This is a genomic window from Variovorax sp., from assembly GCF_965279555.1.
In the GTDB taxonomy this organism is placed as follows: Bacteria; Pseudomonadota; Gammaproteobacteria; order Burkholderiales; family Burkholderiaceae_C; genus Variovorax.
The window spans coordinates 4,202,530-4,258,427 of the sequence record NZ_OZ257247.1; the positions used below are offsets into that span (position 1 = coordinate 4,202,530).

Annotated in this window: 52 protein-coding genes (1 of these 52 running past the window's edge); 11 read left to right on the plus strand and 41 right to left on the minus strand. The window is 67.0% G+C overall.

Features of this window, described 5'->3' with window-relative positions:
• The first annotated feature begins 99 nt into the window (after positions 1 to 99).
• Together ACQY8B_RS19775 and ruvC are read left to right on the plus strand one after the other, a co-directional pair.
• Positions 100 to 1,089 carry a phosphatidate cytidylyltransferase gene (locus ACQY8B_RS19775; protein WP_422088264.1) on the plus strand — a complete coding sequence of 330 codons (990 nt, stop codon included), beginning with the start codon at positions 100 to 102 and terminating at the stop codon, positions 1,087 to 1,089.
• Positions 1,090 to 1,114: 25 nt separating this feature from the next.
• Positions 1,115 to 1,663 (plus strand): crossover junction endodeoxyribonuclease RuvC, encoded by a 549-nt coding sequence (gene ruvC / locus ACQY8B_RS19780; protein ID WP_422088265.1) that lies wholly within the window; start codon positions 1,115 to 1,117, stop codon positions 1,661 to 1,663.
• 1 nt (position 1,664) lies between these two features.
• Here ruvC and glyA read toward each other — a convergent pair whose 3' ends face one another.
• Entirely contained in the window at positions 1,665 to 2,987 is a 1,323-nt protein-coding gene (gene glyA, locus ACQY8B_RS19785; RefSeq protein WP_422088266.1) for a serine hydroxymethyltransferase, read from the minus strand.
• 169 nt (positions 2,988 to 3,156) lie between these two features.
• On the opposite strand from glyA, the gene ACQY8B_RS19790 reads away from it, so the two are divergent.
• On the plus strand, positions 3,157 to 4,068 hold the full coding sequence (locus tag ACQY8B_RS19790; RefSeq protein WP_422088267.1) for a LysR family transcriptional regulator: 912 nt from the start codon (positions 3,157 to 3,159) through the stop codon (positions 4,066 to 4,068).
• A gap of 14 nt (positions 4,069 to 4,082) precedes the next feature.
• On the opposite strand, the gene ACQY8B_RS19795 is transcribed toward ACQY8B_RS19790, so the two are convergent.
• The 21 genes from ACQY8B_RS19795 to dksA form a co-directional block, all read right to left on the minus strand.
• Positions 4,083 to 4,259 (minus strand): hypothetical protein, encoded by a 177-nt coding sequence (locus tag ACQY8B_RS19795; RefSeq protein ID WP_172839926.1) that lies wholly within the window; start codon positions 4,257 to 4,259, stop codon positions 4,083 to 4,085.
• A 24-nt stretch (positions 4,260 to 4,283) separates the two neighbouring features.
• Positions 4,284 to 5,207, minus strand: coding sequence for a UDP-3-O-acyl-N-acetylglucosamine deacetylase (gene lpxC, locus ACQY8B_RS19800; RefSeq protein ID WP_172839925.1), 924 nt, complete (start codon positions 5,205 to 5,207; stop codon positions 4,284 to 4,286).
• A 320-nt stretch (positions 5,208 to 5,527) separates the two neighbouring features.
• Positions 5,528 to 6,739 (minus strand): cell division protein FtsZ, encoded by a 1,212-nt coding sequence (ftsZ, locus tag ACQY8B_RS19805; protein WP_422088268.1) that lies wholly within the window; start codon positions 6,737 to 6,739, stop codon positions 5,528 to 5,530.
• 170 nt (positions 6,740 to 6,909) lie between these two features.
• Positions 6,910 to 8,139 carry a cell division protein FtsA gene (ftsA, locus tag ACQY8B_RS19810; RefSeq protein ID WP_081270183.1) on the minus strand — a complete coding sequence of 410 codons (1,230 nt, stop codon included), beginning with the start codon at positions 8,137 to 8,139 and terminating at the stop codon, positions 6,910 to 6,912.
• Positions 8,140 to 8,167: 28 nt separating this feature from the next.
• On the minus strand, positions 8,168 to 8,917 hold the full coding sequence (locus tag ACQY8B_RS19815) for a cell division protein FtsQ/DivIB (RefSeq protein ID WP_422089080.1): 750 nt from the start codon (positions 8,915 to 8,917) through the stop codon (positions 8,168 to 8,170).
• A 136-nt stretch (positions 8,918 to 9,053) separates the two neighbouring features.
• Positions 9,054 to 10,025, minus strand: coding sequence for a D-alanine--D-alanine ligase (locus ACQY8B_RS19820; protein ID WP_422088269.1), 972 nt, complete (start codon positions 10,023 to 10,025; stop codon positions 9,054 to 9,056).
• Positions 10,022 to 11,497: a UDP-N-acetylmuramate--L-alanine ligase gene (murC, locus tag ACQY8B_RS19825; RefSeq protein WP_422088270.1), complete on the minus strand. Its 1,476-nt coding sequence runs from the start codon at positions 11,495 to 11,497 to the stop codon at positions 10,022 to 10,024. The genes ACQY8B_RS19820 and murC overlap by 4 nt, the downstream gene beginning before the upstream one ends.
• Positions 11,494 to 12,555, minus strand: coding sequence for an undecaprenyldiphospho-muramoylpentapeptide beta-N-acetylglucosaminyltransferase (murG, locus tag ACQY8B_RS19830; RefSeq protein ID WP_422088271.1), 1,062 nt, complete (start codon positions 12,553 to 12,555; stop codon positions 11,494 to 11,496). Before murG ends, murC begins: the two co-directional genes overlap by 4 nt.
• Positions 12,552 to 13,850: a putative lipid II flippase FtsW gene (ftsW, locus tag ACQY8B_RS19835; RefSeq protein ID WP_422088272.1), complete on the minus strand. Its 1,299-nt coding sequence runs from the start codon at positions 13,848 to 13,850 to the stop codon at positions 12,552 to 12,554. Before ftsW ends, murG begins: the two co-directional genes overlap by 4 nt.
• Positions 13,847 to 15,928, minus strand: a complete 2,082-nt coding sequence (murD, locus tag ACQY8B_RS19840; RefSeq protein ID WP_422088273.1) for a UDP-N-acetylmuramoyl-L-alanine--D-glutamate ligase — start codon at positions 15,926 to 15,928, stop codon at positions 13,847 to 13,849. The genes ftsW and murD overlap by 4 nt, the downstream gene beginning before the upstream one ends.
• A 7-nt stretch (positions 15,929 to 15,935) precedes the next feature.
• Positions 15,936 to 17,114, minus strand: a complete 1,179-nt coding sequence (gene mraY, locus ACQY8B_RS19845) for a phospho-N-acetylmuramoyl-pentapeptide-transferase (protein ID WP_422088274.1) — start codon at positions 17,112 to 17,114, stop codon at positions 15,936 to 15,938.
• Between the two features lie 15 nt (positions 17,115 to 17,129).
• Entirely contained in the window at positions 17,130 to 18,572 is a 1,443-nt protein-coding gene (locus ACQY8B_RS19850) for a UDP-N-acetylmuramoyl-tripeptide--D-alanyl-D-alanine ligase (RefSeq protein WP_422088275.1), read from the minus strand.
• Positions 18,569 to 20,125, minus strand: a complete 1,557-nt coding sequence (locus tag ACQY8B_RS19855) for a UDP-N-acetylmuramoyl-L-alanyl-D-glutamate--2,6-diaminopimelate ligase (RefSeq protein WP_422088276.1) — start codon at positions 20,123 to 20,125, stop codon at positions 18,569 to 18,571. Before ACQY8B_RS19855 ends, ACQY8B_RS19850 begins: the two co-directional genes overlap by 4 nt.
• Before the next feature lie 2 nt (positions 20,126 to 20,127).
• Complete coding sequence (locus tag ACQY8B_RS19860; protein ID WP_422088277.1) at positions 20,128 to 21,882, minus strand: peptidoglycan D,D-transpeptidase FtsI family protein; 1,755 nt, start codon at positions 21,880 to 21,882, stop codon at positions 20,128 to 20,130.
• Entirely contained in the window at positions 21,879 to 22,238 is a 360-nt protein-coding gene (gene ftsL, locus ACQY8B_RS19865) for a cell division protein FtsL (protein WP_106935707.1), read from the minus strand. Before ftsL ends, ACQY8B_RS19860 begins: the two co-directional genes overlap by 4 nt.
• Before the next feature lie 94 nt (positions 22,239 to 22,332).
• A complete protein-coding gene (gene rsmH, locus ACQY8B_RS19870; RefSeq protein ID WP_422088278.1) occupies positions 22,333 to 23,256 on the minus strand; it encodes a 16S rRNA (cytosine(1402)-N(4))-methyltransferase RsmH in 924 nt (307 codons plus the stop codon).
• 8 nt (positions 23,257 to 23,264) lie between these two features.
• Positions 23,265 to 23,693 carry a division/cell wall cluster transcriptional repressor MraZ gene (mraZ, locus tag ACQY8B_RS19875; protein ID WP_081270207.1) on the minus strand — a complete coding sequence of 143 codons (429 nt, stop codon included), beginning with the start codon at positions 23,691 to 23,693 and terminating at the stop codon, positions 23,265 to 23,267.
• A gap of 273 nt (positions 23,694 to 23,966) precedes the next feature.
• On the minus strand, positions 23,967 to 25,295 hold the full coding sequence (gene hslU / locus ACQY8B_RS19880) for an ATP-dependent protease ATPase subunit HslU (protein WP_422088279.1): 1,329 nt from the start codon (positions 25,293 to 25,295) through the stop codon (positions 23,967 to 23,969).
• A gap of 2 nt (positions 25,296 to 25,297) precedes the next feature.
• On the minus strand, positions 25,298 to 25,843 hold the full coding sequence (gene hslV, locus ACQY8B_RS19885; protein ID WP_093126143.1) for an ATP-dependent protease subunit HslV: 546 nt from the start codon (positions 25,841 to 25,843) through the stop codon (positions 25,298 to 25,300).
• Between the two features lie 58 nt (positions 25,844 to 25,901).
• A complete protein-coding gene (locus tag ACQY8B_RS19890) occupies positions 25,902 to 27,566 on the minus strand; it encodes an STAS domain-containing protein (RefSeq protein ID WP_422088280.1) in 1,665 nt (554 codons plus the stop codon).
• A gap of 45 nt (positions 27,567 to 27,611) precedes the next feature.
• Positions 27,612 to 28,409 (minus strand): RNA polymerase-binding protein DksA, encoded by a 798-nt coding sequence (gene dksA / locus ACQY8B_RS19895; protein WP_409196334.1) that lies wholly within the window; start codon positions 28,407 to 28,409, stop codon positions 27,612 to 27,614.
• 553 nt (positions 28,410 to 28,962) lie between these two features.
• Here dksA and ACQY8B_RS19900 point away from each other — a divergent pair.
• Entirely contained in the window at positions 28,963 to 30,456 is a 1,494-nt protein-coding gene (locus tag ACQY8B_RS19900; RefSeq protein ID WP_422088281.1) for a YdgA family protein, read from the plus strand.
• A 134-nt stretch (positions 30,457 to 30,590) separates the two neighbouring features.
• Here ACQY8B_RS19900 and ACQY8B_RS19905 read toward each other — a convergent pair whose 3' ends face one another.
• From ACQY8B_RS19905 to dapF, 6 genes are all read right to left on the minus strand, one after another.
• Positions 30,591 to 31,646, minus strand: a complete 1,056-nt coding sequence (locus ACQY8B_RS19905; RefSeq protein ID WP_422088282.1) for a CobW family GTP-binding protein — start codon at positions 31,644 to 31,646, stop codon at positions 30,591 to 30,593.
• 96 nt (positions 31,647 to 31,742) lie between these two features.
• Positions 31,743 to 32,957: a class I SAM-dependent rRNA methyltransferase gene (locus tag ACQY8B_RS19910; RefSeq protein WP_422088283.1), complete on the minus strand. Its 1,215-nt coding sequence runs from the start codon at positions 32,955 to 32,957 to the stop codon at positions 31,743 to 31,745.
• 10 nt (positions 32,958 to 32,967) lie between these two features.
• On the minus strand, positions 32,968 to 33,984 hold the full coding sequence (locus tag ACQY8B_RS19915) for a tyrosine recombinase XerC (protein WP_422088284.1): 1,017 nt from the start codon (positions 33,982 to 33,984) through the stop codon (positions 32,968 to 32,970).
• Complete coding sequence (locus tag ACQY8B_RS19920; protein WP_422088285.1) at positions 33,959 to 34,594, minus strand: YdcF family protein; 636 nt, start codon at positions 34,592 to 34,594, stop codon at positions 33,959 to 33,961. Before ACQY8B_RS19920 ends, ACQY8B_RS19915 begins: the two co-directional genes overlap by 26 nt.
• Positions 34,591 to 35,295, minus strand: a complete 705-nt coding sequence (locus ACQY8B_RS19925; RefSeq protein WP_081271352.1) for a DUF484 family protein — start codon at positions 35,293 to 35,295, stop codon at positions 34,591 to 34,593. Before ACQY8B_RS19925 ends, ACQY8B_RS19920 begins: the two co-directional genes overlap by 4 nt.
• Positions 35,292 to 36,167: a diaminopimelate epimerase gene (gene dapF, locus ACQY8B_RS19930; RefSeq protein WP_422088286.1), complete on the minus strand. Its 876-nt coding sequence runs from the start codon at positions 36,165 to 36,167 to the stop codon at positions 35,292 to 35,294. The genes ACQY8B_RS19925 and dapF overlap by 4 nt, the downstream gene beginning before the upstream one ends.
• Before the next feature lie 199 nt (positions 36,168 to 36,366).
• Between dapF and ACQY8B_RS19935 the strand changes: the two genes are divergently transcribed.
• Positions 36,367 to 37,764 (plus strand): DUF4303 domain-containing protein, encoded by a 1,398-nt coding sequence (locus ACQY8B_RS19935; RefSeq protein ID WP_422088287.1) that lies wholly within the window; start codon positions 36,367 to 36,369, stop codon positions 37,762 to 37,764.
• A gap of 233 nt (positions 37,765 to 37,997) precedes the next feature.
• Positions 37,998 to 39,185, plus strand: coding sequence for an MFS transporter (locus ACQY8B_RS19940; RefSeq protein ID WP_422088288.1), 1,188 nt, complete (start codon positions 37,998 to 38,000; stop codon positions 39,183 to 39,185).
• Here ACQY8B_RS19940 and ACQY8B_RS19945 read toward each other — a convergent pair.
• The 3 genes from ACQY8B_RS19945 to ACQY8B_RS19955 all read right to left on the minus strand — a co-directional run bounded on the left by ACQY8B_RS19945 (position 39,172) and on the right by ACQY8B_RS19955 (position 41,133).
• Positions 39,172 to 39,945, minus strand: coding sequence for an anti-sigma factor (locus tag ACQY8B_RS19945; protein WP_422088289.1), 774 nt, complete (start codon positions 39,943 to 39,945; stop codon positions 39,172 to 39,174). The two genes, ACQY8B_RS19940 and ACQY8B_RS19945, sit on opposite strands and share 14 nt — an antisense overlap.
• A complete protein-coding gene (locus tag ACQY8B_RS19950; RefSeq protein WP_422089081.1) occupies positions 39,942 to 40,466 on the minus strand; it encodes a sigma-70 family RNA polymerase sigma factor in 525 nt (174 codons plus the stop codon). Before ACQY8B_RS19950 ends, ACQY8B_RS19945 begins: the two co-directional genes overlap by 4 nt.
• 97 nt (positions 40,467 to 40,563) lie before the next feature.
• The gene (locus ACQY8B_RS19955; protein WP_422088290.1) at positions 40,564 to 41,133 is read right to left on the minus strand and encodes a DUF3455 domain-containing protein; all 570 of its coding nucleotides are present in this window, start codon (positions 41,131 to 41,133) and stop codon (positions 40,564 to 40,566) included.
• Positions 41,134 to 41,385: 252 nt separating this feature from the next.
• On the opposite strand from ACQY8B_RS19955, the gene ACQY8B_RS19960 reads away from it, so the two are divergent.
• Positions 41,386 to 43,896, plus strand: a complete 2,511-nt coding sequence (locus ACQY8B_RS19960; RefSeq protein WP_422088291.1) for a penicillin acylase family protein — start codon at positions 41,386 to 41,388, stop codon at positions 43,894 to 43,896.
• A gap of 34 nt (positions 43,897 to 43,930) precedes the next feature.
• Positions 43,931 to 44,491 carry a Spy/CpxP family protein refolding chaperone gene (locus tag ACQY8B_RS19965; protein WP_422088292.1) on the plus strand — a complete coding sequence of 187 codons (561 nt, stop codon included), beginning with the start codon at positions 43,931 to 43,933 and terminating at the stop codon, positions 44,489 to 44,491.
• A 74-nt stretch (positions 44,492 to 44,565) separates the two neighbouring features.
• On the opposite strand, the gene ACQY8B_RS19970 is transcribed toward ACQY8B_RS19965, so the two are convergent.
• Positions 44,566 to 45,978: an MFS transporter gene (locus ACQY8B_RS19970; RefSeq protein WP_422088293.1), complete on the minus strand. Its 1,413-nt coding sequence runs from the start codon at positions 45,976 to 45,978 to the stop codon at positions 44,566 to 44,568.
• 122 nt (positions 45,979 to 46,100) lie between these two features.
• Between ACQY8B_RS19970 and ACQY8B_RS19975 the strand changes: the two genes are divergently transcribed.
• Positions 46,101 to 47,081: a LysR substrate-binding domain-containing protein gene (locus tag ACQY8B_RS19975; RefSeq protein ID WP_422088294.1), complete on the plus strand. Its 981-nt coding sequence runs from the start codon at positions 46,101 to 46,103 to the stop codon at positions 47,079 to 47,081.
• A gap of 8 nt (positions 47,082 to 47,089) precedes the next feature.
• On the opposite strand, the gene ACQY8B_RS19980 is transcribed toward ACQY8B_RS19975, so the two are convergent.
• The 5 genes from ACQY8B_RS19980 to ACQY8B_RS20000 all read right to left on the minus strand — a co-directional run bounded on the left by ACQY8B_RS19980 (position 47,090) and on the right by ACQY8B_RS20000 (position 51,321).
• Positions 47,090 to 47,431: a hypothetical protein gene (locus tag ACQY8B_RS19980; RefSeq protein WP_422088295.1), complete on the minus strand. Its 342-nt coding sequence runs from the start codon at positions 47,429 to 47,431 to the stop codon at positions 47,090 to 47,092.
• A 229-nt stretch (positions 47,432 to 47,660) separates the two neighbouring features.
• Entirely contained in the window at positions 47,661 to 48,260 is a 600-nt protein-coding gene (locus tag ACQY8B_RS19985; RefSeq protein ID WP_422089199.1) for a hypothetical protein, read from the minus strand.
• A complete protein-coding gene (locus ACQY8B_RS19990; protein WP_422088296.1) occupies positions 48,208 to 49,371 on the minus strand; it encodes a helix-turn-helix domain-containing protein in 1,164 nt (387 codons plus the stop codon). The genes ACQY8B_RS19985 and ACQY8B_RS19990 overlap by 53 nt, the downstream gene beginning before the upstream one ends.
• Before the next feature lies 1 nt (position 49,372).
• Positions 49,373 to 50,767, minus strand: coding sequence for a hypothetical protein (locus ACQY8B_RS19995; RefSeq protein WP_422088297.1), 1,395 nt, complete (start codon positions 50,765 to 50,767; stop codon positions 49,373 to 49,375).
• Positions 50,764 to 51,321 carry a hypothetical protein gene (locus ACQY8B_RS20000; protein ID WP_422088298.1) on the minus strand — a complete coding sequence of 186 codons (558 nt, stop codon included), beginning with the start codon at positions 51,319 to 51,321 and terminating at the stop codon, positions 50,764 to 50,766. Before ACQY8B_RS20000 ends, ACQY8B_RS19995 begins: the two co-directional genes overlap by 4 nt.
• A 212-nt stretch (positions 51,322 to 51,533) precedes the next feature.
• Between ACQY8B_RS20000 and ACQY8B_RS20005 the strand changes: the two genes are divergently transcribed.
• Both ACQY8B_RS20005 and dkgB read left to right on the plus strand, forming a co-directional pair.
• Positions 51,534 to 52,736, plus strand: coding sequence for an MFS transporter (locus ACQY8B_RS20005; protein ID WP_422088299.1), 1,203 nt, complete (start codon positions 51,534 to 51,536; stop codon positions 52,734 to 52,736).
• A 46-nt stretch (positions 52,737 to 52,782) separates the two neighbouring features.
• The gene (gene dkgB, locus ACQY8B_RS20010; RefSeq protein WP_422088300.1) at positions 52,783 to 53,604 is read left to right on the plus strand and encodes a 2,5-didehydrogluconate reductase DkgB; all 822 of its coding nucleotides are present in this window, start codon (positions 52,783 to 52,785) and stop codon (positions 53,602 to 53,604) included.
• A gap of 10 nt (positions 53,605 to 53,614) precedes the next feature.
• On the opposite strand, the gene ACQY8B_RS20015 is transcribed toward dkgB, so the two are convergent.
• From ACQY8B_RS20015 to ACQY8B_RS20030, 4 genes are all read right to left on the minus strand, one after another.
• The gene (locus ACQY8B_RS20015) at positions 53,615 to 53,890 is read right to left on the minus strand and encodes a hypothetical protein (RefSeq protein ID WP_422088301.1); all 276 of its coding nucleotides are present in this window, start codon (positions 53,888 to 53,890) and stop codon (positions 53,615 to 53,617) included.
• 98 nt (positions 53,891 to 53,988) lie between these two features.
• Positions 53,989 to 54,357, minus strand: a complete 369-nt coding sequence (locus tag ACQY8B_RS20020) for a hypothetical protein (RefSeq protein ID WP_422088302.1) — start codon at positions 54,355 to 54,357, stop codon at positions 53,989 to 53,991.
• A gap of 50 nt (positions 54,358 to 54,407) precedes the next feature.
• Positions 54,408 to 54,902: a nucleoside deaminase gene (locus ACQY8B_RS20025; RefSeq protein ID WP_422088303.1), complete on the minus strand. Its 495-nt coding sequence runs from the start codon at positions 54,900 to 54,902 to the stop codon at positions 54,408 to 54,410.
• A gap of 8 nt (positions 54,903 to 54,910) precedes the next feature.
• Positions 54,911 to 55,898, minus strand: partial view of a cyanate transporter gene (locus tag ACQY8B_RS20030; protein WP_422088304.1) — the 3' portion only. Its footprint extends 293 nt past the window's final position; the window shows 988 of its 1,281 coding nt (coding positions 294-1,281); its start codon lies beyond the right edge, outside the window — the gene reads right to left on this strand; it ends in the stop codon at positions 54,911 to 54,913.

The window sequence follows — 55,898 nt, forward strand, 5'->3', positions numbered from 1 at the left end:
CGAAATAAAGGAGGAGGCCGCAGGCCGGGGGACATTCGCGGAGGGAGCTACCCGGTGGCCTTCACACACGCCCCGAACAAACCCGAAGCGCAGTAAAAAATGAACCAGTTCCTGCGCAACCTGACCCCGACCCAACAGGTCGCGGCCCTCTTCCTCATCGTCTTCGGCGTGCTCGCGATCGTGAGCGCCACGGCCTTCTTCCTCACCTTCAGGGAGCGCCGCAACCCCGTGCACGACGCCACTTGGCAAGCCGAGCTGGCCCACTTCCGCGGACTGCTCGGCACCACCTGGTTCATGGCGGTGATCTTCTGGATCGGCTGGGCGCTGGGCGAGACGGTGGCTACCGTGCTCTTCGCGCTGATCGCCTTCTTCTCTCTGCGCGAGTTCATCACGCTCTCGCCCACGCGGCGCGGCGACCACCGCAGCCTCATCCTCGCCTTCTTCGTGGTGCTGCCGATCCAGTTCTGGCTCGTGGCCACCGCGCGCTTCGATCTTTTCACCGTGTTCATTCCGGTCTACGTGTTCCTCGCCATTCCGGTGGCGAGCGCGCTGGCCAACGACCCGAGCCAATTCCTCGAACGCAACGCCAAGCTGCAGTGGGGCATCATGGTCTGCGTCTACGGCATGAGCCACGTGCCGGCGCTGTTGCTGCTGAGCTTTCCGGGCTACGAAGGCAAGAGCGCCTTCCTCGTGTTCTTCCTGGTGTTCGTGGTGCAGACCTCGGTGCTGGTGCAGCACCTCATCTCGCGCCGCACCCAGCGCGCGCCCTTTGCGCCCAACGTGAGTCGCAGCTTCAACTGGACCAGCTGGGGCATCGGCATCGTGGTGGCGAGCCTGGTGGGTGCGCTGTTCTCTTTCATCACGCCGTTCAAGTTCGGCCAGGCGCTCGCTGTGTCGGTCATCGCGTGCATCGCCGGGTCGATGGGGCACCTGGTGATGAAGGCGCTCAAGCGCGACCGCGGCATTCCCAACTGGGGCAAGAAGGGCGTGGGCGTGACCGGGGCCAACGGGTTGCTCGACCGCGTCGACGCGCTGTGCTTTGCGGCGCCGATCTTCTTCCACTCGATCCGCTGGTACTTCAACGCCTGAGGCAGCAAAGGCCTCCTTCCTGTTCATGCGAATTCTTGGCATCGACCCCGGCTTGCAGACCACCGGCTTCGGCGTGGTCGATGCGGACGGCCACGCGCTGCGCTACGTGGCCAGCGGCACCATCAGCACGCGACACCTGGGCACCGGCAATCTGCCGGCACGGCTCAAGGTGCTGTTCGACGGCATCGCGGAAATCGCGGCGCGCTACCAGCCCGATGCGTCGGCGGTGGAAATCATCTTCGTCAACGTCAACCCGCAGTCGACGCTGCTGCTGGGACAGGCGCGCGGCGCCTGCGTGACCTCGCTGGTCAACAGCAACCTCTCGGTGGCCGAGTACACCGCGCTGCAGATGAAGAAGGCGGTGGCCGGACACGGGCAGGCCGCCAAGGCACAGGTGCAGGAGATGGTGAAGCGCCTGCTCGACCTGCCGGGCCTGCCGGGCGCGGACGCGGCCGACGCGCTGGGCATCGCCATCACGCATGCGCAGGTGGGGCGCTCGATGGCGCGGCTCGCGCAGGCGGCCGAGCTTTCGAAGACGCATGCCGGCACCTACCGGCAAGGCCGCTCGCGCTGACTCAGCGCACGACGTAGCGCAGCTCGCCCAGGCGCTTGCGGCGCTCGCGCACTTCGACGGCCACCGAGGCGGCATCGCCTTGCAAGGCGCGCGCGATCCACGACGCCAGCTGCGGCATGTCTTCGGCCGTGAGGCCGAGGCGCACGATTTCCGGCACGCCGAGCCGCAGGCCGTTGATGTCGCCATCGACCGGCGCAATGGGCAGCCCTATGCCGCAGGCCAGCAGGCCGCCTTGCGCAAGCAGCTTCGCGGCGCGCTGCCCGCCGCCCCATCGCGCGGCCTCGACCGCCAGCTGGTGCGACTGCGTGAAGCCGCGCGCCTTCGCGAACACCGGCAGCCCCTCGGCATCGAGCGCGCGCGCCAGTGCCTGCGCGGTCTCGCGCATCGCTGCCGCATACGCCCTGCCGTGCACCTTCCAGTCGAGCAGCCCGCGGGCCAGCGCGGCGGTGCGGCCCGCGTCCGAATTGGCCGTGAGGCCCGGATAGGCGATGGCGTCGATGCGCTCCATCAGCGCCGCATCGTTCGACACGATCAGCCCGCCCGCCGGGCCGCCCAGGCTCTTGTAGGTGCTCGTGGTGATGGCATGCGCGCCCTCTTCGAGCGGCTGCGGCCACGCCTTGCCGGCCACCATGCCCGACAGGTGCGCGGCGTCGAACAGCAGCTTCGCGCCCACGCTGTCGGCAATCTCGCGGATGGCGGGCACGGGGTGCGGAAAGAGATTGAGGCTGCCGCCGATGGTGATGAGCTTCGGCCGCACCTCGCGCGCCAGCCGGGCCATGGCGGCCACGTCGACGGTGTAGCCGTCGGCATCGACGGGAGCCGGCACGGTCTTCAGGCCGTAGAGCCCGGCCGCGCCCGCCGCATGGTGCGTGACGTGCCCGCCGATGGCCGCGGGCGGCGCGATGATGGTGTCGCCGGGCTGGCAGGTGGCCATGAACACATAGAGATTCGATAGCGCACCCGAGCCCACGCGCACCTCGGCGAACTGCGCGCCGAACACCTCGGCCGCCAGTTCGGCGGCGACCACCTCGATGCGCTCGATGGCTTCCAGCCCCATCTCGTACTTGTCGCCGGGGTAGCCGAGCGAAGGGCGCGAGCCGAGCCCGCGCGACAGCAGCGCCTCGGCCGCCGGGTTCATGACATTGGTGGCGGGGTTGAGGTTCAGGCCGTCGACGTCGTGGATGCGGTGGTTGTCGGCAACCAGCCGCTCGATCTCCGCGGCAATGCCCGCCGCGTCGCGCGCTGAGGCATCGGCGGCGATGGAGAGCACGTGGTCTTCGCTGGCGGCGGGAACCCAAAGGCGGCGTTGCAGGGCGGCGGGCATGCGGCGTATCTCGCTGGAAGTGGTGTGTGGCCGCATCGTCGCCCGTCGCACGGCAGCGGGCAAACCGGATAATCTGTGCCCGAGCCCTAGAAAAACTTGGCCTTATGTCTCTCGGATTCTCACCATGCCGCTCGCACCGCCCCGCCCTCGCCTACCTCCGCACACCGCCGTGCGCGCCTTCGAAGCCGCCGCGCGCCACGGCAGCTTCGCGCGGGCGGCGGAAGAACTGTTCGTCACCCCGGCCGCCGTCGCGCAGCAGATCAAGGCGCTGGAGACCTGGGCCGGCGGCGCGCTGTTCGAGCGGCACAGCCAGGGCATACGCCTGAGCGCGCACGGACGGCGCGCCCTGCCTGCACTCAGCGCTGCTGTCGACCAGCTCGGCCTGGCGGTGCAGGCGCTGCGCCACGAAACCCAGACCGCCGCTCGCCGCAGCACGCTGCAGGTGGCGGCACTGCCTGCCGTGGCGCAGCTGTGGCTGTCGCCCCGGCTCTCGCGATTGAAAGCCGCACTGCCCGGCGTGCAGGTGTCGGTAACAGCGCTCGAGCAGCCGCCGAACTTTCGCCGCGAACCCTTCGACCTGGGGTTGTTCTATGCGCGGACCGGCGAGCAGATCGAGACTGCTGTGGGCGCGCAGGCGATACCGCTGGCGCGAGACCGCCTGCTTCCCGTTTGCAGTCCGCGTCTGCAGCAGCCGCTGCCCAGCGGCCGGCCCCGTTCACTCGACGACCTGGCGGAGTTGCTGGCCCGCTGCGGCGGCCTGCACGACACGGTGTGGCGTGACGACTGGCAGCGCTGGCTGCAAGCCACGCGCGCCGGCACCACGACTGCCGAAGCCGATGCACTGGCTGCGGGGCCGGACTTTTCGCTCTACAGCCTTGCGCTGCAGGCCGCGGTCGACGGCGAAGGCGTGCTGATGGGCCGCGAACAGCTCGTCGCGCCACTGCTCGCCCAAGGCAAGCTGCATGCGCCGTGGGGACGACCAAAAGCGCTGGGAGACTCCGTCATGCTGCTGGTGCCGGCCCATCGCAAGGGGCCGCTGCTGGCGCAGCAGGTGCAGGCACTGCAGGCGCTGGCCGCCTGAGTGAGGGGTGTCGACTAGGCTACGCGTTCGGCGATCAGAACGGCGAAGAAACCGAACGCCGCCAGCAGCGTCCACTTCAGCACGATCCAGCCGAAGCGCCGGTACTTGACCTGCCCGGTACCCGCATAGAACGCAAAGGACACGCCCGCCACCAGCAGAAGCAGCAGGATGGCCCAGCGAAAAAGAAGCATGTGTGAACGTGGCCTGCGCCGGGTCTACCAGGCGCGGGCGACTTCGCCGAAGCCGCGCGGCGCGCGCTTTTCGTCTTCGAAGGTCACGACTTCGTAGGCGTCGCTGTGCGAGAGCAGTTCGCGCAGCAGCTTGTTGTTCAGCGCATGGCCCGAGCGGAACGCGGTGTACGCGGCCAGCAGCGGCTTGCCGATGATGTACAGGTCGCCCATGGCGTCGAGGATCTTGTGCTTCACGAACTCGTCGTCGTAGCGCAGGCCGCCTGCATTGAGCACCTTGGTGTCGTCCATCACGATGGCGTTGTCCAGGCCACCGCCGAGCGCGAGGCCCTTGCTGCGCATGTACTCGACCTCTTTCGTGAAGCCGAAGGTGCGGGCGCGCGCGATGTCGCGGCTGTAGGAGTCGGTGCCCAGGTCGAACTCCACGCGCTGGCCGGTGGAGTTGACGACCCGGTGGTCGAAGTCGATCTCGAAGCTCAGCTTGAAGCCGTGATACGGCTCCAGGCGCGCCCACTTCTCGTTGGCGCCCTCGCCTTCGCGCACCTCGACCTTGCGGGTCACGCGGATGAAGCGGCGCGGCGCCTTCTGCAGCGCGATCCCCGCGCTCTGCAGCAGGAACACGAATGAAGAAGCCGACCCGTCGAGGATCGGCACTTCGTCGGCCGTGATGTCGATGTAGAGATTGTCGATGCCGAGGCCCGCGCAGGCCGACATGATGTGCTCGACGGTCTGCACCTTGGCGCCACCGGTGGAGACCGTGGAAGCCAGGCGCGTGTCCGTGACCGACTCGGCGGTCATGCGAATGTCGACCGGCTCGGGCAGGTCGACGCGGCGGAACACGATGCCCGTGTCGGCCGGCGCGGGGCGCAGGGTCAGTTCCACGCGTTGGCCGCTGTGGAGCCCCACGCCCACGGCGCGGCTGATCGACTTGAGGGTTCGTTGTTGCAGCACGCCCTCGATTTTAGGCGCGCGACGGGCATGACGCCCTATGCCCCTGGCTATGGCACCGATAGACATGTGTTCTATGCAACCCCGCCGGACCGGCACGAAAAAATGGACGCAAAGGGCACGAGGTGGACGCAGCGCCTAGAGCCAGCAGACGTCCCTTTCAGGTCGTCCCCGTACCCCTTGCGAACCCTCGTGCCCTCTGCGTCTCGCTGAGTCACTTCGCGAACACCGAGGAACCGGCTCCGCCGGGCCTCAGGTGTTGCCCCCGGCAGGGGGAAGGCGAAGCGACACGAAGTGCGCGCAGCCTGGGGGCGAGCCCAGTATCAGTCGGCCTGGCGGCGCAGGAAGGCCGGAATCTCGAAGTCGTCCATGCCACCCGACGACAGCGCGTCCACCTTGGCGGCGGCCATCGTGCGGTTGGTGCGCCACACGCTGGGCACGGCCATGCCGTCGTAGTTCGGCTGGCTGCCGCTGCTGTGCGCATGGCCGGTGCCGCCGAGCGTGGGCACGGTGAAGCCGATGTTGTCGGTGCCGGTGCGGATCACTTCCAGCGTAGGTGCCTGGCGGCGTGCGTCGGCGCGCGACAGGCCGGTGGCCACCACGGTCACGCGCATCTCGTCGCCGAGGCTGTCGTCGTAGGCGGCGCCGTAGATCACGTGCGCGTCCGGCGAAGCGTAGGCGCGGATGGTGTTCATCGCCAGCTTCGACTCGTTCAGCTTCAGCGAGCCCTTCGATGCCGTCACCAGCACCAGCACGCCCTTGGCGCCCGAGAGGTCGATGCCTTCGAGCAGCGGGCAGGCCACGGCCTGCTCGGCGGCGATGCGCGCGCGGTCGGGGCCTGCGGCCGCGGCCGTGCCCATCATGGCCTTGCCGGGTTCGCCCATCACGGTGCGCACGTCTTCGAAGTCGACGTTCACGCCGCCGTACTCGTTGATGATTTCCGAGATGCCGCCCACGGCGTTCTTCAGCACGTCGTTGGCTTGCGCGAAGGCTTCGTCCTGCGTGACGTCTTCGCCCAGCACGTCGAGCAGCTTCTCGTTGAGCACCACGATCAGCGAGTCGACGTTGGCTTCGAGCTCGGCCAGGCCGGCGTCGGCGTTGGTCATGCGGCGGCCGCCTTCCCAGTCGAAGGGCTTGGTCACCACGCCCACGGTGAGGATGCCCATTTCCTTGGCGACGCGTGCGATCACGGGTGCCGCGCCGGTGCCAGTGCCGCCGCCCATGCCGGCGGTGATGAACAGCATGTGCGCGCCGTCGATGGCCGCGCGGATGTCGTCCACCGCGAGCTCGGCGGCCTCACGGCCCTTGTCGGGCTTGCTGCCGGCGCCCAGGCCGCTGGTGCCGAGCTGGATGATCTTGTGCGCGCTGCTGCGCTGCAGTGCCTGGGCGTCGGTGTTCGCGCAGACGAACTGAACGCCCTGCACACCGCGCTCCATCATGTGGGCGACCGCATTGCCGCCGCCACCGCCGACACCGATCACCTTGATCTGCGTGCCCTGATTGAACTCTTCGACTTCGATCATTTCGATGGTCATTTCTAACTCCTTGAATCTTGCAGTTGCCGTTATGTGTCTATGAATATTTCTTGTGCCGCGACGAGAACAACGATGCGCTCGTCATGGCGGTGGACCTGTGCGTCGCCATCGCTCGTTGAAATGCAATGGAGGGCTGCCGCGCGCGAGCCAGAGTGGAGACTTGATCATCGTCAGAAATTCCCCACTATGAAGTCCTTGAAGCGGCCGAATGCGGTTTTCACCGACCCATTCTTCTGCGCGACCTTGAAGCCGCGCATGCGCGCGAAGCGTGCCTCTTCGAGAAGGCCCATGACTGTAGCCGCGCGAGGCTGCGCGACCATGTCGGACAACGCGCTGGAGTACTTCGGAATGCCGCGTCGCACGGGCTTGAGGAAGATGTCTTCGCCAAGCTCGACCATGCCGGGCATCACCGCGCTGCCGCCCGTGAGCACCACGCCCGACGACAGCACTTCTTCATAGCCCGACTCGCGCACCACCTGCTGCACCAGCGAAAAGATTTCCTCGATGCGCGGCTCGATCACGCCGGCCAGCGCCTGCTTGCTCAGCATGCGCGGACCGCGGTCGCCGAGGCCCGGCACTTCGACTTGCGTGTCGGGGTCGGCCAGCAGCTGCTTGGCGAAACCGTTCTCGACCTTGATGTCCTCCGCGTCCTTGGTCGGCGTGCGCAGCGCCATCGCGATGTCGCTCGTGATGAGGTCGCCCGCGATCGGGATCACGGCCGTGTGGCGGATCGCGCCGTTGGTGAAGATCGCCACGTCGGTGGTGCCCGCGCCGATGTCGACCAGCACCACGCCCAGCTCGCGCTCGTCCTCGGTCAGCACCGCCTGGCTCGATGCCAGCGGGTTCAGCATCAGCTGGTCGACCTCGAGGCCGCAGCGGCGCACGCACTTGATGATGTTCTCGGCCGCGCTCTGCGCGCCGGTCACGATGTGCACCTTGGCCTCGAGCCGCATGCCGCTCATGCCGATCGGCTCCTTCACGTCCTGGCCGTCGATCACGAACTCCTGCGGCTCCACCAGCAGCAGGCGCTGGTCGCTCGATATGTTGATGGCGCGCGCCGTCTCCACCACGCGGGCCACGTCGGCGGGCGTCACTTCCTTGTCCTTCACCGCCACCATGCCGCTCGAGTTGATGCCGCGGATGTGGCTGCCGGTGATGCCGGTGTAGACGCGACTGATCTTGCAGTCGGCCATCAGCTCGGCTTCTTTCAGCGCCTGCTGGATGCTCTGCACCGTGGCGTCGATGTTCACCACCACGCCGCGCTTGAGCCCGTTGCTCGGCGCGATGCCGAGACCGGCCAGCTTGAGCTCGCCGCCGGGCAGCACCTCGGCCACCACCACCATCACTTTGGCGGTGCCGATGTCGAGTCCTACGACCAGGTCTTTGTATTCTTTGGGCATTGATATGTCCTCGATTCCTCGGTATTCGCTACTTGATTTTTCTTGGGGCCTCTGGCGAGACCGTGGTGACGCCGCGCAGCCGCAATGCATACGCGTCGTTGTGGCGCAGATCGGCGCCCTCGACATCCGCCACCGTGCGGTGGTACTGTCCCGCGACCTGGGTCACGGTCTTCAGGAAGCGCTGCAGGCGGGCCGTCACTTCTTCGCTCTGGCCGCGGCCCAGCTCGATCTCGGCGCCGGTGTCCAGCACCACCTTCCAGCTGCCCCGGCTCGACAGCGTGAGTTCGTCGATGCTGAAGTCGTAGGGCTTGAACTGCGGCTGCAGCACCCGGTACATGCCCAGCACCTGGCCGGCCTGTTCGATCGGGCCGTCCAGGCGCGGCAGGTTGTCGTCCACCTCGGCCACATTGGCCTCGAACACATCGCCAAAGCCGTTGATCAGCTTCGAGGCCGCCTCGTCGCCCCAGATGGCCACCGGCACCTGTTCGGTCAGCGTCACGCGCAGCTTGTTCGGAAACTCGCGCCGCACCACCGCGCTGCGCACCCACGGCACCGACTCGAAGGCCGCGCGCGCGCGCAGCAGGTCGATGGTGAAGAAGTTGCCCTTGAGCTGCGGCGCCACGTTGGCGCGCAGCGTGACCGCGTTGTTGTGCGTGACCTCGCCGTCCACCTTGATGCCGACGATCGGGAAGAAAGGCTGGCGCAGCACCCACCATGCGCCCGCCGCAAGCAGCATGAGCGCCACCGCCGCGAACGCAAGGTTGGCGACGATGTTCATGAGCTTGACGTCGAAGGGCGCGGTAGTACTCACGCATGCTCCCCCAGGCTACGCCGCCGCGCGGCTGCGCCCACCCCCTCGCAAGCGAGGGGGCGAACGCCTTCGGGCGGCCGGGCGGCGTTCTTGTCGGCCATGGCTATACCGAGCCTCCCTTGGCGTCGAGCGTGGCCGAGGCCAGCACCCGCACGCAGAGCTCTTCGTAGGCGATGCCCGCGGCGCGGGCCGACATCGGCACCAGCGAGTGGCTGGTCATGCCGGGCGAGGTGTTCATCTCGAGCAGGAAGGGCTTGCGGTCGCTGGCGCGGATCATCACGTCGGCACGGCCCCAGCCGCGGCAGCCGAGCGTGCGGTAGGCGGCCAGCGTGATGCGCTGGATCTCGTGCTCTTCCGCCTCGGGCAGGCCGCTCGGGCACTGGTACTTCACGTCGTCGGTGAAGTACTTGTTCTGGTAGTCGTAGGCACCTTCGGGCGCGGCGATGCGCACCACCGGCAGCGCACGCGCATCGAGCCCGTGACCGAGCACGGCGCAGGTCACTTCCTCGCCTTCGATGAACTCTTCGCACAGCACGTCGGCGTCGTACTTGGCCGACAGCGTGATCGCGTCCTGCATCTGCGAGTAGCCCTCGACCTTGGTCACGCCGATGGACGAGCCCTCGCGCGGCGGCTTCACGATCAGCGGCAGGCCGAGCACGTCGGGCACGGCCATGACCTGCTCACGGCTTTGCTGGTCGAAGGCCAGGCGCACGTACTTGGGGGTGGGCAGGCCGTCGGCCTGCCAGATGCGCTTGGTCATGACCTTGTCCATGGCCACGCTGGAGGCCATCACGCCCGATCCCGTGTAGGGAATGCCGAGCAGCTCGAGCGCGCCCTGCACCGTGCCGTCTTCGCCGTGGCGGCCGTGCAGCGCGACGAAGCAGCGCGCGAAGCCTTCGCGCTTCAGGTCGGCCAGCTCGCGCTGCGACGGGTCGAAGGCATGCGCGTCCACGCCGCGCGAGCGCAGGGCCTCGAGCACACCGGTGCCCGACATCAACGAAATTTCGCGTTCGGCGGAACTGCCGCCGAACAGCACGGCGACCTTGCCGAAGAGCTTGGGGTCCTGAAGGCTCATGCGGCCCTCCCTTTGCGCGAATCGCGCTGCGATGTTGAGGACGTGGCGCCCGCGGCAACAGCAGCAGCGCCGAGTTCGACCACCCTGGCCGGCACCGCGCCGATCGACCCGGCGCCCATCGAGAGCACCACGTCGCCCGGGCGGGCGTTGTCGAGAATGGCCTGCGGCATGGCAACGATGTCGTCGACGAACACCGGCTCGACCTTGCCCGCCACGCGCAGCGCGCGTGCCAGCGTGCGGCCGTCTGCCGCCACGATGGGTGCCTCGCCGGCGGCATAGACCTCGCCGAGCAGCACGGAATCGGCCGTGCCGATGACCTTGACGAAATCCTCGAAACAGTCGCGCGTGCGGGTGTAGCGGTGCGGCTGGAAGGCCAGCACCAGCCGCCGCCCCGGGAACGCGCCGCGAGCGGCCGCGATGGTGGCTGCCATCTCGACCGGGTGATGGCCGTAGTCGTCGATGACGGTGAAGGTGCCGGCAGCGGCGTCGCCGCCCAGCACCGCCACGTCGCCATAGCTCTGGAAGCGGCGGCCCACGCCCTTGAAGCCCGCCAGGCCGCGCTGCACCGCCTCGTCGGGAATGCCGAGTTCCACCGCCACCGCGATCACGGACAGCGCGTTGCGCACGTTGTGCTCGCCGGGCAGGTTCAGCACGATGGGCAGGTCGGGCAGCGTCACGCCGTTGCGGCGCTGCGCGGTGAAATGCATCTGGCCGCCGACAGCGCGCACGTCGATGGCGCGCACCTGGGCGTCTTCGCCGAAGCCGTAGCTGGTCACCGGGCAGGTCACGCTGGCGACGATCTCGCGCACCGCCGGATCGTCGGTGCACAGAATGGCCACGCCGTAGAACGGCATGCGGTGCAGGAAGTCGACGAAAGCCTTCTTGAGCTTCGCGAAGTCGTGCCCGTAGGTCTCCATGTGGTCGGCGTCGATGTTCGTGACCACCGCCATCACGGGCAGCAGGTTCAGGAACGAGGCGTCGGATTCATCGGCCTCGACCACGATGTAGTCGCCGCTGCCGAGCTGCGCATTCGCGCCCGCGCTGTTCAGGCGGCCGCCGATCACGAAGGTCGGGTCCAGGCCGGCGGCGTCGAGCACGCTCGCCACCAGGCTGGTGGTGGTGGTCTTGCCGTGCGTGCCGGCAATGGCAATGCCCTGCTTCAGGCGCATCAGCTCGGCCAGCATCAGCGCGCGCGGCACCACGGGAATGCGCTTCTCGCGCGCGGCCAGCACTTCGGGGTTGTCCGGCTGCACCGCAGTGGAGGTGACGACCGCGTCCGCGCCGTCGATGTGCGCGGCGGCATGGCCCACGAAGGTGCCGATGCCCAGGCCCGCGAGCCGGCGCAGCGTGGCGCTGTCGGCCAGGTCGGATCCGGTGATCTTGTAGCCCAGGTTCAGCAGCACTTCGGCGATGCCGCTCATGCCGGAACCACCGATGCCCACGAAGTGAATATGACGGATCGCGTGCTTCATTTGGCAAGCTCCTCGCAGGCGCGGACAACGGCTTCAACAGCCTCGGTCTTCTGCATGGTCTTGGCCTTGGCGGCCTTGTCGATCAGCGCGGTGCGCTCTGTGTTCTGTAGCAAGTCAGCCAGCAATTCAGGAGTGAGGTCGGCCTGTTGCACCAGCCAGCCGCCGCCCGCGTCCACGAGGAAGCGCGCGTTGGTGGTCTGGTGGTCGTCGACCGCCGAAGGGAAAGGCACGAACAGCGCTGCTGCGCCGACGGCCGCGATTTCTGTGACGGTGCTGGCACCTGCGCGCGCGACGATGATGTCGGCGTCCGCATAGGCCTGCGCCGTGTCTTCGATGAAGGGCGTGAGTTCGCCTTCGACGCCGGCAGCCGTGTAGTTGGCGCGCAGTTCGTCGATCTGCTTGGCGCCGCTCTGGTGCAGCACCTGCGGGCGCACTGCCGGCTCGATGCGGGCCAGCGCCTTCGGCACCACGGCGTTGAGGCCGCGCGCCCCCAGGCTGCCGCCCACCACCAGCAGCTTCAGCGGGCCGGTGCGGCCAGCGAAACGCGTGGCCGGATCGGCCTTGGAGGTGAATGCCTCGCGCAGCGGGTTGCCCACCCATTGCGCCTTCTTCAGCACATTGGGGAAGGCGGTGAACACGCGGTCGGCCACGCCCGCCAGCACCTTGTTGGCGAGGCCGGCGACCGAGTTCTGCTCGTGCAGCACCAGCGGCTTGCCCATCAGCACGCCCATCATTCCGCCGGGAAAGGTGATGTAGCCGCCCAGGCCCACCAGCACGTCGGGCTTCACGCGGCGCACCACGCCCAGGCTCTGCCAGAAGGCACGCAGCAGCTTCAGCGGCAGCAGGAACAGCGTGAGCGGACCCTTGCCGCGCACGCCGCCGAACTGCACCGGCTCGAAGGCGAAGCCGCGCGGCGGCACGAGTTTTTCTTCCATGCTGCCGGGCGCGCCCAGCCAGTGCACCTGCCAGCCGCGCTCGCGCAGGGCCTCGGCCACCGCGAGTCCGGGGAAGATGTGGCCGCCGGTGCCGCCTGCCATGACCAGCGCAGTGCGCGTCATACGCGGCCTCCCCGCATCAGCACGCGGTTCTCGTAGTCGATGCGCAGCACGACGGCCAGCGCCACGAGGTTCATCAGGATGGCCGAGCCGCCGAAGCTCATCAGCGGCAGGGTCAGGCCCTTGGTCGGCAACGCGCCGAGGTTCACGCCCATGTTGATGAACGCCTGGAAGCCGATCCACACGCCCACGCCCTGAGCCACGAGGCCCGAGAACACACGGTCGAGCGCGATGGCCTGGCGGCCGATGTGCATGATGCGGCGCGTGAGCCAGAGGAACAGGCCGATGATCAGCAGCACGCCGACCAGGCCGAACTCCTCGCCGATCACGGCGAGCAGGAAGTCGGTGTGCGCCTCGGGCAGCCAGTGCAGCTTCTCGACGCTGCCGCCCAGGCCCACGCCGAAAATTTCGCCGCGCCCGATGGCGATCAGCGAGTGCGACAGCTGGTAGCCCTTGCCCAGCGCATGCTCTTCGCTCCACGGGTCGAGGTACGCAAAGATGCGCTCGCGGCGCCACGGGCTGGTCGCGACGATGGTGCCGAAGGCCACCACCACCAGCGCGGCAATCACGAAGAACATGCGCGCGTTCACGCCGCCCAGGAACAGAATGCCCATGGCGATCACGGCGATCACCATGAACGCGCCCATGTCGGGCTCGGCCATCACCAGCATGCCGACCACCACCACCGCGATGCCCATCGGCAGCACGGCGCGGAAGAAGCGCTCCTTGATCTCCATCTTGCGCACCATGTAGCTGGCGGCATAGAGCACCATCGCGAGCTTGGCCAGCTCCGAGGGCTGGAAGCGCATGAAGCCCATCGGCAGCCAGCGGCGCGCGCCGTTCACGTTGATGCCGATGTGCGGAATGAGCACGGCCACCAGCAGCAGCAGCGACGCGACGAAGAGCCAGGGCGCGGCGCGCTCCCAGGTCTTCATCGGGATCTGGAAGGTCAGCAGCGCGGCGACGAACGCGAACACCACCGAAGCCGCGTGCCGCGTGAGGAAGTAAGAGGCGCTGTAGCCGGCGCGCGCGAAGCGCGGATTGTCGGGCAGCGCGATGGAGGCCGAATACACCATGATCAGGCCCCAGGTCAGCAGCGCGACCGTGACCCAGACCAGCGCCTGGTCGAAGCCCAGCACGCGCATGGGCGTGGCCTTGGTCTGCGCGATGCCGGCGCCGCCCAGCCGCACGGGCAGGTGCACCGGCAGCGCGTCGATGCCGCTGCGGGCGCGCCTGAACCAGCCACCGAAGCGGCTGGTGCGTGCGTTGGGCGTGGCGCCCGATGCGGCAGAGTTCAAAGCTGCTCCTGCGTCGTCGAAGAATCGCCCAGTCCGCGCGGGCTGTCCGCCCAGGCCTGCACGGCCTCGCGGAAGACATCGGCGCGGTGCTCGTAGTCCCTGAACATGTCGAAGCTCGCACAGGCCGGTGACAGCAGCACCGCATCGCCAGGGTTGGCGCGGGCGGCGGCGGCCTGCACGGCTTCTTCCATCGAGCCGGCGTGCATCAGCGAAACGCCGGTGGAAGCCAGCGCGGCTTCGATGATCGGCGCGTCGCGGCCGATGAGCACCACGGCGCGCGCGTACTGGCGCACGGGCGCGGCGAGCGGCTCGAAGTCTTGTCCCTTGCCCTCGCCGCCTAGGATCACGACCACGCGGCGCTCCTCGCCCAGGCCGGCCAGCGCGGCCACTGTGGCACCGACGTTGGTGCCCTTGCTGTCGTCGAAGTACTCGACCTCGTCGACGATGGCGATGGGTTCCACGCGGTGCGGCTCGCCGTGGTATTCACGCAGGCCGTAGAGCATGGGGCCGAGCTGGCAGCCGGCGGCGCTCGCGAGCGCGAGGGCGGCCAGCGCGTTCATGGCGTTGTGGCGGCCACGGATGCGCAGCGCGTCGGCGGGCATCAGGCGCTGCAGGAAGATTTCTTCCTCGACCACGGCGCCGCGCTTGCGCTTCTGGGTTTCGTCGGCTTCCAGCGCGCGCACCAGCCAGGCCATGCCGTTGACGCGCTCGATGCCGTAGTCGCCCGGGCGCAGCGGCATCGCGGCGCCGAAGGTGACGTGCGTGCGGATCTGCGGACGCTGCAGCTTGACGCGGACGGGCGCGGGCAGCATCGCCATCACGCCGGCGTCGTCGCGGTTGAGGATCATCAGCCCGCGCGCACCGAAGATGCGCGCCTTGGCCGCCGCGTAGGCCGGCATGTCGCCGTGCCAGTCGAGGTGGTCCTGCGTGAGGTTGAGCACGGTCGCCGCGGTCGGCTCGAAGTCCTGCACGCCATCGAGCTGGAAGCTGGAGAGCTCGAGCACCCACACGTCGGGCAGCGTGCCGGCGTCGATGTGCGCGGACAGCGTGTCGAGCAACGTGGGGCCGATGTTGCCGGCCACGGCCACGGTCTTGCCCGCGCGCTCGACCAACTGGCCGGTGAGCGAGGTGACGGTGGTCTTGCCGTTGGTTCCGGTGATGGCGAGCACCGCGGGCATGTAGCCCTTGGGCGCATCGGGCTCGACCGGCGGGGCCAGTTCGAGCTGCGGCGATTCTTCTTCGACGGCGGCCGAGGCCGGATTGGTGGCGGAAAGCTCGGCGATCTTGGCAACGAACTCCGCGGCTTCCTTGGCGGCCGTGGGAACGTAAGGCTTGCCGGTGGCGGGCAGGCGGGAACCGGTAGCGGGCGCGGGGGTCGCGCCCGGAGGCCCGGAGGCTTCGGGCGCTGCGGCTGGTGCTTCCGGGGTTTCGACAGCTTCGGTGCTTGCCTCGGGAGCGTCAGAAGGCGCGTCGGCTTCCGGAGGCTGCGGCACGGTAACGCTCAGCGAAGGATCGCGCGGCATGGCCTCGGCCTGTGCGGGAGCGATCGGCTCCGGCACGGATTCGGCAGCGGCTTCGGGCTGCTGCACCGGCTCGGCCACGGCTTCGGCCGGTTCAACGGACACGGGCTCTTCCAGCGGCAGCTCTGCCTGAGGCTCCGCCTCGGCAACGTCCACGGGCGCTTCAGGCACGGCTTCGGATTCCGGCTCGGCTTCCACCACCGGCACCTCGACGGTCCGCAGGTCCAGCAACGCACGCGCGAACAGGTCGAGTTCGCCGCCGACCGGCAGGCCCATGGCACGCGCGGCATCAGCCACCGGAGCGATGGTCGCGGGCGAAAGGCCCGGCGAGCGATACACCGCGCGGATCGGCGTGCCTTCGACCAGCGCGGCCATGAACGGACCGCCGACAAACGCCACATCGGGCCATTCCGCCTTCAGCGTCGCCAGCGAGGCGGGCGCCTCGCGGGTGTCGGCCACGGTCACGACGGCGCCGTGCCGCGCGCACCAGCGCGCCATCGCCAGCCCGGACGCACCGAGGCCGAGGATGAGAACGTGGAGGTCTTTCAGGTGCCGCATGTTTCCGTTACCGCAGCTTCAGCGTCGAAAGGCCCACGAGGCACAGCAGCATCGTGATGATCCAGAAGCGCACCACGACCTGCGTCTCGCGCCATCCGCTCTTCTCGAAGTGATGGTGCAGCGGCGCCATCTTCAGCACGCGCCGGCCTTCGCCGTAGCGCTTCTTGGTGTACTTGAAGTACATCACCTGGGCCATCACCGAGATCGCCTCGACCACGAAGATGCCGCCCATGATGAAGAACACGATCTCCTGGCGCACGATCACCGCGATGGTGCCCAGCGCGCCGCCGAGCGCCAGCGCGCCCACGTCGCCCATGAAGACCTGCGCCGGGTGCGTGTTGAACCACAGGAACGCGAGCCCCGCGCCCGCCATGGCGGAGCAGAACACCAGCAGCTCGCCGGAGCCCGGGATGTTGGGGAACAGCAGGTACTTGGAATACACCGCGCTGCCCGTGACGTAGGCGAACACGCCCAGCGCCGAGCCGACCATCACCACCGGCATGATCGCCAGGCCGTCCAGGCCGTCGGTCAGGTTCACCGCGTTGCTCGCGCCCACGATCACCAGGTAGGTCAGAACCACGAAGCCGATGCCGCCCAGCGGGTAGCTAATTTCCTTGAAGAAGGGCACCAGCAGGTTGATCTTGGGCGGGAAGCTGAGGTCGAAGCCCGACTGTACCCATGCGAAGAACAGCTGCAGCACGCGCCAGTTGGAGCTTTCGGAAATGCTGAACAGCAGGTAGAAGCCGGCGAGCAGGCCGACCACCGACTGCCAGAAATACTTCTCGCGCGAGCGCATGCCTTCCGGGTCCTTGCGCACCACCTTGCGCCAGTCGTCGACCCAGCCGATGGCTCCGAAGCCCATCGTGACCCACAGCACGATCCACACGAAGCGGTTCGACACGTCGAACCACAGCAGCGTCGACAGCGCAATGGAGAACAGCACGAGCACGCCGCCCATGGTCGGCGTGCCGCTCTTGGTCAGGTGGGTTTCCATGCCGTAGCCGCGGACCGGCTGGCCGATCTTGAGCGCGGCCAGGCGGCGAATGACGTAAGGCCCCGCCACCAGGCCGACCACCAGCGCGGTCAGCGCGGCCATCAGCGCGCGGAAAGTGAGGTACTGGAAAACGCGCAAGAACCCGAATTCGGGCGAGAGCGTCTGCAGCCATTGGGCCAGGGTCATCAGCATGTGGTTTCGCGCGGCTCATGCGTCATGACCGGCCTCCTTTTGTTGTTGTGGTTGTCGTGCCTGGGCCTCGATGGCCTGGACCACGCGTTCCATCTTCATGGAGCGCGATCCCTTGACGAGCACGCTGCCGACATGCGGCAGCCGGGCGAGCACGGCGGCGCCGAGCGCGTCGAACTCGTTGAAATGGCGGCCGTCGGCATCGCCCCGGAACGCGGCGACGGTGTGGGCCGTCGCGCTGCCGAGGGTGTAGACGGCCTCGATGCCGCGCTGGCGTGCCCAGTCGCCGACTTCGGCGTGGAACTCGGTCGAGCGCTCGCCCACCTCGGCCATGTCGCCGAGCACCAGCAGGCGCGGACCCGGCAGGGCGGCGAGCACGTCGATGGCGGCAATCACGGAATCGGGGTTGGCGTTGTAGCTGTCGTCGACCAGCGTGACCGCGCGGCCATCGGCCACCACGATCTCGCTGGCGCGCGAACGGCCCTTGACCGGCTCGAAGGCGCTCAGGCCCGCGGCGATGATGTCGGTCGACACGCCAGCCGCGAGCGCGCAGGCCGTCGCGGCCAGGGCGTTGATGACGTTGTGCCGGCCGGCGATGTGCAGACGTGCATCGAAGGCGCCCAGCGGCGTACGGACGCGCACGGCCCAGGCGCCCTGCTTCCATTCGGCGCTGTCGAGCGAGATGTCGGCGTCTTCCGATTCGCCGAACGTCATGCAGCGGCGCGAGCCGCCCGCGTGCGCCATGTCGGTCCACAGCGAGGTGAAAGCGTCGCCATACGGGAAGACGGCCGTGCCGTCGTCGGGCAGCACCGCGAACACCGAGGCGTTCTCGATGGCCACGGCCTCGACGGTGGCCATGAATTCCTGGTGCTCGCGCTGCGCGTTGTTGACCAGCGCGATGGTCGGGCGCGAAATGGCGGCCAGCCGCGCGATCTCGCCCGGGTGGTTCATGCCCAGCTCGAGCACCGCGCGCTGGTGCTGCGCGCGCAGGCGAAGCAGCGTGAGCGGCACGCCGATCTCGTTGTTGAAGTTGCCGGCCGTGGCCAGCGCGCGTTCGGCCCGGAAGGCGAACAGGATGGCCGCGATCATCTGCGTGACCGTGGTCTTGCCGTTGCTGCCGGTCACGGCGATCAGCGGCAGGTCGAACTGGGCACGCCAGCCAGCGCCGAGCGCGCCCAGTGCCGCCAGCGAGTCGGGCACTTCCAGGCCGGCCAGGCCCGCGGCTTCGAGGCCGTGGTGGGCGATGGCGGCCACCGCGCCCTGCTTCTTCGCCTCGGCGAGGAATTCGTTGGCGTCGAAGCGCTCGCCCTTGAGCGCGACGAACAGGTCGCCGGGCGCGAGCGTGCGGGTGTCGGTGTGCACGCGGGCGATGACGGTCGAGGCGTCACCCACCAGGCGCGAGCCGGGAATCCATTGCTGCGCCTGTGCCAGCGTGATGCCGAGCGGCGTGGTATCGGTCATGCGCCACCTCGCTTTGCCAGCGCCTGCAGCGCATGGGCCTTGTCGGAGAACTCGACGCGCTGCCCGGCGATTTCCTGCCACGCCTCGTGGCCCTTGCCGGCGATCAGCACGACGTCTTGCGGGCCGGCCTGCGCGATCGCGTCGGCGATGGCGATGGCGCGGTCGGGTTGCACCTGTGCGACCTCAGGGCCGGAGAAGCCTAGCAGCACCTGGCTGATGATGGCGTCGGGCTTTTCGCTGCGCGGGTTGTCGCTGGTGACGATCACGCGGTCGGCCTGGCGCTCGGCGACGGCGGCCATCATCGGGCGCTTGATCGGGTCGCGGTCGCCGCCGCAGCCGAAGAGGCACCACAGTGCACCGCCACGCTGTTTTGCCAGCGGGCGCAGGCCGATCAGGGCCTTGTCCAGCGCGTCGGGCGTGTGGGCGTAGTCGACCACGGCCAGCGGCGCGCCTTCGCCGGTGCCGGCGCGGTCCATGCGGCCCGGCACGCTGGTGAGGTTGGCGCAGGCGGCCACGGCCTGCGCCAGCGTGAGGCCCAGCGCGCGCAGGGTGCCGAGCACACCGAGCAGGTTGGCCACGTTGTACTGGCCGATCAGGCCGGTCGACAGGTGCTCGACGGCGTCGGTGCCGCTTTCGGCCACCGAGAACTGCAGGCCCTGCGCGTCGTAGCCGATGTCGCGCGCCACGAGGCGTGCCGGCTTGCCGCCGGCGGAGACGGTCCAGACGTCGAGCGCGCCGATGCCGGCGTCGATCAGGTTCGCGCACAGGCTGGCGCCGTGCGTGTCGTCGATGTTGATCACCGCCGCGCGCAGGCCGGGCCAGCGGAACAGCTCGGCCTTGGCCTGCCAGTAGGCGTCCATGCTGCCGTGGTAGTCGAGGTGATCCTGCGTGAAGTTGGTGAACACGGCCACCGCGATCTGCGCGCCGTCGAGCCGGCGCTCGGCGATGCCGATGGACGAGGCCTCGACGGCGCAGGCGCCGAAACCGCGCTCGACCAGCGCGCGCAGCTCGCGCTGCATCATCACAGGGTCGGGCGTGGTCAGGCCGGTGTAGGTCAGTTCGGGCGGCACGCCGATGCCGAGCGTGCCCATCACGGCGCAGGGCGACGGCGCGTCGCGCTGCATCGTGCCGTCGGGCTTCATCGCGCGCACGCCACCCGCCGCGCGCAGCGTGGAGAGCGATTCGGCCAGCCACCAGGCGGTGGAGGTCTTGCCGTTGGTGCCGGTCACGGCCAGCACGTCGAGCAAGGCCGAGGGGTTGTCGTAGAAGGCCGAGGCGATCGGGCCGGTGGCGGCCTTGAGGCCGGGGTAGCTCACGATGCGCTCGTCACCGTCGAAGCCGAAGGCCTCGACGCCCTCGTGCTCGACCAGGCAGGCCACGGCGCCCTGCGCCAGCGCGGACGCCACGTGCTTGCGGCCATCAGTGGCGGCGCCAGGCCAGGCGACGAAGATGTCGCCCGCGCCCACAGCACGGCTGTCGGCATGCATCGCAGCCTGCGGCGCACGCTCCTTCAGCCAGGCGGCCACCAGTTGGGGGGAAGTGAAAGTCAGCATGTTCAGAAGCTCTCGTCGACGCCCTGCGTCATCACAAGCGGTTTGACCGCCAGGTCGGGCGGTACGTTCATCATGCGCAGGGTCTGCTGCACGACTTCGCTGAACACGGGAGCCGCCGCCAGGCCGCCGAAATACTGGCCGTCGGTGGGCTCGTCGATCATCACGGCGACGATGATGCGCGGCTTCTCGATCGGCGCCATGCCGGTGAACCACGCACGATATTTGTTGCTGGCGTAACCCTTGCCGACCTGCTTGTGGGCCGTGCCCGACTTGCCGCCGACCGAATAGCCCACCGTTTGCGCGCGCGTGCCGGTGCCGCCGGGGCCGGCGGCCATCTGCAGCATCTTGCGAACGGCCAGCGCGTTCGACGGCGAGAACACCCGCACGCCGGCCGGCGGCTCGGAGTTCTTGAGGATGGTGACCGGAATGAGCGAGCCGTCGTGCGCGAACGAGGTGTACGAATGCGCCATCTGGAACAGCGAAGCCGACAGGCCGTAGCCGTAGGCCATGGTGGCCTGCTCGACCGGCTTCCAGGTCTTCCAGGGGCGCAGGCGGCCGGTCACCGCGCCGGGGAACTGGATCTGCGGCTTCTGGCCGTAGCCGAGCGCGGTGTAGGTGTCCCACATCTCGTGCGGGGTCATCTTCTGGGCGATCTTGAGCGCGCCCACGTTGCTCGACTTCTGGATCACGCCCTCGACCGTCAGCGAGCCGTAGTTGTGGGTGTCGCTGATGGTGAAGCCGCCGATCTGGTAGCGGCCCGGGGCGGTGTCGATCACCGTCGAAGGTTTCACCCGGCCGGCTTCCAGCGCCATGCCGACCGTGATGGGCTTCATGGTCGAGCCTGGCTCGAAGGTGTCGGTGAGCGCCCGGTTGCGCAGCTGCTCGCCGGTGAGGTTCTGGCGCTTGTCGGGCACGTAGCTCGGGTAGTTGGCCAGCGCCAGCACCTCGCCGGTGGTGGAGTCGAGCACCACCACGCTGCCGGCCTTGGCCTTGCGCGCGATCACGGCGTCGCGCAGCTTCTGGTAGGCGAAGAACTGCACCTTGCTGTCGACGCTGAGCTGGATGTCCTGGCCGTCGAGCGGCGGCACCAGCTCGCCCACGCCCTCGACCACGCGGCCCAGGCGGTCCTTGATGACGCGGCGCGAGCCGGCCTTGCCCGCCAGTTCCTTGTTGAACGCGAGCTCGATGCCTTCCTGGCCGCTGTCTTCCACGTTGGTGAAGCCCACCACGTGCGCGGCGGCCTCGCCCTCGGGGTACTGGCGCTTGTATTCCTTGCGCTGGTAGAGGCCCTTGATGTTCATCGCTGCGATCTGCTTGGCGATGGGCTCGTCGACCTGGCGCTTCACCCAGACGAAGGTCTTGTCCTCGTCCTCGAGCTTCTTGTCGAAGTCCTTCTGCGGCATCTCGAGCAGCTTGGCCACCTGCTTGAGCTTGGCGCGCACCTCGGGGTCGTCGCGCTCGATGTCTTCGGGAATGGCCCAGATGCTGGGCGCCACCACGCTGGAGGCGAGGATGAGGCCGTTGCGGTCGAGGATGCGGCCGCGGTTGGCCGGCATCTCGAGCGTGCGCGCGAAGCGCACCTCGCCCTGGCGCTGGAAGAAGCTGTTGTTGAACACCTGCACGTACGCGGCGCGGGCGGCCAGCATGACGAAGCCGAAGGCGATGCCGGCCACGATGAACTTGCTGCGCCACACCGGCGTCTTGCTCGCGAGCAAGGGGCTGGTGGTGTAGCGCACGCTGCGGTTGCCTCGGGTCATCGTGCGGCCCTCGCTGCGGTGGCGGGCTTGGCGGCCGGCTTGGCGCCCGCGGGCGTGGCCGGCGGCAGCGGCGCCACGGCCGGGATCACCGAGCCGTCGGGCCGCACGTACTGCGTGATGGCCGGCGAGGTGGTGCGCATCTGCAGCTGCTCCTTGGCGAGCTTCTCGACGCGCAGCGGCGTGGCCTGTGCGCGCTTCTCGACCTGCAGGCGGTCTCGGTCCAGCTCAAGGCGGCGGGCTTCCTGCTGCACGCGGTCGAGCTCGGTGTAGAGCTGGCGCGACTGGTACTGCGTGTGAACGAGGTACAGCGCCGTGGCAATGACAGCCAGCAGCAGCAGCAGGTTGATCCGGGCCATGATTAAAGAAGCTCCCCCAGGCTGCGCCACTGCGTGGCTGCGCCTTCCCCCTCGCAAGCGAGGGGGCGAGCGCCTTCGGGCGGCCGGGCGGCGCTCATGCGGCCTCCGTGCGTTCGGCCACGCGCAGGATCGCGCTGCGCGAGCGCGGATTGCCGCTCACCTCGGCCTGGGACGGCTTGATGCGCTCGAGCGCGTTCAGCCTCATCACCTTGGGGGCGGCAAAAGGCGCGCGGCGGTCGTAGACCTCCTTCGAGTGCTTGGCGATGAACTGCTTGACGATGCGGTCTTCCAGCGAATGGAAGCTGATCACCGCAAGCCGGCCGCCGGGCTTCAGCACGGAAAGGCTCGCTTCTAGCGCCTGTTGCAGCTCTTCAAGCTCGGCGTTGATGAAAATCCGAAAAGCCTGAAATGTGCGCGTTGCAGGGTTCTGGCCCTGCTCGCGGGTTTTGACCGTGCCAGCCACGAGCTCGGCCAGTTCGGTGGTGGTTGAAATTGGGCCCCGTTCTTGTCGGCGAGCAACAATCGCCTTTGCAATCTGAACAGCAAACCGTTCTTCGCCATAGTCACGGATCACCTCTGCAATCTGCTGGAGTTCGGCCGTTGCCAGCCACTCGGCCACGCTCTCGCCGCGCGTGGTGTCCATGCGCATGTCGAGCGGGCCGTCGAAACGAAAACTGAAACCGCGCACCGGGTTGTCGATCTGGGGCGAGCTCACGCCCAGGTCCATCAGCAAGCCGTCGACGCTCGCGTCGGGCAGTTCGCCCAGCGAGCGGAATCCCTGGTGGCGGATAGAAAAACGCGCATCGGAGATGCGCGCTGCTTCGGCCACTGCTTCCGCATCCTTGTCGAATGCGATCAGCCTGCCTTCCGGCGCCAGCCTGGAGAGGATTGCACGCGCATGCCCTCCCCGCCCGAAGGTGGCGTCCACATAGGTGCCGGTTGCCGCCGTGCTGCCGGAAAGAAGGGCTTCCACCGCTTCGTTCAGCAAGACGGTCGTATGGGTCCATGGGGTAGTCACGTGAATCCTCAGAACGCGAAGTCCTGAAACACATCCGGCATCTCGCCCTGGGTGGCCTCGGCCTCCTTGGCCTCGTAGGTGGCCTTGTCCCAGAGTTCGAAGTGGTTGCCCATGCCCAGCAGCAGCGTCTCGCGCGTGATGCCGGTGGCCGCGCGCAGTTCGGGCGACACCAGGATGCGGCCGGTGCCGTCCATCTCGACGTCCATGGCGTTACCCAGGAAGACGCGCTTCCACCACTGCGCCGACATCGGAAGCGCGGCAATGCGCTCGCGGAATTTTTCCCATTCGGGACGGGGGAACACCATCAGGCATCCGTGCGGATGCTTGGTGATCGTGAGCTGGCCGCCTGCCGTGGCGCTCAGGACGTCACGATGCCGGGTCGGCACGGAGAGCCGCCCCTTGGCATCCAGACTGAGCGATGAAGCGCCTTGAAACACGACCACGAAACCCCTGTGTTGGGAGTGCTGCGGCACCCGAAGGGGGCACTACCCGCACTTTTTCCCACTTAACTGCACTTTTTTGCACTGTAGCAGGAAACACTTCGGACGCAACTGGCCGTTCGGGGTATTTTTTGTAATGGAATCAACGACTTAGCGCCGATTCCAAATGCGTGGAATCGGCGAATTTCGTTGAGAATTAAGTACTTAGCCCACGCAGTGAAAGTGATGCGTGAAGGATTCCCCCGTTACAGGGGGAACCAAAGAGCGGCTTCAGAGGATGAAGCGCGAAAGATCTTCGTCGTGACTTAGTGCCGCGAGGCGCTGGTCGACATAGGCGGCATCGATGCGGATCGATTGGCCTTCAAGGCGGGTCGCGTCGAAGCTTACCTCATCCAGCAGGCGCTCCATCACCGTCGACAGACGGCGCGCGCCGATGTTCTCGGTGCGCTCGTTTACCTCGAAGGCGATGGTCGCCAGCCGGTTCACGCCTTCGGGTGTGAATTCGAGCGTCACGCCTTCGGTGGCCAGCAACGCCTGGTACTGCTTCACGAGCGACGCGCGGGTCTGCGTGAGGATGCTCTCGAAGTCCGACACCGAGAGCGACTGCAGCTCGACGCGAATCGGAAAGCGCCCCTGCAGCTCCGGGATCAGGTCGCTCGGCTTGCTCAGGTGGAACGCGCCGCTCGCGATGAACAGCATGTGGTCGGTGCGCACCACGCCGTACTTGGTGGTGACGGCCGTGCCCTCCACCAGCGGCAGCAGGTCGCGCTGCACGCCCTGGCGCGACACGTCGGAGCCCTGCGCTTCGCTGCGCGTGGCGACCTTGTCGATCTCGTCGATGAAGACGATGCCGTTCTGCTCGGCGTTGGCAATGGCCTGCGTGCGGATCTCGTCCTCGTTGACCAGCTTGGCGGCCTCCTCGTCGATCAGCAGGCGCATCGCCTCGCCGATCTTGAGCTTGCGGGTCTTGCGCTTGCCCTGCCCCAGCTGGCCGAACATGCCGCGCAGCTGCTCGGTCATTTCCTCCATGCCGGCGGGGCCCATGATTTCCAGCGGCGTGCGGGTCTCGGCGAGGTCGAGCTCGATCTCCTTGTCGTCGAGCTGGTGCTCGCGCAGCTTCTTGCGGAAGGCCTGGCGCGTGGGATTGGGCGCATCGAGCGCCGGGGGCGCGCCGGAGGCGCCGCGCGCCGGAGGCAGCAGCACGTCGAGGATGCGCTCCTCGGCGGCGTCCTCGGCACGCACGCGCACCTTGGCGCTCTCGGATTCGCGCGTCTGCTTGACGGCAATCTCGGCGAGGTCGCGAATGATGGAGTCCACGTCCTTGCCCACGTAGCCCACCTCGGTGAACTTGGTGGCCTCGACCTTGATGAAGGGCGCATCGGCCAGCCGCGCGAGGCGGCGCGCGATCTCGGTCTTGCCCACGCCCGTGGGGCCGATCATGAGGATGTTCTTGGGCGTGATCTCGTGGCGCAGCTTGTCGTCGACCTGCTGGCGGCGCCAGCGGTTGCGCAGGGCGATGGCCACGGCGCGCTTGGCGGCCGGCTGTCCGACGATGTGGTTGTCTAGCTCGGAGACGATTTCCTGGGGGGTCATGGACATGGTCAGAGCGCTTCCACGGTGTGGTTCATGTTCGTGTAAATGCAGATTTCTCCGGCGATCCCCAGCGATTTGCGCACGATCTGCTCGGCAGAGAGTTCTGTGTTCTCGATCAGCGCCTTGGCCGCCGACTGGGCATACGCGCCGCCGGAACCGATGGCGATCACGCCGTCTTCGGGCTCCAGCACGTCGCCGTTGCCGGTGATGATGAGGGAGGTGGTGGCGTCGGCCACGGCCAGCATGGCCTCGAGCTTGCGCAGCACGCGGTCTGTGCGCCAGTCCTTGGTGAGCTCGACCGCCGCGCGGGTCAGGTGGCCCTGGTGCTTTTCGAGCTTGGCCTCGAAGCGCTCGAAGAGCGTGAAGGCGTCGGCGGTGGCGCCGGCAAAGCCGGCCAGCACCTTGCCGTGATAAAGCCGGCGAACTTTGCGCGCCGTGCCCTTGATGACGATATTGCCGAGAGTGACCTGCCCGTCCCCGCCGATGGCGACCTGGTCGCCTTGGGGGGTCTTGCGGCGCACGCTCACGATGGTGGTGCCGTGAAACTGTTCCATCGAAGCCATCTGGGGATGGCCAGGGGCAATGCAACCCGCGGCAAGGCCGCCTGGCGCCTTAGTTTTTTCTAACCGCGACCGTGGCGTGATCGGTAATGCCTACCAGCGTGAACAGCGCGGCGATGAGCCGGTGCGCGTCGACGAACTGCACGCGCTCGCCGTTGGCGTCGCGCGTGCGCACCCAGCTCAGCAGCGCGCCGGCGGCGGCCAGGTCCATGCGCAGCAGCGCGGCGCAGGAAATGACGGGCGCCGCGGTGTGGCGCAGGTCGTTGTCGAGCCGCTGCCAGCTCGACAGGGACTCGCCCCGCAGGTCACCCGCCAGCGCTGCGAAACCGCTGTCGGTGGACGGGAAGCTCTCGGAATCGCCACCGACCGACAGCAGCGACCACACCGAACTGGGGCGGCTCGCCGGCGGAGCGGCCAGCGAGGCGCATTCGCCGCGCGGGTCTTGCCACGAGGGGGGCGACACCTCATAGGTGATGCAGTAGTTGAGCGCCACCAGCTCGAAATCGTCGGGCAGGTGCATCATGCGCAGCGCCGCCAGGTGCAGCTGCCACCAGACGTCTTCGGTGCTGCGGTCGTTGTTGGGCGCGGCCTCGGACAGCACGGCCAGCAGCTGGGCGGAACCCATGAAGCGCAGTTGCACCGGCGAATCGGCCCAGTGCGTGAAAAGCACCCGCAGCGGCGCTGCGGCGTCGGCGCCGATGGCGTTCAGGGCGCGCCAGTCGAGCGTCCAGACCGAGCCGGCCTTCGACAGCGCGCGCGTGAGCTCCACGAGGCCTTCGCGCCCGAGGTGCACTGGCGACACCCAGTCGGCGTGCGCGGAGCCTTCGGAGGCGGCGCCGGATTCTTCGCTGGCGGCCACGGCCTTGACGCTGCGGGCCAGTTCCTCTAGCGAGACCCAGTCGGGGCCCATGCGCCGCATGCGCTGCGCATAGCGCATGCGGGCGGCGGCGAACTTGGCGGCATCGCCGGTCGCGCGGTACAGGTCGAACAGGGCACGCCAGCGGCTGTCGTCGCGCTCGGCGGCGGGGCTGCCCTCGGCTTCGGTGGCCGGGGCGCTCTCGGAGGCCAGGGCCTGCAACAGGATGGCTTCGGCGCCGGTGTCGTCGCCGTGCGCGAAGCGGATGACAGCCTCCTCCAGCGCGCCGTCGTGCGCCAGCCGCGACAGCGGCGCCGGCGCCGCGCCTGCAGCCACAGCCGCGTCCCCGGCCGGCACCGCCGCGGCGGGCACGCCAACGCTGTGAGGCTGGTCGGTCTGGGTGTCGGGCGCATCGTCGGCACGCGCGGGCGGCAGCGTCTCGGCGCCGGCATCGGGCGGCGGGTTGACCAGCGCCTCGCCGTTCGGGCCGCGCCCCTTCCACCACTGCTGCGACATCTGCTGCTCGATCTCGTCGATCTTCTTGAGCGTGAGCGCGCGGCCTTCGAGCTTTTCCGAAGAGCTGTTGAGATTGAACGAAGACGGCGTGACGGTCGGGTCGAAGGCGTGGGCGGCGGCCTCGCGCTGGCGCAGCTTGCGCAGCATGTCGAACTCGCGGCGGCGCACGAAGTCGTTGCGCTGGCGCCGCTCGATCATCTCCTTGAGCATTTCCCTGTTGTAGGCCTGCTCGGGCAACGAAGAGTCCGACTGGGCGGGCTCATCCAGCTCCGACCAATCCTTCAGCGGATTGCGGACAAACTTGGCCACCTTGGAGAAAAGGCGGCCCGACTCTTCCTTTGCCATTCGACGAAAGCTTGCAGACGGGGGTTCTTGCGACCTTCTTCCCGATCAGTCCCCGAACATCTTCTGCTTGAGTTCCCGGCGCTGCTGCGCTTCGAGCGACAGCGTGGCCGTCGGGCGGGCCAGCAGGCGGCCGACACCGATGGGTTCGCCGGTTTCGTCGCAGTAGCCGTAGTCGCCGGCGTCGATGCGCTGGATCGACTGCTCGATCTTCTTGAGCAGCTTGCGCTCGCGGTCGCGGGTGCGCAGTTCGAGGGCGTGTTCTTCCTCGATGGTGGCGCGGTCGGCCGGGTCGGGCACGACCACCGTGTCTTCACGCAGGTGCTCGGTGGTCTCGCCGGCGTTCTCGAGGATGCCGCGCTTGAGTTCTTCGAGCTTCAGGCGGAAGAACGCCATCTGCTTTTCGTTCATGTACTCGTCGTCGGGCATGGCGATGACTTCGGCGTCGCTCAGCTCGTTGGCGGACTTGGTCTTCCAGTTGTTGACCAGCTTCGGGTCTTTCTTCACGGCCAGGGGCGGCGGCGGCACCAGCGCGGTGGAAGGTGCCTGCGAGAAGCTGGACTTGGCGGCGGTCGATGCCACCGATTGCGGCATCGAGGGAACGGTCAGTTGCGACAGCCGGGACACGCGGCCACCACGCGCAGCGGGTGCGGGCGTGGCGGTTTGAGCGGGAATCGAGGGTGTCGCCGGGGCGGAAGTGGAGGCGGCAGCCGTTTTTTTCATGGGGATCGGGGAAGCAGAAGGAACGGCAGCAGGGCGGCCGACGGGTTTGGATGACGAGGTACCCGCGCCTGCGCTCTTGGTTGCGGCAGTTGCAGGCTTGGCGGATTTCTTGGCAGCGGTCACGGCCTTGGCCGGTGCTGCCGCGGTCTTTTTGGGCGGCGCGCTTTTATCTTTCGCCGTGGGGCCCGGCACTGCGGCGGAAACCTTTTTTGCCGCAGGTGCAGCCTGCTTCGCAGCCGCCACCTTCTTTGCGGCGGGCTTGGTTGCTGGCGTGGCCTTGGCGGCGGGTTTCTTCACGGTGACTGGCTCCTTGGTCGAACTGGAACGCGCTTTCACTGGGTGTCTCCTCCCATGGGAACCGGTTGCGGCTTTCACGCCGCGCCGGCTCCACGTTGTCGGGGTGCTCGCCAACGGCGAACCCCGGGGTTATACCCCCGAAAGCCCACCAGAAACGTGCGGCGCCCCGTGCCGGATGCCACATCCTGTCCGCTGGGACGGGGTATGGCTGCCGGAACAGGCGCGCGATTGTATAGAGAACTCGAAAGCGCGGGCGATGTGTCCGGGTGCCGGTCGCGTCCATTAGCATCGCGCGGCGCCGCTGGAGAGGGTGGCGCTGGCCGGCCATTGCCCTTTGGCAGCGCGGGCCATCCGATCATTCGACAAAAGAAAGCAAGTCTTGAGCAAGAAAGCAGCAGTATTGGGCGTCCTGGCCGCAGCCATTGCGGTGGCCTACGGGGGCAGCACCTGGTGGGCCGGTTCGCAGGTCAAGTCGCGTTACGACACCGCATTCGAAGAACTTCCGAAGCAGACCGCGCTGGTGCGCGTGGTGGAGCGCAGCTACGACCGCGGCTTCCTCGGTGCCGTCAGCACCGTGACGCTCGAAATCGGCTGCGCGCCCGACGCCGCGGCCGCAGCCGCCGCGCAGAAACCCGCCGCCGGCGAGGAACCCGACGAAGAGCTGGAGGAAGAAGCCGAAGCCGCGCCGCCCAAGCCGCTGCGCTTCACCATCCGCGACACCATCCACCACGGCCCGCTGGCCGGCGGCACGCTCGCCGCGGCCACCATCGACAGCGAACTGGTGCTCGACGCCAAGACCCAGGCCGACGCCAAGAAGCTGTTCGGCGAGGCCAAGCCGCTTACCGCCCGCACCAAGGTCGCCTTCAGCGGCGCCTTCACCAGCGACCTGACGGTGGCGCCCGCCAGGCTCGCCGAAGACGGCAAGGGCCAGATGGCATGGCAGGGTGCGCAGCTGCGCATGGACGTGAACGCCGCGCGCACCCAGGTGCGCTACGAGCTGACGATGCCCGGCTTCGACTTCAACGACACCCGCAGCGGCCTGACCATGAAGATGGGCAAGCTCACGGCCAAGGCCGACATGGACAGCAGCGCCGGCTGGTTCCTGGCCACCGGCAAGACCGAGGGCCGCCTAGACACGCTCGAATTCGCTGCCCCCAAGGGCCTGGGCGCGGGCAACGGCGACGACACCACGCCGCGCAAACCGCTGCCGACCGTGCTGCTGCAGGGCATCGACCTGGTGGGCGGCGCCAGCATCAAGGACGGGCTCTACGCGTCCGAAGGCACCCTCAGGGGCGCCGGCAAGATCGGCGCCACCAGGATCGACAAGTTCGAGCTCACCAGCAGCGCGCGCCGCATCCATGCCGCCGGCTACAAGAAACTGGCCGACGCCTGGATGCAGTCGAGTGCCGCCAACGGCTGCGGCAAGGGCGGCAGCAAGGCTTCCCAGGCCGCCATGAGTGCGCTGGTGGACCAGCTTTCGCCGGATCTCAAGGCCATGGCCAAGTACGGCCCTGAAGCCGGCATCGACAAGATGCTGGTCGAAATCGACGGCAAGCGCGGCGAACTCGGCTACACGGCCAGCATGGCCGGCGTGACCGACGAAGACCTGCAATTGCCCGGCACCGCGCTGCTGCTCAAGCGCGGCGTGCTCAAGGCCAATGCGCGCCTGCCGATGCAGTGGATCGAGAAGCTGGCCGCAACCGGCGCCGAGAGCGGCCAGACGCCCCCGCCCGAAACCGTGGCGCTGCTGGTCGCCCAGGGCGAGCAGAGCGGCTTCGTGAAGCGCGACGGCGACGACGTGACCGGCCAGGTCGAGTTCAGCGACGGCAACCTGAAGATCAACGGCAAGCCGCTGGGCGGGCTGGGCAAGTAGCAGGATATGTCTCCCTCCCCCGCTGGGGGAGGGCGGGGCGGGGGCACGACGGCCTCCCGAAAAGCATGGCGCCTGTTCGCAGGCCCGCCCCCATCCCGACCTTCCCCCAGCGGGGGAAGGAGCAAGTCAGGGCCTCAGACCAGGCACTGTTCGAGGCCCTGCTCCAGAATCTCGCGCGGCAGCTCGATGCCGATGAACACCATGCGGCTCTGGCGCGCCTCGTCCTTGCCCCACTCCGGGCCCAGGTCGCTGCCCATGAGCTGGTGCACGCCCTGGAAGATCACCTTGCGCTCGGTGCCCTTCATGTTCAGCACGCCCTTGTAGCGCAGCATGCGCGGGCCGTAGATGTTGACGATCGCGCCCAGGAAGTCTTCCAGCTTGGCCGGGTCGAACGGACGGTCGGCCTTGTAGACGAAGCTCTTCACGTCGTCGTCCGTGTGGTGGTGGTGCCCGTGGCCGCCTTCGTGCTTGTGCGAGGGATGGTCGCAGTGCTCGCCATGCGCGTGGTCATGGTCGTGATGGTCGTGGTCGTCTTCCTTCAGGAAGTCGGGGTCGATGTCGAGCTTGGCGTTCAGGTTGAAGCCGCGCAGGTCGAAGATGTCCTTCAGCGGCACGTCGCCGAAGTGCGCCTTCTGCTGCGGCGCGCGCGGGTTCATGTGCTTCAGGCGGTGAATGAGCGCATCGGTCTCTTCGGCCGACACCAGCTCGCTCTTGCTGATGAAGATCTGGTCGGCAAAGCCCACCTGGCGGCGCGCTTCCTGGCGGTCGTTGAGCTGCTGCGGCGCATGCTTGGCGTCGACCAGCGTGAGGATCGAGTCGAGCAGGTAGCTCTCGGCGATCTCGTCGTCCATGAAGAAGGTCTGCGCCACCGGGCCGGGGTCGGCCAGGCCGGTGGTCTCGATCACCACGCGGTCGAAGTCCAGCAGGCCCTGGCGCTTCTTGGCGGCCAGCAGCTGCAGCGCCTCGCGCAGGTCTTCGCGGATGGTGCAGCAGACGCAGCCGTTGCTCATCTGCACGATCTGCTCCTTCGACTCGGTGACGAGGATGTCGCTGTCGATGTTCTCTTCGCCGAACTCGTTCTCGATGACCGCGATCTTCTGGCCGTGGGCCTCGGTCAGGATGCGCTTGAGCAGCGTGGTTTTGCCAGAGCCGAGAAAGCCGGTGAGGATGGTCGCGGGAATGAGGGCCATGTGGGGAGTGCTCCGGAAGCGGAAAACAGGAAAAGGGGCGAAAAAAGACTTGGCAGGCAGTTTAGCCAATGCCACTGAGTTGCGTTGCCGGCAGGGTCAAGCCGGCTTCCGGACCACCACCAGGCCCTTCAGGTACTCCCCTTCCGGGAACTCGATGGTCATCGGATGGTCGGGCGCCGCGCCCAGCCGCTCGGCGATGTAGCCGTCCACGCCGGCGTCGATGCCGGCCGAGGCCACGATCTTGTGGAACAGGTCGGCGCTGATGCCGCCCGAGCAGGAGAAGGTCAGCAGCACGCCGCCCGGCTCCAGCAGCTTGAGCGCCAGGCGGTTGATGTCCTTGTAGGCCCGTGCCGCGCGCTCGGCATGCGCCACCGTGGGCGCGAACTTGGGCGGATCGAGCACGATGGCGTCGAAGGTGCGGCCCTGGTCGATGAACTCGCGCAGCACCGTGTTCACGTTGGCGTCGAGGAATTCGGTCTCTATGCCCTGCCCCTCGAAGCCGTTCAGCGCCAGGTGGCCGCGCGCGCGCTCCAGCGCGGGCAGCGACGAATCGACCGACACCAGCTGCGCGCCCTGCAGCGCGTTCGCCGCCTTAAGCCCCGCGAGCGCCGCGACGGTGAAGCCGCCCGTGTAGCAGAAGCAGTTCAGCACGCGCCGGAAGCGCCGGTGCTGCGCCAGTTCGGCAAAGCGCTGGCGGCTGTCGCGCTGGTCGAGGTAGAAGCCGGTCTTGTGGCCGGTCGCGATGTCGAGCGACAGCTTCCAGCCATGCTCGCGAATGACGATTTCGGTCGGGCCTTCGCCGCGCAGCCAGCCGGTGACGGGCTTCAGGCCTTCGCGCTCGCGGCCGCTGGCGTCGGAGCGCTCGTAGAGCTTGGCGAGGCCCGTGGCCTTGAGCAGCGCGTCGGCCAGCACGTCTTTCCAGCGCTCGACGCCGGCCGACAGAAACTGCGCCACCAGCGTGTCGCCGTAGCGGTCGACGATCAGCCCCGGCAGGCCGTCGGCCTCGCCGTGCACCAGCCGCACGCCGTCGCTCTGCAGATCGAACAGGCCGCGCGCGGCCACGGCGCGGGCGCACACCGACGCGAGGAAGGCGGAGTCGATGCGCTGTGTTTCGACGAAGCTCCAGGCCCGCGCGCGGATCTTTGAAATGGGGCTGAAGGCGGCCCACGCCAGGAAGGCGCCGTCGTGCGACTCGACGCGCACCGTCTCGCCGGAATCGGCACCGCCGCGCGCAATGGCGGATTCGAAGACCCAGGGGTGGCGGCGCTGCATCGAGCGCTCTTTGCCGGGTTTGAGGCGAAGGGTTTTCATTGGTTGTTGCTTATTTGTCGTTCTCTGGCTTGGCCTTCGCGCGCGGATGCGCAGCGTCGTACACCTTGGCCAGGTGCTGGAAATCCAGCCGCGTATAGACCTGCGTGGTCGAGATGTTGGCGTGGCCCAGCAGCTCCTGCACCGCGCGCAGGTCGCTGCTCGACTGCAGCACGTGGCTGGCAAAGGAATGCCGCAGCATGTGCGGATGCACCGGCGCCGCGAGGCCGGCCTTGAGGCTGCGCTCGCGCAGCAGCTTCCACACCGCCTGCGACGACATCCGCACGCCCTTGGCGCTTATGAAGAGCGCGGCGGCGGCCTGCGGGTCGCGCAGGTGCGAGGTTGCCAGCGCGGCGCAGTCGCCGCGCACCGCGAGCCAGTCGCGCACCGCCTCGGCCGCTTTGCTACCCATCGGCACGATGCGGCGCTTGCTGCCCTTGCCGAGCACGTTGGCATCGCCCGCGTCGAGGTCGACCCAGCCGCGCGCGGTGCTGCTCGCCTGCGCGTCGAGCCCCGTGAGCTCGCTCACGCGCAGGCCGCAGCCGTAGAGCATTTCGACGATGGCGCTGTCGCGCGCCTCGGTCCACGGGTCGGCCTCGGGGTCGTACAGCTCGGCCAGGCGCACCGCGTCGTCCACGCCCAGCGCTTTAGGCAAGGGCTTGCCGGCCTTGGGCGCATGCACGTCCTGCACGGGGTTGAAGCCGACCAGCCCTTCATGGCCGAGCCAGCGGTAAAAGCTGCGCCAGCACGAAAGCACCAGCGCAATGCCGCGCGGCTCGCGCCCCGCGCCGTGCAGCTGCGCCATCCAGCGGCGGATGTGGGCGGTCTGCACGCGGTCCAGCGGAAGCTTCGCCTCGGCGGCGTTGTCGGTCAGCGACTTCAGGTGGAAGGCGTACAGCTCGACCGTGCGCGCCGCGAGCCGGCGCTCGACGCGCACATGCTCGAGGTATTTTTCGACCCAGCCGGAAGCTGCGGAAGCGGCCGGCGTCGCGGGCCCGGAAGGCTCAGAAGAGGAAGCCACGGAAGACATTGTTCACGATGGCCGCCGGCTCGCGCAACGCGCCCTTCGAAAACGGCCCCAGCGCGTTCCAGCAGGAAGTGGGCGCCGCTGCGTACTGCACGTCGAAGATCCGGTCGAAACCGCTCATCTTCACCAGGCGCTCGACGCGCCACATGTGGAACGGCTCCGACACGATGACCACGCTGCGCACGCCGGCCGCCTCCAGCAACGGGCGCGACAGCGAAAGATTAAGGCGCGTGGAGGTGGAAGCGGGCTCCAGCAGCATCGGCCCGGCGTAGCCCGCGGCAACGGCGCGCTCCTGCATCGCGGTGGCTTCGGTGCGGCCATCTTCGGAATCCACGCCGCCGGAGAAGGCGAGCTGCTTCACGAGGCCGGTCCTGGCCATTGCCACCGCCGTGTCGACCCGCCCCGAGAGACAGGGGTGCGGCTTGCCGTCCAGGTAGGCGCGGCTGCCGAGCACCAGGGCGGCATCGGCCGCACGCTGTGGCGGGTTGGCCAGCAGCGCCTCTGCGTGCCGCCAGATGAATACGCCGATGGCTGCGTAGGCCAGCACCCCGACCAGCAGCCCGCCGAACAGCAGGACCTGCCAGGGCCGCCGCAACCAGCGCGGGCGGCTCAAGGACGCAGCCGCGACAGCCCGCCCGACGCCAGCTCGGCGATGCGCTCGAGGAAGTCGGTGCCCATTTCGGAGTTGAAGCGCTGCGCGTCGGGGGACGCCAGCACCAGCATCCCGAAGGCCGGCGACTCCGCGTCGGCGCGCAGCGGAATCAGCGCGATCGACATGGCCGACTGCGGCTCCGGCAGCCAGTTCGCCGCCTCGAAGCCAGAGTTGAGCCCGCAGTACGGCGAGGTCAGCGAGGTGGCCAGCGCCTTCACGTCGTCGCTCACCCACTGGGCATAGGCCTCGTTGAGGTATTCACTGCTGCAGTCCCACACCTTGATGGCCGTCTGCGGCACCAGGAACAGCGACTGCAGGTCGACCGCGATGCGGTACGGAAGGCTGCGCGGGTCGCGCGTGGTCAGCAGGCCGCTGGTCCAGCGCTGCAGGCGATCGGCAATGACGACGTTTTCGGTGCCGTGGCGCACCATGTCCATCAGGCGATGCTCCAGCGCCTTGATCTTTTCGCGCAGCATCTCGGCCTGGCGCTCCTGCAGGCTCACGGCGCGGTTGCCGTGCGGGCTGGTGAGCTGCACCTGCGCCAGCAGCTGGGCATGGCGCTCGAAGAAGTCCGGCGTGTTCGCCAGGTAGTTGGCGATGTCGTCTTCGGTGATCGGGTTCATGGCGTTGGCGTCGTTGTTGTTCGTGAAGTTGGTCGTCATGGCAGCTCCGGCACCTCGATGTCGCCTTCGAACACCGTGGTGGCCGGCCCGGTCATGAGCACCGGCTGGCCTTCGCCCTGCCATTCGATGGTGAGAATGCCGCCGTGCGTCTGCACGTCGACCCGGCGGTCCAGCAGCCCCAGCCGGATGCCCGCCACCACCGCCGCGCAGGCGCCGGTGCCGCAGGCCAGCGTTTCGCCGGCGCCGCGCTCGAACACCCGCAGCCGGATGTGCGCGCGGTCGACCACCTGCATGAAGCCCGCGTTCACCCGCTGCGGAAAGCGCGGATGGTGCTCGATCTGCGGGCCCTGCTCGGCCACGGGAGCCGTGTCGACGTTGTCGACCACCTGCACCGCGTGCGGATTGCCCATCGACAGCACCGCTACCGAAACGATAGCGCTGCCCGCGTGCGTGCCAAGGGCGAGATGCCATTTCTGCCACGCGCCCTCGGGCTGCGGGTCGAGCCCTGCGGTGTCGAAGGGCACGCGCTCGGTCTCGAAGACCGGGGCGCCCATGTCGACCGTCACGCGGCCGTCGGCGCCCATGCGCGGCTCGATCACGCCGGCCAGCGTCTGCACGCGCACGGTGTCCTTTTCGGTCAGCTTGTGTTCGCTGACGAAGCGCATGAAGCATCGCGCGCCGTTGCCGCACTGCTCCACTTCGCCGCCGTCGGCGTTGTGAATGACATATTGGAAGTCGACCCCCTCGGCCGGCGAAGGGCGCACCGTGAGGATCTGGTCGGCGCCGACGCCGAAGTGGCGGTCGGCCAGAAAGCGGTATTGCGCGGCGCTGAGGCCCAGCGTGCCGCGCGTTTCGTCCAGCACGACGAAATCGTTGCCGGCTCCCTGCATCTTGGTAAAGCGGATTCGCATCCGGGGATTATCGCCACCGGCACTGTCCCTGGCGACCACGGGCCCAAGCCCGTGGCCATGCAGACGGAACGATCAGCCCTTGATGAACGCCAGCAGATCGGCGTTCACCTGGTCGCCGGCGTGGGCCACGGCTTCCTGCCGCGCTCGTTCTGAGTCCCGACCGCCCCTTACGATTCCCCCCAAAAGGAGAGATACACGCATGAGCCAATGGAAAGCGCTGGAACCACTGATCGTCGAGGATGCCCTTTGCGCGCTGCGCGCACTGTTCGACGAAAACCCCGACGAGCAGTTCTACGCCGCCGCCTTCCAGGGCATGTACCGCGAGCTCGACGGCCCGATCTACCTGCCCGCACTTTCCGCCAACAGCGTGAGCGCCCGCGAAGACGAGCCATCAGGCGATTTCTGGTCGGCCGAGTGGAACCCGCCCGACTGGCGCTGGGACGAAATCCAGTTCGCCAGCGCCGCGCTGAATGCGGCTGCCGACACCGCGTGCGAGATCACGAGCAACGACACGCGCGAAGCCTGGCTGCTGGCAGAGCGGGAATGCATCGACATGCTCGTTTCCGCGGCGCGGAAGATCCGCGAAGCGCTGGGCAACGCACCGCAGCTCGCGCCCGGTTTCGTGGTCTTTCTGCATGACGAAGAGAACGGCCTCGACCTGGCGCGCCGCAGCATCGGCGATGCTGCCTTCGGAGCGCTCTTCCCCAAGGAAGCGGTGGCCGAGCAGGAACGCCAGCGCGTCGCAGCGTTGCCCGTCGAAGAGCGGGTGGGCTGGCTGATCGGACGGCTTGGCCGCTTCGATGGCCGGCCGGTCGATAGCGAGGATGCAGGGAAATGGCTGGTCGACATCGGCGCGCCCGCCGTACCCGCGCTGCTCGAATTGCTCGCCCGCCCACGCGGCAAGCTCGGCTGGGAGGCCGCCCGGATGCTCGGGCACATCGGCCTCGCCACGCCCGAAGTGCTTGCCGCGCTGCGCAACAAGCTGCACGCGCCCGGCGACAAGTCCACGCACGACTGGTGCGCCGCAACGCTGGCCTATCTGGGCGACAGCGATTGGCTCTTCGAACAACTCGCCGCGTGGCACGACGATGCGGAGCGCGCCGCCGTCGCTGTTCGCGGACTGTGCGCGCCGTACTCGGCCTTTCGCGACCCGACGCCCGTGACGCTCGACTACCGGCCCCTCGAAACGCTGCTTTCGCGCTGCGCCGCCATCGCCGAAGTCGTGCACGAAAAACTCAGCCCCGGCAGCAGCTATTGCACCCTGCGCCCCGGCGAAGTCGGCGAGGCGCTGCGCGGCATGGTGTCGCCGCACGCCTTCGTGCGCCGGCATGCGGTCTGTGTGGTCGACGACCGGGGTCTGGGCCCGGCCGCCGGCGAACGCATCCTGCCGGCTCTCGCGGATCGCCTCGCGCATGACGAGGATGCCGACGTGCGCTGGCAGGCCGCTCGCAGCCTGGTCGCCTGGAAGCGCGCAGCCCTTCCCTGGCACGCGGTGGTGCAGCGCGCGGCCCTGCACGATGCAGATGACAGGGTGCGCGAAGCCGCGCGGGAATGCCTCGCCGCGCAAGGCGACGCCGACGACGACCAAGGCGCGTGAGGCGCCTTGCGGCGCAGGCCCCCGCCCGCGCGGCTGCGCTCGGCCCGCCGCGCGCATCCAGCCCCTGCAGTTGCGCGGTGATCACCATCCAGCCCGGGTACTCATTCGAGTTCGGATCGCTGGCCGCGCCCTTGGGGCTGTGCGCCGGCTTTCGACTATCTTCAGCGCATGCCTCTCGCCGCCGCGCCGCCCACCCTTCTCCCCTCGGGGTTTGCGCAGGGGTTTGCAGGCCGATGAAGTTCCCGGCCTTTCTTTTCTCGCTGCTCGTCTCCAAGCTGGCCGACCAGATCCTGCTGTTCCTGGTGCCGCTGGTGGTGTTCCAGGTGACGCAGGACGTGGCGTGGTCCGGCTATGCCTTCGCGGCGGAGACCTTTCCGCGCTTCCTGTCGTTCCCCATCTGCGGCGCGCTGTGCGACCGGATCTCGCCGATCAGGCTGCTGCGCGGCAGCCAGATCTTTCGCGCGCTGGTCTGCGTGCTCGGCGTGCTGGGCAACGAGGCGCTGGGCGGCATCGGCTGGCTGGTGGGCCTGTCGGCGGTGTGCGGCGTGCTGACCACCCAGGGCGTCATGGCGCGCGAGGTGATGCTGCCGCAGATTGCAGGCAACGGCCACGGCTTCGACAAGGTGCTGGCCTATGCGCAGACGGCCGAGCAGACCGGCATGGTGCTCGGGCCGCTCATTGCGGCGGCGCTCTTTGCCTTCTGGCCCTGGCAGGCGGTGGTGGGCGCGGCGGCCGCCCTCTTCCTGCTGGCGGATGTCGCCACCGCGTACTGGCGGCGCGGCAACCCGATGCAGCTGCATGAACCGCAGGTCGCCAAAGGCCACTTCCTGCAGCCGATCAAGACCGCCCTCGGCCATCTGCTGCACCTGCCCGGCCTGCTGCGGCTGACCGGGCTCACGGCCGGCGTGAACCTGATGCTCGGCACCACGCTCGCGTCTTCCGCCGCGATGGTCACCGGGCTGCACCATCGCTCGGCCACCTACTACGCGGGGTTGCAGACGCTGGGCGCCGTCGCCACCATCGTGATCCTGCTGAGCATCATCCGGGGGTCGTTCGCGCTGAAGAAGATGGGGCTCACCGCCTACCTGCTGATCTTCGGCGGCGGCCTGCTCACGGCCGTCAGCACCAGCCACTGGGGCTATGCGGCCGGCTTCCTGCTGGTGATCGGGTTCGACAAGATGTTCAGCATCTACATCCGCATCCACCGCCAGCGGATCATTCCGGCGCACGACTACGGCAAGACCACCGGCGTGATCGTGCTGCTGAACAACCTGACGCAGCCGCTCGCGGGCCTGCTGGTCGGCGCCTTCGCCGATGCGACGCAGACGCGCATGGTGATCTTCGGGCTGTGCATGCTGGTGGGCGCCATCGGCATCGCGGCCGCCCTTGCCAGCCGAAGCAGCAGCGCTACAGCACCTTGACCGCGCGGCCGATGAACTGGATCGGCCCGGTCGGGCGGTCGATGGGCGAGCCGTTCTCGGGTTCCAGCGTGAGCTCGAACAGCTGGTTCGGCTCCAGCGGCGGCAGCTTGTCGATGGGAATGCGCAGCGTCTGGCCCTGCTTGACCAGCCCCAGCGACACCGGCCCGCGCCACTGATCGGCCTTGGTCCAGAACTGCAGCGTCTTCTGCGGCGGCACCTCCATCGTGCCCAACGGCACCAGGCTCAGCTGGCGCGACGACGTGGTCTGGATCACCCAGCCCGGCGACTTGTCCTGCGGGGCGACCAGCACCACCATGTACTGCGGCGTGGGCGGCGGGCGGGTGACGAGCACGGCCACCATCAGCGCCGCAGCGGCAAAGCCGCCGGCAGCCAGGCCGCGCCAGAGCTGCAGGTTGTTCCACCAGCTCGCGAAGCCCGATGCGCGCGCCGGCTGCCCGGCCTTCGGTGCGGCGGCAGCGGCGGCGGCGGCAGCAGCAGCAGCAGCAGCAGCACTGCCCAGCGTGCGCTCGATGCGCGACCACAGCGCGGGCGACGGATCGGCCGGTGCCGCGAGCGAGGCCAGCGGCAGCAGCCGGGCTTCCCACGCCTGCACCGCATCGCGCAGCGCGGGCTCGTCGCGCATGCGGGCTTCCACCGCCGCGCGTGCGTTGGCCGACAGCGTGCCCAGCACGTATTCGCCGGCCAGCGCGTCGATGTCTTCGAAATTGCCGAAACTGGAAGAAGCGGTGCCGCTACTCATGCCATGCACTCCCGCAGCGCGCGCATGCCGCGCTGGATCCAGGCCTTGACCGTGCCCAGCGGCGTCTGCAGCCGCTCGGCGATTTCGCCGTGCGAGCAGCCTTCCACATACGCATAGAGGATGCAGTCGCGCCGCGCCGGCTCCAGCCCGCCCAGGCAGCCTTCGAGCCTGCCGAGGTCCGCGCGCAGTTCGAACGGGTCGGCGGAGGTGGTGTAGGCCGCGAGCGCAGCCTGGTCGTCGATGGCCTCGGCCGCGTCTTCGCTCACGTCCACCTGGCGTGCGCCGCTGCGCACCATGTTCAGCGCGGCATTGCGCACCACGCTGTAGATCCAGCCCCGGCCTTCGCCGCGCGCCGGGTTGAAGGTTTCCGCGCGCTGCCAGATGCTGATGAAGGCGTCGTGCAGCACGTCTTCGGCCTGCTGGCGCTGGCGCACGATGCGCAGCGCCACGCCCATCAGGTAGCGGCTTTCGCGCTGGTAGAGCTGTTGCAGGGCCTGACGGTCACCGCGTGCGCAGGCCATGAGGGCGGCGTCGTAGTCGAAGGGCGAGGTGGGTGGCGGGTTCTGCACGGCCCGATGGTAGTGGAGCCGGCGGCCCCGCCGCCGAATCGCCCCCCGATCAGGACGCCTTCCAGAAGATGTAGTCGGCCTGGTACTGCACCACCTGCTTCTGGCCCTTGGTGGCCGGCGTGCACGGCACGGCCGCCGGCGCCACGCCGCCTTGCAGCGCCACGCGCTGGATGTACGTGACGCCCGTCATGGCGCCGCTGCCCGTGGCCGGGTTGGCCTTCACCAGCTGGTACGGCAGGCTGGTCGGGCCCGAGGGCGCGACCGCCAGTTGCGTGGCCGTGAGCTTCGAGCCGTCCATCGACTCCCAGGTGGCCGGCGGGCCGTAGTACTTGCCGACCTGCTTGCCGCCACGATCCCACAGCTTGGCGTCGGGGCCGACGAACACCCACTCGGTCTGGCCCGGGGCATTGGCCTTGTCGCGGCACTCGTAGGTGATGTCGCCCTTGCCCACGGTTTCCATCGCGACCTTGTTGCCGGCCGGCACCTGGATGGTGGGCGGCAGGCTCGACTGATTGAAGGCCGGGGTCATCGACATCGAGCCGCAGGCGGCGAGCACCGCGGCAGCGGCGGAAACGGCGCCGAGAACGGCGAGCGAACGGGCGGGACGGGAGGTGTGCATGGAATTTCTCCTGGGTTGTAGAAGGTCAGCAGCTCCTCGCTGCTGAGGGGTCTACACGCCAGGGGCGGGTTTGGATGCAGCCTCACGAAAAAAATTCTCCGGCGCGCCAACCCCGCCCCATCCCGGCCCTCCGAGCGGCCGGCGCACGTTCAGCGTTCTTTCAGCATCGCTTCAGCTTGTGCCAAGCCTGGGTTTCTATCGTGCCCCGAAGGCTGCTGCGTGGTGCGGCAGCCGACTTCGATCAGGGACGACATGAACTCTCGGTATCTGCATTCCTCGCCTCCGACTTCCAACCGTCCATGCGGGCTCCGGCGGGCCTGGCGGCTGGGCCTTTGCGCCAGCGCCACCGCGGCGTTGGCCGCATGCGGCGGCAGCAACAGCGGCAGCGACATTGGCATCGGCAGCTGGCTCAGCAGCAACGGCAGCAACAGCGGCAATGTCAGCAGCGCGGGCGGCGGGCAGGAAAGCATCGCCCCGGGCGATGTCTACAAGGCCGAGATCCGCCGCACCGCCCATGGCATTCCGCACATCGAGGCCAGCGACGAGAAGGGCATCGGCTACGGCGTGGGCTATTCGTACGCGCAGGACAACTTCTGCGTGCTCGCAGAGCATTTCGTCACCGTGCGGGGCGAGCGGTCCCGCTACTTCGGCGAAGGGGCCTTGCCCGCATCGGGACAGGGCACCCTGCCCGCCAATGTGACCTCCGACCTGTTTTATCGCCATCACAACGACGAGGCCAAGGTGCGCGCGGCCTGGAACGCCTACAGCGAACCGGTCCAGGCGATGTTCAAGGGATTCGCCGCGGGCTTCAACCGCTACCTGCGAGAAACGGGGGCAGAGGCATTGCCGTCGAGCTGCAAGGGCGCGACCTGGGTGCGTGCGGTTGAAGACACCGACCTCGTGCGACTGATGCGCGACTACGCCGCGCTCAATGGACTGGCCGACACCGCACCCTTCCTGGCCCAGGCTTCGCCGCCCCAGCGCGGCGGCAGTACCGCACAAGACGCGCCGCGGATTTCTGGCGCGACCGCGCTCCAGGCCCTGGTGCAAAAGCCCAGCACGGGCAGCAATGCCATGGCATTGGGCAGCGACGCCACCGCCAACGGGCGCGGCATGGTGCTGGGCAACCCGCACTTTCCCTGGGCCGGCGTGCTTCGCCTGTACCAGCTGCACCTGACCATTCCCGGACGCATGGACGTGATGGGCGCCAGCCTGCCCGGCCTGCCGATGGTGGGCATCGGCTTCACGCGCGACTTTGCCTGGACGCACACCACGAACACGGCGGCGCGCCTCACCTTCCACCAGTTGCGCCTGGACCCTGCGGACCCCACGCGCTACATGGTGGATGGGCAAAGCAGGCCCATGGAGCGCAATGTGCTGAAGGTCGACGTACGGGAGCTCGACGGGCGCATCGCGGCACGCGAACACGCCTACTACACCACCGACTTCGGCACCGTCATCGCCCATGGGCCGCTGCGCTGGGACAGCCAGCACGCCTACACCGTTCGCGATACCAATACGGAGAACCACCGCCTGGCCGACCAGTGGCTGGCCATGAACCGGGCCCGCTCGCTCGACGAGATGAAAGACGCGGTGCTGCGCATCGTGGGCAACCCGTGGAACAACACACTGGCGGCAGATGCCTCCGGGCGCACGTTGTTCATGAGCGCAACGCCCACGCCGAATGTCTCCGGGCAAATGCTGGCCGACTGCCAGGCCACCGACTCCGACGCGTTGAAGGACCTCCCCGCCCCCGTGCTGCGAGGCGACACGATGCGCTGCCAATGGGCGAACGATCCCGCCGCGCCGCAGGCCGGCATCTTTGCAGGCAAGGCTCTGCCGCTGCTGGAGCGCCGCGACTACGTCCAGAACTCGAACGACAGCGCCTGGCTGACCAACCCGCAGGCTCCGCTCGAAGGCTTCTCTCCGCTGGTGAGCATCGAGGGCTCCCGGCAAGGCTTGCGCACACGTCAAGGCCTGTCGTGGCTGCAGACCGCCCTGCAGCCGCGCAACGGGGTGCCTACGCGACGCGTATCGCAGGACCAGGTCGAGGCCATGGTGCTGGACAACCGCGTGTACCTGGCAGAGCTGGTGCTCGACGACATGCTCTCGCTATGTCCCGGCGGCAGCAGATCGCCAGAAGTCACTGCCGAGATGAGCCAGGCATGCTCGGCGCTCAAGTCATGGGACCGCACGGCAGGCCTGGATGCCGGCATCGGCTATGGGTACCTGGAAGATTTCGCGCTGTCGTTCCTGCAGCAGAGCCCCGACGTCTGGCGCGTGGCTTTCGATCCCGCCGATCCCGTGAACACGCCGCGTGGCCTGCGCGTGGAACAGCCCGAGGTGGCGGCCCAGGTGCGTGCGGCCATGGAGGCCGCGGTGCGCAACGTTGCAGCCAAAGGCTGGACTGCGGACCGGCGCTGGGGAGACATCCAGGGCGCGACGCGGGGCGGGCGGCGCATCCCGGTCCCCGGCGGACATGAGGAACTGGGCGTGTACAACATGATGATGAGCGTCGATGCCACCGGAAACGGCCTGCGCGAAGCCGTGCATGGGACCAGCTACCTACAGTCGGTAGGGTTCACGGCGGAGGGTCCGCGCGCCAGGGCATTCCTCGCCTACTCCCAGTCGACCGACCCCGGCTCCCCCTGGTTTGCCGACCAGACCGAGCTGTTTGCCCGCCGCGAATGGGTGGAACTTCCCTTCACGCGTGCAGAGATCGACGCGCAAAGAGACGTGACACTCAAAGTGATTGCCGAGTGAGCCTGCGACCACCATCGACACTGGAAATCAACCGATGAAAACTCTTCCCGTTGTTCTCACGACCCTCGGCGCAGTGCTGTGCGCACCATGGGCCCATGCTCAAGATGCGCACAGCGAGCATCGAAAGCAGGCCGAGGCCGCGCAACCCGCGCAGCCCCCCAGCCCATACGCGGGGATGCAGAGCCGCCCCATCAAGGCCTTGTCGGCCCGGCAAGTCGCGGACCTTCGCGAGGGAAAGGGCATGTCGCTGGCGTTGCCGGCCGAGCTCAATGGCTACCCGGGTCCTTCGCATACGCTCGAACTTGCCAATCAATTGGAGCTTTCGGATGAGCAGACGCTCCGGGTCAAGGGGCTGTTTGCCCAGATGAAGCAGGAAGCAATGGCTGCTGGCGAGGCAGTCATCGAAGCCGAGCAAGCGTTGGACGAACTCTTCAAGAACCGGCAGGCCACACCCGATGCCCTCAAGGCCGTCACCGCCAGGGCGGCACTCGCGCAGGGGCAGCTGCGAGAAAGCCACTTGCGATATCACCTTGCCGTGGCCGATGTTCTGTCCCCCGGACAGATCGCCACCTACACCCGCTTGCGCGGCAATTGACATCGACAACCAGCGCGGCCGACCCGCTCGAACAGGCATCTTGCCGGTGCCTGGAGCGATCACGCGGGATCGCGCTATTTCCGAGGGGCGCTAACTCCTATTCCCTGCGCCACCAACGCCAGCGCCGCAAACCCCAACATCACCCACACCCCCGAATAAAGCATCCCCAACTCCGTCCCAGCCCCGATCGCCGCAGTCAGCACAGCCAGCCCACACGCCCCGCCCACCTGCAGCGAACTGTTCAGCAGCCCCGCCGCCAGCCCTTGCTCATCGTCGGCCACGCCCGTGGTGCCGGCCACCATCAGCGCCGAGATGCTCAGAGCAAAGCCCACGCCCCACAGCAATGAAGCAGGCAGCAGCACGCCCCACAGATCGGGCTCGGGCCCGATGCCGAACATCAGCAGATAGCACGGCACGAAGGCCGCGAGCCCGGCCATGAGCACGCGCCTCACGCCGAAGCGGCCGATCAGCGCGCCGATCTTCGGGCCGACGACCACCACCATCAGCCCCGCCGGCAGCAGCACCAGCGCCATCTGCCACGGCTTCCAGCCCTGGATGTTTTGCAGATACAGCGCAATCAGAAACTGAAAGCCCGCCGCGCCACCGTACAGCAGCGCCGCGCTGATGTTGGCCGCCACCAGCCCCCGGTTGCGGAAGATGCCAAGGCGCACCAGCGGCTCTTTCACGCTGCGCTCGATGACGACAAAGCCCGCCAGCAACGCCACCGCCGCCACGAACCCGCCCACCGTGCGCAGCGACGCCCAGCCCGCCTCCTCCGCCGACACCACGGTGAACACCAGCAGCAGCATGCCCGCCAGCAGCGTGACGGCGCCGCCAACGTCCAGGCGCGGGGGCTCGGTGCGCGGCGCATCGGGCGGCAGGTAGCGCAGCGCGGCCAGCAACAGCAGCACCGCCACCGGAATCGGCAGCACGAAGATGTAGCGCCAGTCCAGCGCCGCCAGCAGCCCGCCGATGAGCAGGCCCGACGAGTAGCCCGATGCCTCGAACAGATTGAAGATGCCGAAGGCCTTGTTGCGCGCCGGCCCTTCGGCAAAGGTGGTGGTCAGCAGCGACATCGCGGCCGGCCCGGTGAAGCCCGCGGCCATGCCCTTGACGAAGCGCGAGACGATCAGCAGCCCCGCGTCGGCGGCAAACGCGCCGCCCACCGACACCAGCGCAAACACCGCCAGCCCCGCCACCAGCACGCGCCTGCGGCCGAACAGGTCGGCGCAGCGCCCGCCCAGCAGCAGGAAGCCGCCAAACGCCAGGATGTACGCGCTGACCAGCCACTGCGCCGTGGCCGCGCCCATGCCGAACTCCTGCTGTATCTGCGGGATTGCCACCACGATCATCGAGATGTCGAGCCCATCGAGCAGAATCACGCCGCTGAAGATCAGCAGCGCGATCCACATGCGCGCGGGCCAGTGCAGGGGGTCAACGCCTTCATCGTCAGGGTACGCGTTGCACGGGTTCAAGCTGGCAGACATTTTTCAATTGCTCCGATCAATCCATGGTTTCTTCAGATTCGATTGGCTCGATCGTCCCGCGCCGCGCACGCTTTGAAAAACGAGTAGTTCTCAACGAACCATCAAATGGAGCTTGAAGATCGATGGCATCGACGACGCCGGTGACGATGACGACGACGAACCGCATGCTGCCGGGCACGCGCGCCCTGCGAACCTTCGAGGCTGCCGCGCGGCACCTGAACTTCACGCGCGCGGCCGACGAGGTGGGGCTCACGCCCGCGGCCGTGAGCTACCAGATCAAGGACATCGAAGACCAGCTGGGCGTGGTGCTCTTCACGCGCACCAGCCGCAGCATCCAGCTCACGCCGGCCGGCGCCGTGATGTTCGAGGCCACCGCCGACGCGCTCGACACACTGCATCGCGCCGCCGGCCGCGCCCGCAAGCTCACGCGCAACCCGGCGCACCTGCGCGTGTCATTGAGCGCGCGCTTTGCCACCAACTGGCTGCTACCGAGGCTGCCGCAGTTCAGGGCCGCCAACCCGGGGCTGGAGCTGAGCTTCGACATCAGCGACGAGCTGCGCGACTTCGAGGCCGACGACATCGACGTTGCCATCCGCTTCGGCACCGGGCAGTACGAGGGCGCGCGCGCCGACCGGCTCTTCGAGCTGGACATCGTGCCCGTGTGCAGCCCCCGGCTCATCGAGACCGGGCCGCCGCTGAACGAGCCGCGCGACCTGTTGCTGCACCACACCCTGTGCTACGTCGACTGGAAGACCGACACCATGACCTGGCCCAACTGGCGCATGTGGATGGCCGCGGCCGGCGTCGATGACGACTTCGACGACAGCCGGTGCGTGGCGTTTTCCGATTCGGGCTACGTGGTGCAGGCCGTGCTCGAAGGCGGCGCGGTGGGGCTGGCCGACCTGGACATGATCGAGGCCGACCTTAAGCAGGGGCGGCTGGTGAGGCTGTTCGACGTGGGCGTGAGCATGGCGCCGACGTATGCGTATCACCTGGTGTATCCGCAGGGGTACGAGGAGGATGCGCGGGTTGTGGCGTTCAGGGAGTGGATGCTGGGGGAAATGCGTGGTGAGGCGGGGCAGCCGGGCGTGCTGGCTGCTTGACCGGCTCTTTATTCGCCGTTACCTAACGCGAGGTTCGGCTTGCGCACTTGCAGCGCTTCGAGCACTGCGCCAGCCGCGAGGTTGATGGCGTCGATGCGCACCGTCAATGCGTCGTTGAGCACACCGAGCAAGGCGCTCAGTTCGGTGCGGCTGGGGGTGAGCACCTCGCTGTCGTTCAGGTCGCTGGTGTCGACCAGTTTCTTGAGGGCGCTGTAGGCGCGCATCACGTCGTTGAGGTTGTCGGCGTCGTCGCAGGCTTGTAGGGCGAGGTCGTCGAGCGTGAGAGATGTAGTGCCAGGAAAAGCAGAAAGACTGCAAGTTTGCGCGCAGGCGCGAGCGGATTCAGCCATGAGATGGACTCCAAGTTGCGCAGAGATTCATCAGGCTTCCAAACCCGGCCCCGCCACCTAGCGCGACGCTGAGGAGTATATGCATACGCGAACTATCGAGCGGGGCCAAACGGTGCCGCCCGAATATGCGGCAGAGTTGGTTCTTCACCATTAGCGAAATCGCAGGCGCAGCTATTCAATCGATTGAAATTCAAGGCTCGCGTCTACCGGCCTAATTCTGCGGCGAGCCCTATGCATCTGAATTTATTTCAGCAAAGAGGACGGCCTCTTCTTTAGGCACACTCATTCGCGCATTTTCTCGTGCGGACTTCAGTAGATGGCGAACGAACAGAACGTCGCGCCCTAAACGAAACGCAACAGAAATAAACAACTTTAACGAGCTAACGACTTCAACTTGCGGTAACTGCTGCGCAACATATGAGCGCCCTTTTCGCTCGTCGACCACCACAGCCATTCCTCGTTTTTGAGCAACAGCCAGCGTTGCGCTTTCACCCGCATCTAGCCGCTTCCCCAATGGGGCCTGAACAAGCGAAAGATAGTACTGGTACTCCGATTCATCCATTCTCACGAGCTCAATGCAACCCGCTTCAATCTGGGACCTCAACGCCGCAACATGACACAAGCCAGGAATCGGATGCCGTTTGATTTCACCGAAGACTTTTTCTTCAACCAAACAGGGGCCGCGCAGCGCCTCGAACACGTCATCCGTGGCACCGCATGCAAGCACATTAATTAGCACGCTGGCGTCCAAAACTAATCGCTCTTGAGGCAAGTGGTCACGGAACCAGTTCAAGCGACTCCCCTTGTCCCTGTTGCCCATCTCGGTCAAGTGCTTTCCTCACCGTAAGCAGATCCAACTCGAGCATCGATGCAATCTGCTGCTCCGTAAGGAGCTCCCTTTCATGTGCGGCGATTGCTAGCAACATCGTGCGCGCAGTAAAGCTCGGCGGCATTGACGCCAACCCGAGTTCCTCGCGCACGATAGCTTGGTGCTTCATGCTCAATCCATCCGCCTTGAGTCGCTCGTAGGCGCCAGGCGGCAGCAATTTGAGAGACACCATGCGGCGGACAAGAGCCTCCATCGATACGTTGAAGTACAACGTCATAGTCAGCAGTTCTCGGACGGTGAACCGACCGACAAGCTGCTTGAGTTCCGCAGCCTTTTTCCTCACCGACGGAGCAGGCATTAGAAGGCAACTTCCAAAGACGTCACAGAACCGTTCTTCCCGATCTTCGAAAGAGTCATCTTCGAAATGAACTTTTAGACCGGTCGTCTTGAGCGCGGCATGCGCTAGCTCATGCGCTGCAGTCACTCTTCGCCTGTATATCGGATGCTTCAGGTTCAATAAGATGAATCCGCCTGCTGCTTCAGATAACGCAATAGCACCGCTAATGCGCGAGGGAAGCAATCGTTCAAACACTCGAAGGCCAAGCTCTGATTCAAGTAACGCATTGATGTCTTGAATTGGCCCCATGCCTAGACCGAGCCGAGCACGTACTAGGCCCGCCGCATCTTCGGCCTGCTGCTCAACGGAGCCTTCGCGAGATAGCAATATGAATGGAACATCGACCTGTGGCGCAGGCATTCCAACCAATGCCTCGAGTTGCACGACAGAATTTGCAAGACGATTCAGCATTGCAGCAACCAAGCTCTCCTCGTCCGTCCCTTCACTCGGCGCATTACTACGAAACTGAACTTGCATATCCATGGATGACGCACCGTCGTCGAGCAGGTCGACTTCAGAAACGTCATAAAGCTCGGCTAACGAACGCAGTTCGTTCAAACTGACCGGTCGCTTTCCTGCCTCAATTGCCACTATCGTGGTTCTTGCCATACTCAACTCATTAGCAGCTGCCCCCTGGGTCATACGGCTAACCATTCGTGCGGCCTTTAAACGAGCACCAAGCACGTCCGGCCGAACTCTTAGTTCGAACTCCATCTCATCCTCTAGCTAATTTCGCCACCCAGGAAGATTTCCCGGCGTAACTCAAGAATTTCGTCCACTCGCAGTGATGTTGGTCCAGCATACGTACCAACGCTTCTCGCACCTCGGCCACCGCACGATTCTGGTACCTCGCTAGGCCCTCAACCTCGGCATCTACACGATAGTTTTCATTTGAGCGAGTAATTTCTGCCAGCCTTTGCATACTTCGGCCCGCGTTGCGTCCCACATCCTTGTACGCATGCAAACTGCGCACCTCATCATCTGCAACTAATGCCTCCTCTAATGAGTTGGCGTGTAAGTTGCGAACCTTATACGGCGTCGGATCGGCGATGCCAGCGGCGTGTATGGACATCCGTCGCAGGAGGCAGTTACCGCACAGACCGCAATGCACCTGTTTACCTTCTCGATTTGCGTGCCGTGCGTCATAGGAACATGAGGGATGCTCGCTCAACCACGAATCGCTGTCGAATCTCAAATCCACGAGTTCCTTGAGAACTTCACCCTTAGTCTTAAACAAGGCCGGATGGATGAAGCTGACTCGCTCTCCAGTGAGATTCCATAAGAAGTGGCTCAACCGGCTGGTAAAGCCAGGGTGACAGCTTCTGTGAGGCGCCTCGGCGCCCAATCTGACCAACGACCCGCCTAGACTTCCTTGTCCATTTTCTGGAATTACAACTGCTCCTCCACCAGACAAGACGGACGCGTACGCGGCTAGGCTGTCATACAAAAAGGGCCGCGTACGAAAACTGGGCTCTGCATGCTTTGGCTCGTACACACGGGCAGAAACCGAGACCGGCGTCAGCTTTCTTTTTGATGCACGCCCAATAGATTGAAGCGTCCTCTCAACATTGCTAGAGCGAAGGTGAACCGGAATTACATCTACTGCCTGCTCTACCTTCAAAAGTTCACTCTGCGCGAAGCTGTCTAGTCCATGGCTAAATGGAACAAATACACGCGATCGATCTGGCGCACCAAAGAGGGGAACCTGCCCTATGCTCTCCGGTTTTCGCCTTCTCTTGACGAATTCAAAGTTCCAATAGTCACCCGTCAGATACTGCAATGCACCGGTCAGACTTCCAACCACCTCTTTCTTGCGCCAGTTCGATAATTCATATACAGGGACCGTCAATTTCAAGTGACGCGACCAAGTGCTACCGTGTTGCCGGCGGACAGATCTATCTGCACACTTTACAGCGCCAAGGACGACCGAAAGGTCTCGGGACAGAGAGCTGATTTCGGTGAAGCAGACTTCGTGTAGCAATCCAGTTTGAACCGCAAAATTGTCACCAATCGGAATCTGTAGTTGGCTTCCATTGAGCGCGTAGTCACCAGACTCGACGACTACAACTGAACCAGCAACAGCACGCGTGGCTTGATACGGAGCTTTCATAAGCGCAACCCGACCTCTTGCGACAGAAGTTGATCGAAGGACGGCCTTCTCATTCGAATCGACGAGCGAGCTTCCGAGGTGAAGTCACACATGCGAAGGGCTCGTTTCAGCGTTCGATGAACTTGCCGTGCTTCGTCTACGCCATGAGCGGCGGCGACACGCGCAGCAATGTGCTCAATTTGGTCATTCGCGTGTTGCTTGCTCGCTGCTTGAATGACCTCCTGCTTATAGGAAGCTGACACACCATTCTTGGCCAGCGCGCCGAGCGCAACTTCGCAAACTCCACGAACCGCTACTGACAGTGGCTCATCTTGAATCTGTAGAAGGGTCAACCGCATTTTTTCCCCTTGATCGAAGAGGTCTGCGCAGCCTTCACTAAGTGCACTCTCAAGAGCTTGCCCGCCGAGATCGTTATCGAACGCCAGATCTCTCTGCACGGTTTCCACTATTAAGGGCGCTAGTTCTTCTGGCGAACGCCGATCCTTCGAGAGAGATCGAAGAATGCGACTCCAAGGTCGCGCCAGGGGAACCGTCTTATGCAGGTCGTCGCGCATGTGCACTCTCCCAACAGTGGTACGCGCAATATACTCAAGCTTCCGACATTGTCAAAGTTTTTTTGGAAAAAATATGACAATGTCAGAATCCGCCTTTCGACATGGTAGGCGACAATTTATTGATCAAAAATCAACTATCTTCTGCCCCAACCCCCATTTATCCGCAAAGGTAACCGCAAGACACTCCTCCACATCCATTCAGGAGTGCCCTCATGCCAATCGCCCTACTCGCGCTAACCCTCAGCGCCTTCGCCATCGGAACGACCGAGTTCGTCATCGTTGGCCTCATCCCCACAGTCGCAGCCGATCTCCACATCGGCCTCCCCTCCGCCGGCCTGCTGGTCAGCCTCTACGCACTGGGCGTCGCCATCGGCGCGCCGGTGCTCACGGCCCTCACGGGCAAGCTGCCGCGCAAGGCGCTGCTGCTCGGGCTGATGGCGCTGTTCACGGTCGGCAATCTGCTGGCGTGGAAGGCGCCGAGCTATGAATCGCTGATTGCCGCCCGCGTGCTCACGGGGCTGGCGCACGGGGTGTTCTTCTCCATCGGCTCGACGATTGCCACCGGCCTGGTGCCGAAGGAAAAGGCAGCGAGCGCCATCGCAATCATGTTCACGGGCCTCACGGTGGCGCTGGTCACGGGCGTGCCGCTGGGCACGTTCATCGGGCAGCACTTCGGCTGGCGCGAGACTTTCCTGGCCGTGTCGACGCTGGGCGTTGTCGCGTTCATCGGCAGCTGGGTCTTCGTGCCCAGCAACATCCGCCACACGCCGCCGGCCTCGCTGGCGCAGCAGGCCAAGGTGCTGGCCGAGCCGCGCCTGTTGCTGGTGTATGCGAAGACGGCAATCGGCTATGGCGGCTCGTTCATTCCGTTCACGTTCCTGGCGCCGATCCTCACTGACGTGTCCGGCTTCAGCGCGGGCGCCGTGGGCTGGGTGATGCTGGTGTACGGTGTGTCGGTGGCGGTGGGCAATATCTGGGGCGGCAAGCTGGCCGACCGCATGGGCCCCATTCCGGCGTTGAAGGTCATCTTTGCGCTGCTGGCCGCTGTGCTGCTGGTGTTCAACTTCGCGGCGCCGTACAAGTGGCTGGCGCTGCTGGCGGTGCTGATGTGGGGCGCGGTGGCGTTCGGCAATGTGCCGGGGCTGCAGGTGTATGTGGTGAAGCAGGCGGAACGCTTCACGCCGCAGGCGGTGGACGTGGCCTCGGGCCTGAACATCGCGGCTTTCAACCTGGGCATTGCCGGCGCGGCCTGGGCCGGTGGGCTGATCGTGACGCACCTGGGGCTGATGCACACGCCGTGGATTGGCGCGCTGGTGGTGCTGGTGTCGCTGGCGCTCACGCAATGGAGTGGTGTGCTTGATCGTCGTGCCGGCATTCCGGTTCGCGCTTCGGGGCCGGTGCCGGCCGGCCACTGAACTTCTTTTCTGCTTCTCTTCTTTTTTCAACGCACAAGGACAACACATGAGCACGAACAACAGCAACCCCATTCCCGCCTTCGGCCTCGGCACCTTCCGCCTGAAAGGCCAGGTGGTGATCGACTCGGTGAAGAACGGCCTCGACGTGGGCTACCGCGTGATCGACACGGCGCAGATCTACGGCAATGAAGCCGAGGTGGGCCAGGCCATTGCAGAAAGCGGCGTGGCGCGCAAAGACCTGTTCATCACCACCAAGATCTGGACCGACAACTACGCCAAGGACAAGCTGGTGCCCAGCCTGAAAGACAGCCTCGCCAAGCTGCGCACGGACCATGTCGACCTCACGCTCATCCACTGGCCCTCGCCCGGCAATGCGGTGCCGGTGGCGGAGTTCATGGGCGCGCTGGCAGATGCCAAGGCGCAGGGGCTCACCAAGCACATCGGCGTGTCCAACTTCAACATCGCACTCATGAAGGAAGCCATCGCGGCGGTGGGCGCGCAGAACATCGCCACCAACCAGATCGAGCTGCACCCGTACCTGCAGAACCGCAAGGTGGCGGAGTTCGCGAAGAGCCAGGGCATTCACATCACTTCTTACATGACGCTGGCCTACGGCAAGGTCATCACCGACCCGGTGATCGGGGCGATTGCCAGGGCACACGGCGCGACCACCGCGCAGGTCACGCTGGCATGGGCGATGCAACTGGGCTACGCGGTGATTCCGTCGTCCACCAAGCGCGCGAACCTCGAAGGCAACCTGCGCGCGCAACAACTGAAGCTGACGGACGCGGAAATGGCGCAGATCGCGGCACTCGACCGTGGCGAGCGGCTGACCGACCCGGCCGGCCTGTCGCCGGCCTGGGACTGAGCGCAACAACTCAACGGCACACTGATTCTTCCGGTGTCTCCACCGCGTTCACGACGAAGAAGCGGCTCATGCCGTCCATGGTGTCGAAGAAGCCCTGCTTCGAGCGGCGCAGGGGCGTGCCGTCGAGCAGCCTGTAGCTCACCGCGCCCTTGATGGTGGGGTAGCGCTTGGAAACGCTCACGCGGTAGAGGCATTCGGTGCTCTCGATGACCGTGTGCGAACGCTCGCGCGCATCCACGACCTCGAAGCGGCCGGTCTCCTGCAGGACGGACTCGTAGGTAGCCATGAGGAGCTTTGTTCTTCGCAATGCCGGCGCAGGATGCAGCACAAGACGCAAAGCCGAGGTAGGACAGTTCCTTCACCCGTGCCGAACAGCGGCCTCTGCTACCGGCCGTTGAGGCGTTCTGTTTCCAATACGAGGGCGCTGGCCTCCTCGGCGGCACGCGCCGCGAGGCAATCGGCCTTCAGCGCGGCGGCAACTTTTTCGGGCGCCTGCTGCAGTTCGGCAATGTCGCGCTCGCCGACGCAGCAGGTGTCGAGCCGCACGTAGATGCGCTTGAAGTTGCCGCCGAGCGCCCGCGCCACGTCGAGAAGGCAATCGGCCAGCGTCGCAAAGCCGCCGTTGCTGTATGAGCTGGGCGGTATCACGCCCTTGGAGCGGGGCGCGCGAACGGAGTAGGCGTAAGAAGCGCCATCCTTGCGGAGTTCCACCACGGGCTGGAGGATGCGTTGAGCTTCCTTCTTTCCTTGCATGGCCGCAGTGTAGTGCGGCGCGTGGCCTTGCTACACGGGCGCATGGCAGGTCAGGCAGCCCGGCGTGTGGCGGCCCACTCGGAAAGAATACGAACGGCCTCGCCGGCTAGCTTCTGCTCGGCGGGCAGGAGGCGTTGGTCGAGCGGCGCACCGGCCTCGGCGCGCAGCGCCTCCACGTCGATGGGATGCCGCGCCTCGACCGTCACGCCCTCGAACGCCTCGCCCGACTGCACCAGCGATGCCGCGTAGTACAGCTTGGCGATGCCTGCGATGTGCATGGCCGCCGCGCACATGGCACACGGCTCGCAAGATGTGTAGAGCTCGCAGCCCGACAGGTCGACGGTGCCCAGCCTGCGGCAGGCATCGCGAATGGCTTCCACCTCGCCGTGCGAGGTCGGGTCTGAGTGCGCGACGGAATGATTGAAGCCTTCGCCGACGATCGCGCCGTCTTTCACGACGACGGCGCCGAAGGGCTCGGTGCCGGGCTGCGTCAATGCCAGTGCCGACAGGGCCAGTGCCCGTTGCATGAATTCGTGTTGGTACATGGTGGTGCTCAGGGCTTTCCGGGTCTGGCGCTGTCGAGCGCGGGGAGTGGATGGGCAACGCCGCTGCGCTGCTGCGGCTGCGGACCGAACAGGCCGGCCGTGGCAACGCCATAGCGGCGCGGATCGAAGCGCAGCATCAGCGGCAGCAACGCCACGACCACGGCGGCCAGGTAGGCCCACGCCATCGTGAAGCCGCCGGTGTGCTCGCGCACCCAGCCGGTAACGAAGGGCGCGAGCGCCGCGATCATGAAGCCCACGCCCTGCATGAAGGCGGCGAGCGCGCCGGCCTGCGCGGGGTCGGGCAGGTGGTCGAGCGCCAGCACCATGCACAGCGAAAAAGCACCGCCCAGGCCGAAGCCCAGCACCACCGCGATGGCGACGGCCGGCACGGGCGCGTCGAAGGTCAGCGCGCAAAAGCCCGCGAGTTGCGCGACAAGCGTGAGCACCAGCCAGGGCCGCAGGTCGCGCCCCCGGCTGCGCGCGATGGCGGGCATGGCGAGCGCGGCAACCACCTGCGCGGCCGTCATCAGCGCGAGCACCGAGCCGCCCTGCTGTGCGGTCCAGCCCTGCTGTGCGTAGAAGTGCGGCAACCATGCGACGAGGCTCGTGTAGCCGCCGTTGATGAGGCCGAAGCACGCAGCCAGAAGCCATGCGCGACGGCTTGCGAAGCAGCGCAGCCACGAGAGGCTCTGGCGCGGCGCGTCAGCCACAGTGAATTCCATGCGCCGCATGTTCAGCCAATACAGCAGCGCGAAGGTCGCGAGCAGGGCCCATATCGCAAGGCCCGCGTGCCAGTCGGGTTGCGCGCCGCCGATTGCATGCGCCACCCACGGGCTGGCGATGGCACCGAGCCCGCCGCCGCCCATGATGGCGGCGGAGTACAGCCCCGTCATCACGCCGATGCGCGCCGGGTAGGCCTGCTTCACCACGCCGGGCATCAGCGCCTGCACCAGCCCGACACCTGCGCCCGCGAGCGCAGCACTCCACAGCAGCGCA

Excerpts from the sequence above, each read along its gene's own strand:
- ACQY8B_RS19815 (WP_422089080.1), bottom strand. The coding sequence starts at position 8,917 with ATGAACATCGTCGCCAACCTTGCGTTCGCGGCGGTGGCGCTCATGCTG.
- ftsZ (WP_422088268.1), bottom strand. The coding sequence starts at position 6,739 with ATGACCATCGAAATGATCGAAGTCGAAGAGTTCAATCAGGGCACGCAG.
- ACQY8B_RS19975 (WP_422088294.1), top strand. The coding sequence starts at position 46,101 with ATGGCATCGACGACGCCGGTGACGATGACGACGACGAACCGCATGCTG.
- glyA (WP_422088266.1), bottom strand. The coding sequence starts at position 2,987 with ATGCCCGCCGCCCTGCAACGCCGCCTTTGGGTTCCCGCCGCCAGCGAA.
- ruvC (WP_422088265.1), top strand. The coding sequence starts at position 1,115 with ATGCGAATTCTTGGCATCGACCCCGGCTTGCAGACCACCGGCTTCGGC.
- dapF (WP_422088286.1), bottom strand. The coding sequence starts at position 36,167 with ATGCGAATCCGCTTTACCAAGATGCAGGGAGCCGGCAACGATTTCGTC.
- ACQY8B_RS20015 (WP_422088301.1), bottom strand. The coding sequence starts at position 53,890 with ATGGCTACCTACGAGTCCGTCCTGCAGGAGACCGGCCGCTTCGAGGTC.
- ACQY8B_RS19945 (WP_422088289.1), bottom strand. The coding sequence starts at position 39,945 with ATGAGTAGCGGCACCGCTTCTTCCAGTTTCGGCAATTTCGAAGACATC.
- ACQY8B_RS19890 (WP_422088280.1), bottom strand. The coding sequence starts at position 27,566 with ATGGCAAAGGAAGAGTCGGGCCGCCTTTTCTCCAAGGTGGCCAAGTTT.
- murD (WP_422088273.1), bottom strand. The coding sequence starts at position 15,928 with ATGCGGCACCTGAAAGACCTCCACGTTCTCATCCTCGGCCTCGGTGCG.
- murC (WP_422088270.1), bottom strand. The coding sequence starts at position 11,497 with ATGAAGCACGCGATCCGTCATATTCACTTCGTGGGCATCGGTGGTTCC.
- ACQY8B_RS19905 (WP_422088282.1), bottom strand. The coding sequence starts at position 31,646 with ATGGCCCTCATTCCCGCGACCATCCTCACCGGCTTTCTCGGCTCTGGC.
- ACQY8B_RS19970 (WP_422088293.1), bottom strand. The coding sequence starts at position 45,978 with ATGTCTGCCAGCTTGAACCCGTGCAACGCGTACCCTGACGATGAAGGC.
- ACQY8B_RS19955 (WP_422088290.1), bottom strand. The coding sequence starts at position 41,133 with ATGCACACCTCCCGTCCCGCCCGTTCGCTCGCCGTTCTCGGCGCCGTT.
- ACQY8B_RS19995 (WP_422088297.1), bottom strand. The coding sequence starts at position 50,767 with ATGAAAGCTCCGTATCAAGCCACGCGTGCTGTTGCTGGTTCAGTTGTA.
- ACQY8B_RS19960 (WP_422088291.1), top strand. The coding sequence starts at position 41,386 with ATGAACTCTCGGTATCTGCATTCCTCGCCTCCGACTTCCAACCGTCCA.
- ACQY8B_RS19795 (WP_172839926.1), bottom strand. The coding sequence starts at position 4,259 with ATGCTTCTTTTTCGCTGGGCCATCCTGCTGCTTCTGCTGGTGGCGGGC.
- ACQY8B_RS19950 (WP_422089081.1), bottom strand. The coding sequence starts at position 40,466 with ATGGCCTGCGCACGCGGTGACCGTCAGGCCCTGCAACAGCTCTACCAG.
- ACQY8B_RS20000 (WP_422088298.1), bottom strand. The coding sequence starts at position 51,321 with ATGCGCGACGACCTGCATAAGACGGTTCCCCTGGCGCGACCTTGGAGT.
- hslU (WP_422088279.1), bottom strand. The coding sequence starts at position 25,295 with ATGTCCATGACCCCCCAGGAAATCGTCTCCGAGCTAGACAACCACATC.
- hslV (WP_093126143.1), bottom strand. The coding sequence starts at position 25,843 with ATGGAACAGTTTCACGGCACCACCATCGTGAGCGTGCGCCGCAAGACC.
- ACQY8B_RS19940 (WP_422088288.1), top strand. The coding sequence starts at position 37,998 with ATGAAGTTCCCGGCCTTTCTTTTCTCGCTGCTCGTCTCCAAGCTGGCC.
- ACQY8B_RS19965 (WP_422088292.1), top strand. The coding sequence starts at position 43,931 with ATGAAAACTCTTCCCGTTGTTCTCACGACCCTCGGCGCAGTGCTGTGC.
- ACQY8B_RS19935 (WP_422088287.1), top strand. The coding sequence starts at position 36,367 with ATGAGCCAATGGAAAGCGCTGGAACCACTGATCGTCGAGGATGCCCTT.
- ACQY8B_RS19915 (WP_422088284.1), bottom strand. The coding sequence starts at position 33,984 with ATGTCTTCCGTGGCTTCCTCTTCTGAGCCTTCCGGGCCCGCGACGCCG.
- mraY (WP_422088274.1), bottom strand. The coding sequence starts at position 17,114 with ATGCTGATGACCCTGGCCCAATGGCTGCAGACGCTCTCGCCCGAATTC.
- ACQY8B_RS20025 (WP_422088303.1), bottom strand. The coding sequence starts at position 54,902 with ATGTACCAACACGAATTCATGCAACGGGCACTGGCCCTGTCGGCACTG.
- ACQY8B_RS19910 (WP_422088283.1), bottom strand. The coding sequence starts at position 32,957 with ATGAAAACCCTTCGCCTCAAACCCGGCAAAGAGCGCTCGATGCAGCGC.
- ACQY8B_RS19990 (WP_422088296.1), bottom strand. The coding sequence starts at position 49,371 with ATGGAGTTCGAACTAAGAGTTCGGCCGGACGTGCTTGGTGCTCGTTTA.
- ACQY8B_RS19980 (WP_422088295.1), bottom strand. The coding sequence starts at position 47,431 with ATGGCTGAATCCGCTCGCGCCTGCGCGCAAACTTGCAGTCTTTCTGCT.
- ACQY8B_RS20020 (WP_422088302.1), bottom strand. The coding sequence starts at position 54,357 with ATGCAAGGAAAGAAGGAAGCTCAACGCATCCTCCAGCCCGTGGTGGAA.
- ftsA (WP_081270183.1), bottom strand. The coding sequence starts at position 8,139 with ATGCCCAAAGAATACAAAGACCTGGTCGTAGGACTCGACATCGGCACC.
- ACQY8B_RS19860 (WP_422088277.1), bottom strand. The coding sequence starts at position 21,882 with ATGACCCGAGGCAACCGCAGCGTGCGCTACACCACCAGCCCCTTGCTC.
- murG (WP_422088271.1), bottom strand. The coding sequence starts at position 12,555 with ATGACGCGCACTGCGCTGGTCATGGCAGGCGGCACCGGCGGCCACATC.
- ACQY8B_RS19775 (WP_422088264.1), top strand. The coding sequence starts at position 100 with ATGAACCAGTTCCTGCGCAACCTGACCCCGACCCAACAGGTCGCGGCC.
- ACQY8B_RS19855 (WP_422088276.1), bottom strand. The coding sequence starts at position 20,125 with ATGCTGACTTTCACTTCCCCCCAACTGGTGGCCGCCTGGCTGAAGGAG.
- ACQY8B_RS19925 (WP_081271352.1), bottom strand. The coding sequence starts at position 35,295 with ATGACGACCAACTTCACGAACAACAACGACGCCAACGCCATGAACCCG.
- ACQY8B_RS19850 (WP_422088275.1), bottom strand. The coding sequence starts at position 18,572 with ATGACCGATACCACGCCGCTCGGCATCACGCTGGCACAGGCGCAGCAA.
- dkgB (WP_422088300.1), top strand. The coding sequence starts at position 52,783 with ATGAGCACGAACAACAGCAACCCCATTCCCGCCTTCGGCCTCGGCACC.
- ftsL (WP_106935707.1), bottom strand. The coding sequence starts at position 22,238 with ATGGCCCGGATCAACCTGCTGCTGCTGCTGGCTGTCATTGCCACGGCG.
- ACQY8B_RS19820 (WP_422088269.1), bottom strand. The coding sequence starts at position 10,025 with ATGAGCCTTCAGGACCCCAAGCTCTTCGGCAAGGTCGCCGTGCTGTTC.
- ACQY8B_RS20005 (WP_422088299.1), top strand. The coding sequence starts at position 51,534 with ATGCCAATCGCCCTACTCGCGCTAACCCTCAGCGCCTTCGCCATCGGA.